The organism is Klebsiella sp. YJ (assembly GCF_002108615.1).
GTDB lineage: Bacteria > Pseudomonadota > Gammaproteobacteria > Enterobacterales > Enterobacteriaceae > Klebsiella > Klebsiella planticola.
On record NZ_MTEG01000001.1, the window covers coordinates 1 to 57671 of the forward strand.

Consider the following 57671-nt stretch of genomic DNA (forward strand, 5'->3'; position numbering starts at 1 on the left):
ACTGATGATCTGTTCGTCGGAAAAACGCTTCTTCATGGGGATGTCCTCATGTGGCTTATGAAGACATTACTAACATCGGGGTGTACTAATCAACGGGGAGCAGGTCAATACTCAATAACCTGATTGCCATTGGGGAGCGGAATGTTGATATCCACCAGCATCATATCGATTTGATTAAGTTCATCGATAAGCTGAATCGCCTTTTTCCCGGTCGACGCCTCATGAATGACAGAGTTCTCCACGCAGCGAGAGACAATCCGCTTGAGCGATTCCGACTCAATATACTCATCTTCGACAATAACAATGTTATACATTCTCACACTCCAGACTCAGCGGGCGCCATCGGGAACCGCAGTTTTACCGTGGTGCCGAGCATCGGCTTATGGGGACTGGCGATCTGCAAACCATAGTTTTCACCAAATAACAGCTGCAGGCGATTGTTGATATTATTAATGCCGATCCCGCCTTTCTGTCGATTCTGGTTGCCAGAGAGAATATGTTCAATATCCTCGGGTGAAATACCATCTCCGTTATCGGCTATCTCGATAATCACATCTTTACCATCATCGGTAGCCCGCAGAATTATGTGACTTTTGGTTTCACGCGGCTCGACAACATAATTAAAAAAGTTCTCCACCAGCGGCTGAAGAATTAAAAAAGGACAAACCGTTTCATTATATTTTTCAGGAATATCGCAAACATAGTCAAAACGCTCATTCATTCTGACTTTTTGAATGGCCATATAGCAATTGACATAATTCATTTCGCGGCCAAGGGTAATCAGACCATTGTTATTTTTGCGCAATAAATAACGCATCATATCGGAAAAGTCATGCACCATCGTTTCCGTACGGCTGGCATCTTCGAGAAACGCCAGCCGACCGATCGTATTCAGCACGTTAAACAAAAAGTGGGGGTTAATCTGGTAAGAAAGCGCCTTAAACTCGGCCTCATGTAATGAACGTTCGATCTCCACGCGTTTACGCAGTTCGCCGGTGAGCTCCTGCTCTTTTTGCCGCAGCTCACGCTGGATGTTGTTGGCATGGGCCTGCTCGACCAGATATGAGGCAACGTGCAGCAGCGTGTAGGCCGTCGATTCAAAGCGGTCGTAGGGCATGCGCGGCGTATTTTCATGCAGGTTAATCAGCCAGGGATTTTCTTGCCACAGATGATTATTGTCGAGGATATAGGGAATCGTTTGCTCTTTCTCCGCTTCGACTTTGACCTGTCCCGAAATAAACGCACCGAGGTAATGACCATTAATCATAATGGGTACCGCAAATTCGACAAAACCACAGTAACAGCGATAAACCACCGGCTCGCCGGCGAGCATTGCCGCCCGTCCTCCGGCGCTATCGCTGTCATAGCAGTGGCGGGCAAGGGTGGCATTCATTCTTGATCGGGCGCAAAAATCAGAAAAACCGCTCGCCTGGGTGACCGGAATACCGTCCTGATCGACCACCACCAGCGCAATCATCATCGATTGACTAAAATTGTCCTGCAGCGTTTGCAACCGGTCAACATCAAGAAATTCGTGTAATTTGTATTTATTTTTCATGATATCCACCACGTCAGGTCAAATGCTGCTAAACCATACCCTATTTAGGGTTTTAAAATAATGAAACCGCTCACAAACAAAAAATGAGTTGTATGAGAAATGTTAATGTGGTGATTATATTGCTTCTGTTTTTATTATATTAATTAACATTCCTTGGCGAGCGATAATATAACCCGGGCATAACCAAGGGCAAATAAACAGAGGTGCTCGCTAACCGACTCCTGTTCAAACGATTAAATTAAACAGCGCTATGAAATTGTTCTTTGGCCAATATCCGTTATCGATGGCTGTAAAAGCCCACGCCGTGGCGTGGACTTTTACAGGATGACCGCTCGGGAAGATCCGTCAGGGAAGTCTATCCTTTGCCAAAATTGGCCTGAATACGCTGCTGCAGATAGGCCTCCGCGGTAATCGGCGGGTATTTCGCCTGCGGCCCGAGGATCTCGACATCCTTATTGGCCTGACAGAAAAATGCCAGGCTATAGCGCGGTCCCTGATACTCATGGGCAAGCGGGCTTCTCACCCGGTGGAAGTTAGAGGGTAGCTGGTCGTCGCTCCAGCGCATCAGCATATCGCCGATATTGCAGGTGATCACCTCCTCGCGCGGCTCAATGCTGGTCCACTGCTGGCTCTCGCGGTCCTTACCCGGACACACCTGCAGCCCGCCCTGCCCCGGGCGCTGGAATAACAGCGTCAGACAGTCAAAATCCGTATGGGCGCCGGCGCGCCACATCCCCTGCTGCGCCTGGTCGCTGGCGTAGTAGTGCAGCATGCGCAATGTGCTCTGGTAGGTTTCACGATCCGGATCGTGAGCGGTGGTAAAAAACGACTCCGCAAACCCCAGCTTTAAGGCAAAGCAGGACAGCAGCTTCATCCCCAGTTGCCAGCACCGCGATTCAAACTCCAGCATCGTCTTTTTGAACGCCGGCAGCTGCTGGTCGCTGGGCCATAGCCCCGCCATCAGCGGACGGGTGATCTGGTACGACTCTTTTTGATCCGGCGTCTTCGTCGACGGCCGGACCTGCGCCTTGCTTTCCCACCCGGCATTGCGGGCCAACGGATACTGCCCCTTCACCTCATCGGGCAGGGCGAAAAACGCCTCGGTCATGCTGAACGCCTGGCGGATATCCGCCAGCGGAATACCGTGGTGGCTAACCTGGAAGAAGCCAATCTCCACTGCCGCCTCCCATAGCTGATCGGCAATCTCACTTTTCCTTTCCTCAAAATTTGCGAGATCGATGCAGCGGACTTCGCGGGTAAACGTCTCTTCCCCCGGCGCGCCCATCAGCGCTTCTTTCTCCAGTTCCTGTAATGCATAGCCCTGATTCTGAATGGATTGCGTCATTATGATTGTCCTGTATTGGGTTTAAACAGCCGCACGCTGTTGTAGGGTTCGTACCGCCGCCAGCGCGTCGCGGCGCATGGCCTCAAGATCCAGACCGGGAATCACATCTTCCTCAACGATCGGCCGCCCATTGAGCAGCAACGCTTTCAGCGAGGCCCGACCGCCGCAGGCCACCGGGCCAATCGCGATATCGTGCAGCCCGAAGTAGCGCGGATCGTCGAGGCGATAAATCGCTAAATCCGCCTGCATCCCGACGCTGATAGCGCCGCACTGCGGCAAGCCGAGGATGCGCGCGCCGCCTGCGCTTCCCCAGCGCACCACATCCTCGACCGTGGCGGCGTCGGCGCCGCCCTCAAAGGTGCCGCCGGCGTAGCGCGGCTGCGCCTGCATGCCTTTACGCGCCCGCTGCAGCAACCACGCGGCGTGAGCCTCGCTTTGCATATCCGCCGCTTCATTGGAGGCGGCGCCGTCCACTCCCAGCGATACCGGCACCCCGGCCTTTTCCAGCGCCAGCAGATCGGCAATCCCGCTTCCCAGCCGCCCGTTGCTTTGCGGGCAATGGGCGATGCCGGTGCCGGTTTGCCCAAGCAGCGCGATCTCTTCCGGCAGCAGCTTCACCAGATGCGCAAACCACACGTCATTCCCCAGCCAGTCATGCTCGGCGCAGAACTGAACCGGCGTCATGGCAAACTTCTCCCGCGCGGCATCCAGATAATCCACGGTTTCCGACAGATGGCTGTGCAGCCGAATGCCCAGGTGACGAGCCAGTTTGGCCATCTCCCGCAGCTGGGCGCCCGGCGCCGAATGCAGCACGGTGGTGGGCGCCATCACCACCCGCCGCAGGGAGCCGGCGCCAGGGTGGTGATAGCGTTTGACCAACCGTTCAATATCCGCCATATAACCATCGAAGGTTTCGGGACGCAGCGCGACCGGCAGATCCTGCTCAACGGCCCGCCCCTGGGTAGCGCCTCCGCGACACAGAACAATGCGCATGCCCAGCGCCTCGCCCTCGCTAAACACAATCTCCGAGGTATCGAAGGGCATATCGGGCCAGTATAAATAGTTGTGATCCGCGACGGTAGCGCAGCCCGATCGCAGCAGCTCCACCAGCCCGATGCGCACCGCCAGACGAAAAGTGTGCTCATCGAACGCGGCGCGAAAACGGTATGGCGTGGCGCTCAGCCATGCCGTCAGGCTCTGATTCAGCCCCTGAGGTTCCCCCTTTAACAGCGACTGAAAAAGATGGTGATGCGTATTCACCCATGCCGGATAGACCACGCAGTCCCGGGCATCGATCTGCCGCTCCTCCGGCAGCGCCGCCAGCGAACCAATGGCGGCGATAACGCCATCGCGGATACGGATATCCGGCCCGGCCAGCCGCGCAGCGTCCCCCGGGAGACCGCTGAGGATGGCATGCGCGTTTTTAATCAATAATGACATGGCGTCGCTCCTCAGGGTTTAACCTGCATAGCCTGCACAAACTCGGTGGTATAGGCCTGCTTCCAGTCGGTCGCGGCATCCAGCAGATTAGCGCTAACCATAAAATCACGGGTCTTCCGCCAGCGCGTTTCCGTCATCGTTCCCCAGCCCTCGGTAGCGGCGTCGCCGCCATCAATCAGGTGATGCTGGCGGATTTGCGTGACGGCCCAGGCCAGCAGATCGTCGGTCATTTTGGGGTTATCTTTTTTAATCAACGCATTTCCCGGGGCCGGATTGTTCAGGTAGCTCACCCAGCCTTCCATCGACGCGCGGACAAACTTCGCCATCGCCGCTTTGCGATCGGCGATGGTTTCCGGGCGGGCAATCATAATGCCGCCGTAGGGGGGATAGCCGTGTTCGGAAAACAGGAAGAAGTTCGCTTTCACCCCCGCCTTTTGCACCTGGAAAACCTCGGAGCTGACGTAGGCCTGCTGGGCGACGTTGTTATCCGCGACAAAAGGTTGAATATTGAAGGTGTAGGGTCGGGCCTGGGCATCATTCAGTTGATAGTGCCCCTTCAGCCACGGCCACCACGTCGCCTGGCCGGAGCTGGAGACCAGAATGGTTTTCCCTTTCAGCCCCTCCAGCGAGCTAACATCGGCGTGGGTCAGCAGCCCCTGGGGATCATACTGAAAGGGGGCGGCAATGGCTTTGGCCTGGAATCCCCGCTGAATGCCTTCCAGCAGCTGCAGATCGTAGCCGATAATGACGTCAGCCCGTTTTGATAGCAGCAGCTGCATGCCGTTAACCTGGGGGCCGCCGGAGCGAATGTCGACGTCCAGACCATATTTTTTGTAGATCCCCGTTGCCTGGGCCTGATAATAGCCGCCCTGCTCCGCCTGGGCGTACCAGGAGGTCAGCAGAACAATTTTATCCTCGGCCTGAACGGCCAGAGACAGACCGCTCAGGGCAACCAGGCCCAGCACACGGTAGCCCCAGGGAATGCGTGAACGTATTTTCATTGCCCCTCTCCTCATAACGCCGGGAAAGAGGACGAGCGGACAACGGCTCAGCCTCCCACCCCGGTCAACATTGAACCGCGAAATGGTTACTGAGCAATGTCCCGTACGGATAAACCGCACTGACCGCTTATACTCATGTTCAGTTATACAAAAACTGTGCCAGGGGCGATCGGCATACCTCATCCCCGGCGCCCCGCCAGAATCGCGCGTCGTCGGCGACGCCCTCTCATGCAACCTTTGATTCACTAACACACAAAACGCACCATAATGGTGCGCTCGTGGAATGTTTTAGTGCCTGCGGGTCAAATCTGGCTGAAGAGGATTTCCAGCTGCTTGAGCATCATGGAGGCGGCAAGCGACAGCTGCCGGGCGGGGGAGACGCACAGCGCCAGGGTGAAGGGTTTAAGCTGCGGATCGGTCAACGGAATAAACGCCAGCTGACCGGACTGAATCTCATCCAGAATATCCAGGCGACACAAAATACCGATGCCCATCTGCTCTTTGATCAGGGTTCTTATCATGTGAATGTTATTAGAAACAGCCACTTCCCTAACCTCATTGCCGCTGATATTCACCAGCGCCTCCACCGGCTCGCCGATCATCAGCGGCGCGGAAGGAATGATAAACGGGTACTCGATGCACTGATTAAACCGCACGGCGCTACGGCTTTCCAGCGGGTGGCCCTTAGGCACCACGATCCCGAGATTCATTTCGGCAAAGGCCCGGACCTGCAGTTCACGGGAACTTTGGGGGTTGAGCATGATACCAAAATCCGCCTCGCCCGAGATCAGCGCCTGCTGGATGTTGATATTGTTCATGGTGGTTAATGTAAAAGAAATGTTGGGATAATGGTTATGCACCTCCTTCAGCATCGCCGAAAAGAAATGCCGGTTAATGGCATCGATAGTGGCGATGCGCACATGCCCGCGCCGCAGCCCGCGCAGGTCATCCAGCTGCTCGCACACCCGGGTAAAGTCCTTTTTCCAGTTATTTGCCGCATGCAGCAGCAGCTCCCCGGCGGCCGTCAGGCGCAGCCCCGTAGGATGGCGCTCGAATAGCGGCATCGCCAGCTCATTTTCGACGCGCAAAATCTGACGATCGATGGAAGACGCCGAGACGTGCAGCGACTCTGACGCTTTACGAAACGACCCCTGGCGGGCCACTTCGGTGAAATACAGCAGAAAACGGGAGAATGCAAACATGGTCTGGGTGCTCTCTTTTTTGCAACGGGTTGTGCGAATCAAAGCTCTGGACGCAACAGTTTTATCACAATACCGTAGCATTCATAGCGGAGAAACAATCGTTTCACCAATTAACTCGCATACCGGACAGCCTACGGCGCAGGGCGTTTTCTCCCTTCGCTGACTCAGGCCGCCCTGCTGACAGCTTAATATGGGAGGGCAAAGGTTAATGAAAGACGGCGATCTGATTCCTGTATCGGTCAAGGAAATAAGCCCAAACGGGCTGGGTAATCTGTCATTAAAATTCATTCCCGAAGACGGAAAAATATTCCCCGGCTATTCTGCGGGTGCCCATATCGATATTATGATTCCCGGCATCGGCCCACGGCAGTATTCCCTCTGCGGGATGCCTGACCAGCGGCAAAGTTATGAAATTTGCGTCAAGCTGGGCGCGGTTTCCTCCGGCGGCTCCCGCTATCTGCACCATGAGCTTAAACCCGGCGACCGACTCTCCATCTCCCGCCCGCGCAACCATTTTCCGCTGCCGGCGGCCAGGCGCTACCTGCTGCTGGCCGGCGGTATCGGCATGACCCCGCTGCTGGCAATGGCGGAAGAGATAGCACGGCAACAGCTTGATTTTGAAATTCATTATTATGTCGCCACCGCGCGGCACGTGGCCTTTGCCGCGCGGCTGGAGCAGCTCTCTGCGGCGGGAAATGTCGTTATCCATTGCAGCGACGAGGGCGACTCTTTGCGCCGGGAGATCCCCGCCTGTTTAACCGCGGCGGAAATCGATACTGCGGTGATTGCCTGCGGCCCGGACGGCTTTATTCAGCGGCTACAGGATACGATGCCAATATATGGCTGGCAGGCCGCGCAATTCTTTTTTGAGCGCTTTACTCCGGTCGAGCGGAATAATGAAGCGGAGAATAACAGTTTTTATATTGAGCTGGCATCAAGCGGCCAGCGCCTGCAGGTTGCGCCGGAACAAACCATCGCCGAGGTATTATTGCACGCCAGAGTCGAGGTTATGCTCTCCTGCGAACAGGGGATCTGCGGCTCCTGCATTACCGACGTTATCGACGGCATTCCTGAACACCGGGACTGCGTCCTGACGGCGGAAGAAAAAGCCAGCAATAGTCAGATTACCCTGTGCTGTTCGCGGGCGAAAACGCCGGTTCTGGTTCTCGACCTGTGAGGAGAGCGACGATGCACATTCCCTCCCCCCACATGCCGCTTGCTGGCGTCAGCAACGCCCGCCTTCCGGCATGGGCGCTGCCTGCGGATTGGCCGACGCAGCATAACGGTACGCCGCTGAGCGCGGACCTGACCTTTGCCGACGGGCGAATCGCGACGATAGCGCCCTCCGGCCAACCGAATCACGGCTTATGGGATCTCGGCGGAGCGCTGGCGCTGCCCGGCCTTGTCGAACCCCACGCCCATCTGGATAAGACCTATACCCTTGAACGCTGCCGTCCGTCGGAACCCGGTCTGCTGGCCGCCATTCGCGCCATGCATGAGGATCGCCGGCACTGGACCGCGCAGGATCTCCAGCGCCGCGCGTCCGCCGCGCTGGCGCGGGCGGCGGCCAATGGCGTCACGCATTTGCGCACCCATATTGACTGGTTCACCGCCGACGCGCCTGACGCCTGGCGGGAGATCGCCCGCCTGGCGCATCCCGGCGTCAGCCTGGAGCGGGTGGCGCTGGTGCCGCTGGGACTGTTTGCCGACCCGGCCGCCGCGGAGGCCATTGCGCAGGCGGTAGCCGAAGGCGGCGAGGGCTGTTTACTCGGCGGGTTTGTCCACTCCTCCAACTGGGATCCCGCGGCCATGGAAAACCTGCTGCGCAGCGCGGCCCGCTGGCGGCTGGATCTGGATCTGCATATCGATGAGGAGCTCAACGACCATCCCCGGGGGCTGGCCTGGCTGGCGGAGTCCCTCTCCCGCCATGCTTTTCCTGGACACATTTGCTGCAGCCACGGCTGCGCCCTCGCCAGCGGCAGCGAGGAGCAGGCGGAGAAGATCCTGCGCCAGCTGGCGGCGCACTCCGTCACCCTTATCGCCCTGCCGATGACCAACCTGCTGCTACAGGATGCGGTGACTGGCCGCACGCCGCGCCAGCGGGGGATCACGCTGCTTCAGGAGGCCCGCTCTGCCGGCGTTGCCACCCTGCTCGGCTGCGACAATGTGCAGGACGCTTTCTGCCCGGCGGGGAGCTATGACCCGCTGGATACCCTGGCCTGCGGCCTGTTCAGCGCCCAGCTCAGCGACGTTTTCGACCGGCAGTCGCGGCTGATTTGCGACCGGGCGGCGTTAACCGCTGCGCCGGAGGAGGCTACGCCTTTCGCCGTCGGCAACGCGGCCACGCTGGTGATTTTCCCGGGTAGCGACAGGTTTACCTGGCCTTTAAACAGCGCAGCTCGTCTGGTGGTTAACCGCGGCCGGTTAACCCACCAGCGGGTGTGGCAACAGGAGATGACGTATGAGTCTTGAAGCAGGCGCGGGCGCTCCGCTGGCGCGGTATGCCGCCTGGCGCAGAGCCGGCGATTTTATTTTTCTTTCCGGCATTATCCCGGTCAACCCGCTGAACGGCACCATCGTCAACGGCTTTCAGGATGTGCCGGAGGAGGTGCGGGAGCTGCTGGGGGAAACGGGCGAGTTTTCGACGGATGCGAAACAGGGGCCGATCCTGGCCCAGAGCTGGTACGTGCTGGAAAGCATCCGCCGGACCGTGGAATCCGCGGGTGGGCAGATGAGCGACGTCATCAAACTGGTGCAGTACTTTCGCAATCTTGACCATTTTCCCTATTACAGCCGGGTAAGGAAGCTGTTTTACCCCGGCCAACCGCCGGTTTCGACTGTGGTGCAGGTCAGCGAAATGCTGCCCGACGCCACGGTGCTTATTGAAGTTGAAGCGACGGTCTGGTTACCCCAATAATTCTCGACCCAGAGGCACAGCGATGATCAACGGTTATATTCCTGCAGAGCGCTTTCTCCCTTTTCTGAGCTGGACGGCGATTGCCGACCTGCCGGACAAAAGCAATACGGTTATCGTGCTCCCCACCGGCGCGATTGAGCAACACGGTCCGCATCTGCCCTGTTCCGTGGACAGCGTGATCTCTTCCGGCGTCGCGGGCCATGCCCTCGCCCGGCTGCCGGCGGATATCCCGGCCTACGCCATCCCGCCGATCACCTACGGTAAGTCCGACGAGCATCTGCATTTTCCCGGCACCCTGACCCTGAGCGGCGACACGCTGCTGCACACTCTCCTCGAGATAGCCGAATCCCTGTATCGGGCCGGCTTTCGCAAGCTGCTGATGATCAACGGTCACGGCGGACAGCCGCAGGTCCTGCAGATGGCCTCCCGGGAAATGCGCCTGCGTCACGGCGATATGATCCTCATCCCGCACGACGTGTTCAACGTCCCCAACAGCGAAAAACAGTTTCTCAGCCCTCAGGAACAGAAAATGGCGATGCACGCGGGCCATAGCGAAACGGCGTTGATGCTGGCCCTTGCGCCGGAGTGCGTTCATATGGCGCGCGCCGTCGCCAACTTTCCGCCGCCGTTCCCCTGCCCGACCCTGTCGAAAGGCCGTCCCGCGGCGGCCTGGGCCTCTTACGACTTTGGCCCCAGCGGCGTTATCGGCGACCCGACCCCCGCCACTCTGGAGCAGGGCCAGGGGCTGCTCGAATCCCTGGCCGTCAGCTGGGCGCAGGCGATTAGCGAAATCCACCGCATGGAGTGGGTCGTCCGTCACGAACCAAGCTGGGGAAAACACCACTGGAACGGCTTTGTGCAGTCCACCCCTTCCTCTTCCGTTGCTGAGTAAAAGGAACTCTGATGAAAAATATGCGTACTCCGGCTTACACGATGCTGACCCTTGCGACCATCGCCACCTCCGCATCCTGCCTCGCGGCGGAAAAATTTACTTTCCTCACCAACTGGTATGCCCAGGCGGAACACGGCGGCTTCTATCAGGCCCAGGCCAAAGGGCTGTATAAAAACGCCGGCCTCGACGTCGACATTAAAATGGGCGGCCCGCAGATCAACGTCATGCAGCTGATGGCGGCGGGTCAGGCGGATTGTACCCTCGGCGACAACGGCCAGGCGCTGGAAACCTGGCAGGCGGGCGTGCACGCCGTCACCGTCGCCACCGTTTTTCAGCACTCGCCAACGGTATTTATCACCCATGATAAGGTCGATAACCCGGCACAATTAAAAGATAAAACCTTCCTGCTCGCCACCGAAGCCTATACCTCTTTCTGGCCGTGGGCGAAGAGCGAGCTGGGGCTGGGCAGCACCAAAGTGCGTCCCTATACCTTCAACGTCCAGCCGTTCCTGGCGGACAAAAATCTGGTACAGCAGGGCTACGTGACCTCCGAACCGTTCTCCGTCGCCAAAGGGGGGCAGCCGTTCTACGTCTATCCGCTCAGCGACTGGGGCTACCCTCCCTACGGCAACTCTATTATCTGTATGACCGACACCATCAAGAAACGTCCGGCGGCCGTGGCGGCGTTCGTCAAAGCCTCGATGGAGGGCTGGAAAAGCTATCTTCAGGATCCCGGCGCCGGGAATGCGCTGATTAGCAAAGCGAATCCGCAAATGGGGGCCGAGCAGATCGCCTTCGGTATTGCCCAGATGAAGAAATATCAGCTGGTCACCGGCGGCGACGCCATCACCGACGGCATCGGTATCATCACCCGGCCGCGGCTGAAGAAAACCTGGGACATGCTGGTGAAAAACAAGCTGATCGATGCCAGCAAAGTGCCTTTTGAGCAGACCTATACCCTGGATATGGTCAAAGATGCCGGAGTCATGCCATGAATACCGCTCCTAAACTTACCGTCATGAGCGACAGCCGCTTCGCTCAGGCGCCCGCGACGCCGGCCATCGAAGTGCTCTCGGCAGAGAAGATTTACAGCAACGGCACCCGGGCGCTGCTGCCCGTCAATCTGACCATCAATCAGGGGGAGTTTGTTACTCTGCTCGGCCCCTCCGGCTGCGGTAAGAGCACCCTGTTGAAAATGGTCGCCGGTCTGGTGGAGCCCAGCGACGGCAAGCTGATGCTGTGGCGTCGCGATAGCCGGGAAAAAGCCCAGGTCCCCCTCTCTTTCGTTTTCCAGGAAGCTACGTTGATGCCCTGGAGCAGCGTCCACAGCAACGTCCGGCTGCCTCTGGATCTGGCCGGCGTTCCGCGGGCGGAAGCCAACACCCGGGTGAGCGAAGCCCTGGAACTGGTGGGGCTGGGCAAGTTCGCCAACGTCCTGCCGCGCGAGCTATCCGGCGGCATGCAGATGCGCGTCTCCATCGCCCGTGGCCTGGTGACGCGGCCCAAACTGCTGCTGATGGATGAGCCCTTCGGCGCGTTGGATGAAATTACGCGTAATAAGCTCGATAGCGATCTCCTGCGTCTCTGGCAGGAGCAGAACCTGACGGTGGTGTTCGTCACCCATTCGATCCATGAAGCGGTGTTCCTCTCTCAGCGGGTGATTATGATGGCGGCCCGCCCGGGCCGGGTGGTCGAAGATATCGCCATCAGAGAGCCGTTCCCACGCAGTGAAGAGTTCCGCGTCAGCCCGGCATTTTCCCACTATGCCCGACAGCTGCAGGACAGTCTCTTACAGGCAAGCCAATCCGGTATGGAGTCCTAATATGAAAGCCGCTAAATCGACACCGTGGATTAATCATCCCCGTTTTCTCAAAATTCTCTATCCAACCCTCGTCGCGGTGCTGGTGATTTTGCTGTGGCAGGGGGCGGTCAGCTATTTCCGCATCCCGCAATTTCTGGTGCCTTCCCCCCTCGTGATGGTGGAAAGCCTGTGGACGCATCTGACGCCGCTGCTGCTGTCATTGCTGTTCACGCTGAAGATCACCCTGATCTCATTTCTCCTGTCGATCGTCATCGGCACCGCCATTGCGTTTATCCTGGTGCAGAACCGTTTTGTGGAAACCGCGCTGTTTCCCTACATCGTCTTCCTGCAGGTGACGCCAATTGTCGCCATCGCGCCGCTGATCATTATCTGGGTAAAAGACGCCACCCTCTCACTGGTGGTGTGCTCAACCCTGATGGCGGTCTTCCCGATTATCTCTAATACCACCCAGGGATTGCGTAGCGTATCGCCCGGCCTGCTGAGCTATTTCAGGCTCAACCACGCCAGCCGTTTGCAAACCCTGGTACGACTGCGCATTCCCTCCGCGCTGCCCTATTTCTTCGGCGCCCTGCGTATTTCCAGCGGTCTGTCGCTGATCGGCGCCGTGGTGGCGGAGTTTGTCGCCGGTACCGGCGGCACCAATACCGGCCTCGCCTATCAGATCCTGCAGGCGGGTTACCAGCTGGACATCCCGCTGATGTTTGCCGCTCTGCTGTTAATTTCCCTCGCCGGTATCGCGCTGTTTGGGGTGATGTCCTGGGTGTCGCAGCGGGCGCTCAGCGCATGGCATGAAAGCGAAGCGGTGCAATCTCACTAACGTATTGATGATTAACAGGTAGAAAAATGATGACTCGTGAGCAACGTCAACAGGCGGTCGCGCTGATCCAGCAGGCATTGCCGGAGCTGGAGTGGACCTTACAGCCGGCGAAGATCAAACGTCTTTCCCGCGATTTTCACTGGTTCAGCCCGGTGCTCAACCAGCAGCTGGAGGGAAAACAGGCGGACGCGGTGGTCCGTCCGCGGGACGAAGAAGAGCTACGGCAGCTGGTTGCCGCCTGCGTGCAGCAGCAGCTGCCGCTTACCCTGCGCGGCAGCGCCACCGGCAATTATGGCCAGCTGGTGCCCCTCGAGGGCGGAGTGCTGGTCGATATGACCGCCCTGAAGCGGATCTGCGAACTCAAAAACGGCACGGTGCGCGCCCAGGCCGGCATTCGCCTGGCGGAGATTGAAGACGCCACCCGTCCGACGGGATGGGAGCTGCGTTGCATGCCGTCGACCTTCCGTCTGGCCAGCTTAGGCGGCCTCTACTGCGGCGGTTTTGGCGGCATCGGTTCCATTAACTACGGTCCCCTGGCGGCGCCCGGCAATGTGCTCAGCGTCAAAGTGATGACCGTGGAGGCCTCGCCCCGCGTGTTGACCATTCCGGCACCGCAGGCGCTGCTGCTGCATCACGCCTACGGCAGCAACGGCATCATCCTTGAAGTCGAACTGGCGCTGGCTCCCGTGCACCGCTGGATTGAACGCCTGGATGTGTTTGACGACTTCGCCGACGCCCTGAATTACGCCAACGAGTGCCTCCGCTCGCCCGGCTTCGTCAAACGCCAGCTGGCACTGCTTGCCGCGCCGATCCCCGACTATTTTAGCCACCTTAACGGCCACTATCGGGCCGGGCAGCACGCGGTCATCAGCGTTATCGCCGAGGAGAGCGAAGGTCTCTGTCACGGTCTGGTGCTGAAGCATCAGGGAGAAAATGCCATCCGCCAGAGCGGCGATGAGGCCCGGGAGAGCCATACCTCATTAATGGAATATTGCTGGAACCACACCACGCTGCATGCGCTGAAAATCGACAATACGCTGACCTATTTACAAACCGCGTTTAATTATCAGCGCTTCGCGGAGCAAATTTTGCAGATGGAGCAGCGGTTCGCCGGGGAGGTCATGTCGCATATTGAATTTCTCCGCGATAATGATGGCAATATTACCGCCAGCGGCCTGCAGCTGGTGCGCTATTCGACAGAAGAGCGACTCAATGAAATTATGCAGATATTCCGCGATAACGACATCAAGATTAATAACCCGCATGTTTTGCAGGTTGAAGACGGCAAGCAGGGAATTATTCGCCCGGATGTCGTGGCCGTTAAAAAATATATCGACCCGGATGGTTTACTTAACCCAGGCAAACTGCGCGGCTGGGCGCTGCGCGACCAGTTAGTTTTAGACAACAACCCGTTGTTGTTAACCGATAAATAAAATCCAGACCATTTACCAACCCTACAGAATAAAAGCACAAGGTGATCATCCGCCATATTCATGGCCGGTATTTTTCTTTCCGAAATTGCAGTGATATTTAACAGGGTGATGTCAATGAAACGCAAAAACATATATCGCGGAGCGACGCTGGGCGCCTTGCTTATTTCCCAGGGGATATTTATCGATGCCAGCCACGCCGCTATTCCATTAACCCACGACTGTGAATCCGGCATCGCCGGTTCACTCAGCGAATTCTTTACCTGCGGGAGCGTCAGCGGCAGCCTGCGCACATTATATTATTCAACCCATAATGCCTATTTTGTTTCGGGCCTGTCGCAGGATACGGTCAGCTACGGCGGCAGCGTCAAATATGCTACGGCGGAATATTATGGCGTCAGCCTCGGCGTCAGCGGCATTCTGCAGCGCGGAATTTCCCATAACGATGACCATCTGGTTAACGAACTTGGCCCCAATCAAACCGGCGTCGGCGAAGCCTGGCTCAGCTGGCATTATGACCAGTTCCGCATCACCGCCGGCGACCAGCGGATTAATATTCCTTTTATCGGCGACTATGACTGGCGCATTACGCCGATACTTTTCCGGGCGATTGATGCCAGCTATGGCGATAGCGACAATTTCCTGCACGCCACGAAAATCACCCGCTATAAACCCTGGGGCGACGATCGGTTTCTGGATACCACCGCGTATACCGACATCGAGCAGAGCACCAACGGGATGTGGGGCGTCGGCGGCGGGCGATCCATATCGTTCGGCGATCGCAAAGTTAACGCCCAGATGTGGTACGAAAACTATGACGACTATACGCGGATTGTCTACGCCGACAGCTTCCTCTCGTGGAACGAATATGCCGCTGCGCCCAAAATCGGCCTCCAGTTCATTCGCGGCCTGAGCGAAGGCAAAGCGCTGGCCGGCGAGGTGAACAGCACCAGCTATGGCGCGCAGCTCAGCATGAAGCTGGCTCCGTCTCTGGCGTGGACGCTGAATTATAACCACATCGCCGCCAACGGTAACGCTTACGGCAACGGCGCCCTGGTGACGCCGTACGCGCACAATACCTCTTCCGGCCCCTACTTCGCGCAGCCCTTCTTTACCAGTACCCAGGACCTCGGCAGCGGCAACGCCTACTCCACCGACCTGAACTGGGCCGCCACGGAGCAGGTTTCCCTCGGCAGCCGCTACTCGTTTATGGATTTAACCCCCGCGGCGGGCGCCTCCAGCAGCCACCAGTCTGAATACCTGATCTACGGCACCTACCGTTTCGGGGGAGTGCTGAACGGGCTGAGCCTGACGGACTTTGCCGGCGTACAGACCAACTCCACCTCGGATAAAAATTTCTGGCAAAACCGTCTGGCCCTACAGTATGACTTTTAACTGCCTCACGGCCGACGCCCGCCCCGCGCGCCTGCGGGGTTAGCGCCCGGGCATCAATGTGCGATGATCGCATTGATGCCCTGTCCCACCTCCAGAGCCGCAGCCTGCCATCGTCCTCCCGCAAACCACCCCCCTCCCTGTTGACTTATTTTGTCAAAGGTTTACTTTTCAGGACATGAAGAAAATACTGATTATCGTCCCCGATGGCGGCATGCTCTTTGAATCCGCCGGTATTGCCGACATTCTGATGCAGGCCAACAGACTGCACGCGGAGGGGGCTGAGCGCCCGCGCTACCGCGTTGCCCTCGCCACCACCCAGCCCCACCAGGTGATCCACGGTCAGTCCGGGCTGAACCTGCTTGCCGACCATCGTCTTCACGAAGTGGATCCGCGCGAGCCGCTCGATACCATCATCATCACCGGCAGAGGGCAAAACGAGCAGGAAGGCATCGCCGTGGTCGACTGGCTGCGCCTCGCCGCGCCCCACGCCCGACGCATCGCCTCCGTATGCGGCGGCGCGATGCTGCTGGCGCAAAGCGGGCTGCTGAACGGCCGGCGGGCCACCACCCACTGGAAGCTGCTGGACACCCTGCAGTCGGCTTTCCCGGAGGTACGGGTAGAAGGTGGGCCGCTGTATATTCAGGACGGTCCGATCTGGACCTCCGGCGGCGTCAGCTCCGGTTTCGACCTGACGCTGGCGCTGGTGGAAGACGATTACGGCTTCACCCTCGCCCGCGATATCGCCCAGGATATGGTGATGTACCTCCGTCGCCCCGGCGGTCAGCTGCAGTTTAGCCGCTACAACCTCGACCAAATCAACAGTTCAGGTCCGATAAGCGAGCTGCTGAAGTGGATCCTCGCCAATATCACCGCCGATCTCTGTGTCGAAGCGCTGGCGGAAAAGGTCGCGATGAGTCCGCGCAATTTTACCCGCGTGTTTACCCGTGAAACCGGAGTCTCTCCGGCGCGCTACGTTGCCGAAGCGCGCCTGGCCGCCGCCAGACAGCTGCTGGAGCAAACGAGCGACACGCTGGAAAGAGTCGCCGAACAATCCGGTCTTGGCAGCGCCATTAACCTGCGCCGCATCTTTGAAAAACAGCTGCACCTGACGCCGGGCGAATACCGGCAGCGTTTTCACTGCCGAAAAATGGCGTAAAGTGATCGTTATTCGTCATTTACGCCGAAATGCCGACAACCTACAGTAAACCAGAGACAACAAATAAGGAGTGGATCATGGTTAAGGTCGGTATTAATGGTTTCGGCAGAATCGGGCGTAACGTCCTGCGCGCGGCGCTGGGCAATCCGGATATTCAGATTGTGGCAATCAACGATCTGACGGACAGCAAAACGCTGGCCCACCTGTTGAAATATGACTCGCTGCTGGGCACCCTGCCGGTAGCCGTGGAGGCAGCCGATGGAGCGCTTAGCGTCGATGGTCAACCCGTCATCGTCTACAGCGAACGCGACCCGGCGCGTATTCCGTGGCGAGATGCGGGGGTAGACATCGTCATCGAAGCCACCGGGTTCTTTACCGAACGTGAAAAAGCGGCGGTCCACATTCACAGCGGCGGCGCGAAGCGGGTGATCATCTCGGCGCCCGGCAAGAATGACGATTTAACCATTGTGATGGGGGTTAACCACGAGCTGTACGATCCGCAGCAGCATTCGGTCGTCAGCAACGGCAGCTGCACCACCAACGGCCTTGCCCCGGCAGCTCAGGTTCTGCATCAGCATTTCGGGATCAAGCATGGCCTGATGAACACCACCCACGCCTACACCAACAGCCAGGCGCTACATGACCAGCCGGAAAAAGATCTCCGTGGCGCCCGCGCGGCAGCGTTATCCATCGTCCCCTACTCCAGCGGCGCCGCCAAAGCGCTGGGCAAAGTGATCCCTGAACTGGATGGCCGCCTGACCGGCTACTCTCTGCGCGTGCCGGTTCCGGTGGTGTCGATTGTCGACCTTACCGTCACGCTGGAGCGCGAGGTGACGGCAGAACAGGTGAATGAGGCATTCCGCCAGGCCGCCGCTTCCGGCCCGCTGCAGGGCATTCTCGGCTACAGCGACGAGCCGCTGGTCTCCAGCGACTATCAGGGCGACCCGCGTTCTTCCATTATCGATGGCCTGTCGACGCTGGTGATTGGCGGGAATATGGTCAAGATCCTCGCATGGTATGACAACGAGTGGGGCTTCTCCAACCGTCTGGTCGATTTGGCGCAGTTTATGGCCCGGCGCGAGCGCTAACCCTGCCGGGGATGAACGCCCGACGAGCGCGGGCGTTCACCGTCTACTGCCGGTTGAGGGTCGCCAGCAGCGCCTGCTGCAGGCTGGCGCTATCTACCGGGAAGGGCAGATGTTCACGCGCCTCCGGTTTAATCTTCACCCCTGCCGCAATGCCTGCCAGCAGGGGGCGCGGATCGCCGCTTCCCCATTCGGCAGGCGTCAGCGGCACCTCCATCCGCCGCAGCCAGCCCAGCAGCGGCTCGCGGTCGACCGGGTCACGGTGTTGCAGTATCGCCTGTACGGCCAGCCCATAGCCCACCTTTTCGCCATGCAGCCAGTGATGAAACGCCTGTTGATGGGTCATGCTGTTGTGAATCGCGTGGGCCACGCCAATCCGCTGGCTCTCATCGCGGACGCTGTTGGCCAGCCCGGCGAAGGCAATCACCGCATCGATGGTCTGCACTAACGCCCGGGTCACCCGCTGACGGCGATTATCCTCCAGCGCCTGCATGGCAGACGACTCAAAAACCTCCAGCGCCATCGCTGAAAACTTGAGCTGCAGCGTCAGGCCGGGCGCGTCGCCGTCTGGCGACTGATAGGGACTGAATTCAAACCATTTCGCCAGCGCATCAACGATCCCGGCTTTTAAAAAACGCACCGGCGCGGCGGCGATGACCTCACTATCCACGAGGATCCAGGCGGGAAACCGCCGCAGCGGCAGGCTGCCGCTATGCCCACCCTGACGGTTGTAAAGCACGCTGAATGGCGACCATGCGGCGCAGGTTGCCGCCACCGTGGGCACCTGAATCACCGGCAGTTGCCCGGCCAGCTCTCCCACCCCTTTTGCCGTATCCATCACGGCACCGCCGCCAAGGCCAACCACGCCCTGCGCCCCGCTCTCCTGCGTCTGGCGCGCCAGATTTTGCACGGTCTCGAGGGTACATTTCCCGGTTAAACGGGCGACGTCAAAAGCGATACCTTCACGCTGAAGGCTGTGGCCTAGCGCGTCTCCGGCCACGCCAAGGGCATGGCCGCCGGCGACAATCAAGACCCGGCGGGCAAGCGGCGCAACGTATTCCCCCACCTTGTTGAGCACCCCCGCCTGCTGCAAATAATTTTCCGGCACTTTCATCGCTATCATGCGCATTCTTCTCCCTCTTGTTCCGGCGCTAGTTCTGCATACCCCAGCGTTTCACCGTCAGCCTTTCCAGGGTCGCAAATACCAGCCCCTCAACCAACAGGCCAATAGCGGTGACCATCACCAGACCGGCAAATACCCGGTCGGTGTACATCTCATTGCGGTTCTGGAAAATGTACCACCCGAGCCCGCCGCTGCCGCTCGATGCGCCAAACACCAGCTCCGCCGCAATCAGCGTCCGCCAGGCAAAGGCCCAGCCGATTTTCAGCCCCGAGAGCAGCGCCGGCAGCGCGGCGGGGATCAGGATCCACAGCACGTATCGCCATCCGCTTAATCCATAGTTACGCCCGGTCATTTTCAGCGTCTCCGGCACGCTCATAAAGCCGGACCAGGTATTCAGCGCCATGGGCCAGACCACCGAATGGACGATAACAAACACCAGGCTCGCGTTGCCGAGGCCGAACCACAGCAGCGACAGCGGCAGCAGCGCGATGGCGGGAAGCGGGTTAAACATCGCCGTCAGGGTGCTCAGTAAATCCCGGCCAATGCGCGTCGAGATAGCCAGCGCGCTGATGAGCAGCGCCAGAAACGTGCCCAACAAATAGCCTTTCAGCAGCAAACCGATCGATAGCCACGCCCGGCGGGGCAGCTCGCCGCTCGCGATATCCTCCTGCAGAGCGGTAAAGGTTTGCCAGAAACCGGGAAACATCAGGTCATTATTTTGCCAGCGCGCCGCCCCTTCCCATACGGCGATCAGCACCAGCAGCAGCAGGGATTTACGCAGCCATGCCTGATTTCCCAGCCGCACGAGCAGCGGCAGCGGTTCGGCCAGCGTGAAATTCTCCAGCGGCGGCAGCTCGCGCTGGTATTCAGGCCGGACAGGAGGTAGGTTGCTCATATGGACTCCCTGAGTGATTATCCTTTACGCCGCCCTCGGGTAATGCCGACGGCGGAAATAACAGGTCGTGGATCCGCGCGACATCGGCCTGGAACCCTTCCCCACCGGCATCCGCCAGCGTGTACTGATGACAGTTCAGCTCGGCCTTCACCCGCCCGGGATGCGGCGACAGCAGCAGCACCCGGCTGCCGACGATCAGCGCCTCTTCGATGGAATGGGTGACAAACAGCAGCGTAAACCGCACCTCTTCCCACAGGCTAAGCAGCTCCTCCTGCATTTTGCGCCGGGTCAGCGCATCGAGGGCGGCAAAGGGCTCGTCCATCAGCAGGACCTGGGGATGCAGCGCCAGCGCGCGCGCAATGGCGACCCGCTGCTTCATCCCGCCGGAGAGCGTATTAGGGTAGGCATGGCGAAACGCGCCGAGCCCCACCTTATGCAGGAAGTACTCCGCGCGCTCCATCGCCTCGGCTCGTCCCGCCCGGCGGCTGGCGATCAGCGGGAAGGCGATATTTTCCGCCACCGTTTTCCACGGCGGTAGCTGGTCAAACTCCTGAAAAACCATCATCCGGTCGGGGCCAGGGCGATTAACCGTTTCTCCCGCCAGGCGGATCGCCCCGGAGACCGGGGGCAGGAATCCGCCAATGGCTTTCAGCAAACTGGATTTTCCGCAGCCGGACGGCCCGAGCAGGACAAACCGGTCCCCCGGCCAGACGTCAAAGCTGACGTCATGGGTGGCCTGCACCAGCCGCTCGCGGGTGCGGTATTGCAAATTAACGCCCTCAACGCGCAGCAGAGGCGGGGGTAATGCGACGGATAGTTCAGACATATCAACTCCCCGGCAGGGTATGTGCTTCGCTGAAGAAATAATCTTTCCAGGATTCGGCTTTGTGTTTCAATATTCCCAGCTGATACAGCTTATCGGCATAAACAAACGTCCGCTGCGGGGTAATGGTGAAATTATTTTCCGGATCCGCGATCATTTTCTCGATAAACGCCGCCGGGAGCTTCGACTGCTCCACCCGAATATAGGATTGCGCGGCTCCGGCCGTATCGGCTTTAATGATCTCCTCCGCTTCCGCCAGGGCCGCGAAAAAGGCGCGATAGGTTTTTGGATTGTCATCATGAAATTTCTCCGTGGTATAGAGCAGATTAAAGGTTCCCGGTCCGCCTAATACCTCATAGGAACTTAATATTTTATGAATACCGGCATGTTCCAGCGCCTGATACTGAAAAGGCGGGCTGGAAAAATGGGCGCTAATTTCCGATTTTCCGCCAATCAGCGCCGCGCTGGCGTCCGGGTGCGGGAGACTGACCGTAATATTATCGAAGCGCTTATAGTCCGCGTTGCCAAACAGCCGCGCGGTCTCTATCTGCAGAGTCCGCGACTGAAAACCTACGCCGGCGGCAGGGACCGCGATACGGTCTTTACTGCTCAGATCCTTGACGCTCTGCACCGCCGGGTTGTTACTCAGCAGGTAGTTCGGCATCGATCCCAGAGCCGCGATCGCTTTCACATTCTGCTTGCCCCGGGTGCGGTCCCACAGCGTCAGCGCCGGCGGAACGCCGGCGGCCACCACGTCCAGCGCGCCGGAAAGCAGCCCTTCATTAAGTCCGGTGGCCCCGGAAAGCGTGCGCCACTCGACTTTAATATCCAGCCCTTCGTCTTTGCCATGCTTTTCGATTAGCTGATGATCTCGCACCACGTCGAGGATCAGATAGCCAATGCCATATTGCTGGGCAATACCGATGGTGCCCTCTGCCCTGGCAGCGGTCGCCGCCAGCAGAGTACTGAGCAAGAATAAAGCCGTTGCCGACCGTTTCCCTATATAAGACATGCCGTTGCCGTGCCGTAAATTCATTGCCGCTCCCGTCAATCATCAACCCACCGATCGCCGTCATATCCTGAGGCGTATTTAAAAAAGTCGATTTATCCTGAAGCCATTCCCCGGGAATAATAAATGATTTATTGCTATATATTATTCCCGTTAGTCCGGACGTCCGCAGGTGATAACAGTTAAATGACATCATGGTCTATTTTGCCGGCAAGAATTAACACCCGGTTATCACTATGCGTTTTCCAGATATATAAAGTCAGTTTCTGTCGTTATGTTAAGAAATAAACGGCGCTATAGTTTGCCGCTCATATTATTGAGTGGAAAACCAGGGAGCGATTATGCCGGTTTTTAATCATGATGAGCTGCGTCGCTATTTACGCCAGCACCTGCAGGAGGCCGGAGTCGCAAAGGCGGTTGCCGGGGAAGTAGCGGATAATCTTGTCGAGTCGTCGCTGCAAGGCCATGACTCACATGGGGTCACGCTTATTCCCCGCTATATCGAGGCCATTCGCGCCGGAGAACTCGATCCGCAGGCAACCCCGCAACTGCTTCGCGATGCCGGGCCCGTGATCTCGTTTCACGGCGGCAACGGTTTTGGCCAGCTGACCGGTCGGCTGGCGATGGAACAGGCTATTTTGCGGGTGCGGCAGTTTGGCGTTTGCATTATGGGACTGGCGCAGACCCATCATCTTGGGCGCATCGGCGCCTGGGCGGAACAGGCGGCGGCGGAGGGGCTGGTATCCCTGCACTTCGCTAACGTCGGCGCCCGCTCGGTGGTGCTGCCGTTCAACGGCCAGCGCCCGCGCTTCGGCACCAACCCTTTCTGCGTCGGTATTCCTGTCGCCGGCAAGCCGCCGGTAGTGCTTGATTTCGCGACCAGTACCATTGCCGGCAATAAAGCGCGGATCGCCTGGAATGCGGGCCGGGAGCTACCGCCCGGCTGCGCCGTGGATAACGTGGGCAACCCGACCCTCGATCCGCGCTGGCTGATGCAGGAGCCGCTCGGCGCGCTGCTGGCGTTCGGCGCCCACAAAGGTTCCGGTCTGGCGCTGATCTGCAGCCTGCTCGGCGCGGCGTTGACCGGCGGCGAAACCGAGAGCGCCCCGCCCCCCGCCGGGCCCGGCATCATCAACAATATGCTGTCGATCGTCTTCGACCCGTCCCTGCTCGGCGCGGGGGAGCACTACACCGCGGCGGTGGCCGACATGCTGGCATGGACCCGCACATCGCGAGACGACGACGGGCTGCTGCTGCCCGGTGAGGCAGAGCAGCGGCAGCGGCAATTTCGCCTGCAGCACGGTATCGAAATCGATGAGGTCAGCTGGCAGCAGTTCAAAGCGCTGGAAGGCGCCCTGTCTACGCCGCATCCTTGAGATAACCACATCGGTAATCCGTCGGGCCCGGTAGTCAGGCGCCGTAGCGAACGCCAGTGACGGCGGCGTTCATGAGGTGATACCGCAGGAGCGGCCTGGCGATATTCCTCCCGCGGCTCCTCACCGCAATCGCCAGCGGGCGGAAAATTCGCTATTATCCGCCCCCACCCTTTTCAGGCTCCTGTTCATGTCCACCATCGTCGATACTTTTATTGCCCCTCCCTGCTACGAATCCATCGCGATCCTTTATCAGGACGAGCATCTGCTGCTGATCAATAAGCCCGCCGGGCTGCTCAGTCTGTCGGGGAAGAATCCGCAGAATCTCGACTCGGTTCACCATCGGCTGGTGCAACAATTTCCCGGCTGTACCCTCGTTCACCGTCTGGATTTTGGTACCTCCGGGCTGATGGTGGTAGCCAAAAATAAAACGATCAATGCGGCGCTGAGCCATCAGTTCAGCCAACGTTCGGTGACTAAGGTATACAGCGCCCTGCTGTGCGGGCATCTCCATGAGGATGAAGGCGCCATCGATGCCCCCATTGCCAAAGATCCGGCGCGCTTTCCGCGCATGGCCATTTGCGCCATTAACGGCAAGCCAGCCCGTTCCCGCTACCGGGTGACAGAACGCCTCACCCGTGAAGGCGCAGAGGGTAGCCTGCTGCCGCTGAGCCGGGTGCAGCTGTTCCCGGAAACCGGGCGCACCCACCAGCTGCGGATCCATTGTCAACTGCTGGGGCACCCGATTCTGGGCTGCGATCTCTACGGTGGCCTGACGTGGCCGGGCAGCGCACGCGCGCCGCGGCTCATGTTGCATGCCAGCGAACTGCATTTTGTTCACCCTGTCAGCGGCGAGCCCGTCAGCGCGCGCAATGCCAGTCCGTTCTGAATCTCCCGACGGCGGATGGTCGCCGCAGCGCTTTAAAACTGGCTTCATTATTATGTAGCAAGCTAATAAAAATGAATCATATTGATGGCGACAGGCATTAACCGGTTCCCCCCTCCGATACGGGCGTGGAGCCATGGGCTAATTACATGAATATTCAAGTAAATAGTTATATTCGCTCTCTCCACAACGGCACATAAGCTCTTTGTTTGTTCGTTTTTGTCACACCCTGACTTCCCTACCCCCGCCCTCCAACCGCTGTTTTTTTTGCCTCATCGTGAACGCGAATCTCCGGATATCCACCGACTGAACACGCCAGCCCTGACGCATTATCCCCAGGCGATCTGGCTCTCATTATGATTCCAATATGTCGGTTAAGTAACAATTCCGTATCATTTATTGAACATTAAATTGACGTTCTCCCTGTCTGTTTTCTATACGTTTAGCCGACCTGTTGACCAATACTAATAATCACAATGTGGAGCTTTTGATGAACAATAGTCCTTCAATGGAACAGACCCGCTCCGAGGTACTGGTCCCGCCCTCCTCTGCGGCGAGACCTCTGGATGCACGTCAGCAATCCGTCATCAATAAACTATTTCGTCGCTTAATTGTTTTTCTCTTTATTCTGTTCGTATTCTCCTACCTCGACCGTATCAACATTGGCTTTGCCGGCCTGACCATGGGCAAAGATCTGGGGCTCACCAGCACCATGTTCGGCCTGGCCACCACCCTGTTTTACGTGATGTACGTGATCTGCGGCATTCCCAGCAACATCATGCTCAGTATCGTCGGCGCCCGCCGCTGGATCGCCATTTTGATGGTGGTCTGGGGGATAGCCTCCACCGCCACCATGTTCGCCACCGGCCCGAACAGTCTTTACGTGCTGAGAATGCTGGTGGGAATTGCCGAAGCCGGCTTCCTCCCGGGACTGTTGCTGTACTTAACTTTCTGGTTCCCGGCGCAATACCGCGCCCGCGCCAACGCCCTGTTTATGATTGCGATGCCCGTCACCATGGCGCTTGGCTCGCTGGCTTCCGGGTATATTCTTAATCTCGACGGCGTGCTGAATCTGAAAGGCTGGCAGTGGCTCTTTTTGCTGGAAGGGTTTCCGTCGGTGCTGCTCGGACTGGTGGTGTGGTTCTGGCTTGATGACAGCCCGGATAAAGCCAAATGGCTGACTGCCGATGATAAAGCCTGTTTAAAAGAGATGCTGGATGCCGACCGCGCGGCGCTACAGCAATCGCGGCTCAGCGAAGCCAGCCTGCCGCTGTCTCAGCGCAGCATGCTGCGGGAGCTGTTTACCCCGGTTATCATGCTCTACACGCTGGCCTATTTCTGCCTGACCAATACCCTGAGCGCCCTCAGCGTCTGGACGCCGCTGATTCTGCGCAGCTTCAACGAGCAGAGCAGTAATATCACTATCGGGATCCTGAGCGCGATTCCGCAAATCTGTACCATCGTCGGGATGATCTGGTGGAGCAAACGCTCCGACCGCCTGAAGGAGCGCAAGCTGCATACGCTGCTGCCCTATCTGTTCGCGGCGGCGGGCTGGATGCTCACCGCGTCCAGCAGCAACCCGCTGCTGCAGTTCACCGGGATCGTGATGGCTTCCGCCGGCGCCTTTGCCGCGATGGTCATTTTCTGGACGACTCCTGACCAGTCAATTTCTCTGCGCGCGCGGGCGCTGGGGATTGCGGTGATCAACGCGACCGGCATGACCGGCGCGGCGCTTGGGCCGCTGTTGATGGGCTGGCTGAAAGACGTCACGGGGAATTTCAACGCCGGTATCTTTATGGTCGCCGGGTTCCTGGTGCTGGGCGCGGTGGTGATTGCCGTGATTCCGATGAAAACGGCGGTGAAACAAAGCACTCTGTAAGCGCTGACCGTCTGATTTTCCTGCCGATAAGGCATCAGGGGCGGCAATCTGCCGCCCCTGATATTGTGCCCGCCGGGCCTTGCGCTCCCCCGCTATTGCCACGCGACCTACACGCAGAGCACTTTTATCGCCAGCCCGCCGCGGGAGGTTTCGCGGTATTTATCATTCATATCCTTGCCGGTTTCGTACATCGTTTCGATAACCTTATCCAGCGAAACATGTGGCTCTGAGGTGCGACGCAGCGCCATACGCGCCGCATTGACGGCCTTAACCGCGTTAATCGCATTGCGCTCAATACAGGGAATTTGCACCTGCCCGGCAACCGGGTCGCAGGTGAGGCCGAGGTTATGCTCCATGGCGATTTCCGCCGCAATGCAGACCTGTGCCGGGCTGCCGCCAAGCAGTTCGGTCAACCCTGCCGCCGCCATCGAGCAAGCGACGCCAATCTCTCCCTGACAACCGACTTCAGCCCCGGAAATCGACGCATTCATTTTATACAGCGCGCCAATCGCGCCCGCCGCCAGCAGATAGCGCGCCAGCGAACCGGCGTTGACCGGACGGCGGAATTTATCGTAATAGGCCAGCACGGCGGGAATTATTCCGCAGGCACCATTGGTCGGCGCCGTCACCACTCGCCCGCCGGCGGCATTCTCTTCACTGACCGCCAGGGCGAACATATTGATCCAGTCAATGACGTTCATCGGGTCGCTGGAGAGGCTATCGCTGGAAACCAGCCGCCGCCTTAACGCCGCCGCGCGACGCGGAACATTCAGCGGGCCGGGCAACACCCCTTCGGTGTTCATTCCGCGCTCGATACCGTCGCGCATCACCGCGTAGATGCGCATAAAACCAGCGTCAATCTCCGCCTGACTGCGCAGCGCCAGCTCGTTTTGCCTCATCAGTCCGGAGACCGACAGGCCGTTGCGTTCGCAAAGCCGCAGCAGTTCGCTGGCGGAACGAAAATCATAGGGCACCGCAACCTCGGCATCCGGCGTCCCCCCGTAGGCTCCCTCTTCGACGATAAAACCGCCGCCGATCGAATAGTAGGTCTGACTCGCCCACGCCTGTGCGCCACTCCAGGCGGTTATACGCATCCCGTTTTCGTGATACGGGAGGGTTTGCGGGTGAAACACGATGTCGTCCGCCATCTGAAAGTCTACGCTCCGCACGCCGTTGGCGATCGGCAGGCGCCCGCTGTGCATCACCTGCTGAATAAATGCCGGCATGCCGTCAATATCGACATTTTGCGGGCTGTTTCCCGCCAGTCCCATAACAATCGCGACATCGGTGGCATGACCTTTACCGGTCAGCGACAGAGAACCATACAGGTCGACCACGATGCGCGTGATAGGGGCGATGTCGCCCATGCTCACCAGCTGGTCGATAAAACGTTTTCCGGCATTCATCGGCCCTACGGTGTGCGAACTGGAAGGACCAATGCCGGGTTTAAAAATATCGAATGCGCTAATCATATCCCCATCCTCGGGTTGCCGTTGCGTGGAGAACAGAAGTCACAGGAATTGGACGGCAGGGCAAAAACAGGTTCGCCCCGCCGCCGTTGCCTCAGAGGTCGCGTACCGCGATGGCTTCAATTTCCAGCTTCACATCCTTTGGCAGGCGGGCAACCTGCACGCAGCTGCGCGTCGGGTAGGTCGCCTGATGCTCATCAAAGAAGTGCTGATAGACCTGATTGATGGTGGCAAAGTCATTGAGATCGGTAATAAATACGGTGGTCTTCACGATGCTGCCCACCTCCAGCCCCGCCGCCGTCACGATCGCCTTAACGTTTTCCAGACTTTGACGCGCCTGATCGGCCACGCTGTCGGCAATCTTTCCCGTCTGCGGGCAGACCGGAATCTGTCCCGATGTCATGACCTGATAGCCGAGGTCGACGCCCTGAACATAGGGGCCAATGGCCCCCGGCGCGTGTGGGGTTGCAATTATCTTTCTCATCGTTCCTCCGGCGCTACAGCGCCTGGGTAAAGGTGCGTGAAATGACGTCCTGCTGCTGTTCGCGGGTCAGCGCATTGAAGCGCACGGCGTAACCGGAGACGCGAATCGTCAGGTTCGGGTAGTTTTCCGGGTGTTCGATGGCATCGAGCAGCATATCCCGGTTCATGACGTTGACGTTCAGGTGCTGTCCGCCCTCAACGTGCGCTTCGTGGTGGAAGTAGCCGTCCAGCAGCCCCACCAGGTTGGTTTTGCGCGTGGTTTCCTCTTTGCCCAGCGCGGCGGGGACAATAGAGAAGGTGTAGGAGATACCGTCTTTGGCGTAGGTGAACGGCAGCTTAGCGACGGAGGTTAATGACGCCACCGCCCCTTTGCGATCGCGACCGTGCATCGGGTTCGCCCCCGGCGCGAACGGCGTACCGGCCCGGCGACCGTCCGGGGTATTGCCCGTTTTCTGCCCATAGACCACGTTGGAGGTGATGGTCAGAATCGACTGGGTTGGGACAGCGTTGCGGTAGGTCGGCAGCACTTTAATCTTCTTCATAAAGCGTTCGACCAGATCGCAGGCGATACTGTCAACCCGCTGATCGTTGTTGCCATACTGCGGATAGTCGCCTTCGATGACAAAATCAACCGCCAGCCCGGTATGGTCGCGGACCGGTTTTACCTTCGCGTACTTGATAGCCGACAACGAATCGGTCGCCACCGACAGCCCGGCGATGCCGCAGGCCATGGTGCGATACACGTCGCGGTCATGCAGCGCCATCAGCGAAGCTTCATAGCTGTACTTGTCGTGCATATAGTGGATGATGTTGAGCGCGCTGATGTACTGCACCGCCAGCCAGTCCATAAAGTGATCGAGGCTGTTCATCACCGTGTCATAGTCGAGCACCTCATCCATCAGCGGCGCCGTTTTCGGCCCGACCTGAATTTTCAGCTTCTCATCCACGCCGCCGTTAATCGCGTACAGCAGGGTTTTCGCCAGATTGGCGCGCGCGCCGAAGAACTGCATCTGCTTGCCGATAATCATCGGACTGACGCAGCAGGCAATGGCGTAGTCGTCGCTGTTAAAATCGACCCGCATTAAGTCATCGTTTTCATACTGTAATGAGGAGGTGACGATGGAAACCTGAGCCGCATATTTTTTGAAGGCGATCGGCAACGCTTCTGACCAGAGTACGGTGAGGTTTGGTTCCGGGGCTGGTCCCATGGTATGCAGCGTATGCAGATAGCGATAGGCGTTTTTGGTCACCAGCGTCCGCCCGTCCAGCCCCATGCCACCGATCACTTCGGTCGCCCAGATAGGGTCGCCGGAGAAGAGCGTGTCGAATTCCGGCGTGCGCAGGAAACGCACCATGCGGATCTTCATGATGAAGTGGTCGATCAGCTCCTGAGCCTGCTGCTCGGTTAAGCGCCCGCTGTTGAAGTCGCGCTCAATGTAGATATCGAGGAAAGTGGCGGTGCGGCCCAGCGACATGGCGCCGCCGTTTTGCGATTTGACCGCCGCCAGATAGGCAAAATAGACCCACTGTACCGCTTCCTGGGCATTGCACGCCGGGCGAGAGATATCGCAGCCGTACTTCGCCGCCATCTCCTGCATTTGCAGCAGCGCGCGGCGGTGTTCTGCCAGCTCTTCGCGCAGGCGAATCGTCGCTTCCAGATTCTGCCCGTACTCCAGGCTGGACTGCAGATCGGCAAACTGCAGCTCGCGTTCGCGCACCAGGTAACGAATACCGTACAGCGCCACGCGGCGATAGTCGCCGATAATGCGCCCGCGGCCGTAGCCGTCCGGCAGCCCGGTCAGCACGCCGGATTTGCGACAGCGCAGCATATCCGGCGAATAGGCATCGAACACCCCCTGATTGTGCGTTTTGCGCACGTCGGTAAACAGATATTCAAAGTGCGGATCCATTTCACGACCGTAGGCATCGAAAGAACTTTTGATCATGTTGATGCCGCCGAACGGATGCAGCGCGCGCTTCAGCGGTTGCTCCGTTTGCAGCCCAACGATCTTTTCCAGTTCCTGTTCAATATAACCGGCAGCATGCGCGGTAATCGAGGTGGCTATATTGGTATCGAAATCGACCGGGGCGTGGGTCGCATTTTCAATATGTATTCCCGCCATCACTTTTTCCCACAGTGCGGTGGTTGCCGGCGTGGCCTCGGCAAGAAAGGATTCGTCCCCTTCATATGGCGTATAGTTGTGCTGAATAAAATCACGGACATTAATTTCTGCTTGCCAGTCCGTCCCTTTAAAACCTTGCCACGCTTCGGCATACAGCATATCGCTGGTATCGATATCTACCTTCATGAAAAATAGTCTCTCTGCAGGACAAAAAAAATAAATTATGCAAATTCCACTTGTGCGTTAATTTTCCCTAAGTGAATCGCATCGAGGGCAATCATTTTCTCTTCATTGGTCGGGATAACCGCGCAAATAACCCGGGCGGAGTCGGTGGAAATAATTCTTTCGCCGTGGGAATTGGGCAGGCTATTCATGTCAGGATCGAGGGTGACCCCCAGTACCGCCAGATGTTCAATCACCAGGCGACGAATTAATAACGAGTTCTCACCGATACCGCCGGTAAAAATAATTCCGTCGAGACGATGTAGCGATGCGGCATGACCGGCAATATGGCGGGCAATCCGATGGACAAAGGTTTTAATCGCCAGCCGGGCGCGCTCATGACCGGCGTGCCAGGCCTTCTCCAGCACCCGCAGATCGGACGAGAGGCCGGAAATGCCAAGCAGCCCGGACTCCTTGTTCACCACCCGCTCAAGGTCGCTGAGGGTCTGGTTGGTTTCGCAGGCGATCCATGCCATGGCGCCGAAGTCGACATCGCCACAGCGGGTGCCCATCATGAGACCTTCCAGCGGCGTCATCCCCATTGAGGTATCCACGCTCTGCCCGTTGCGCACGGCGCAGATAGAGGCACCGTTGCCCAAGTGGGCGATAACCAACCCGGAATCCGCTTCCGGCAGCGCCAGCAAGGTCTGCGCCCGCTGAGCGACATAGCGATGCGAGGTGCCGTGAAAACCGTAGCGGCGCACGCCGAGCTCCTCAAAATACTTCCACGGCAGCCCATAGAGATAGGCCTCTGGCGCCAGCGTCTGGTGGAAGCTGGTATCAAACACCGCCACCTGCCTGACCCCCGGAAAGAGCTGTTGCGCTGAGGCAATGCCGCTAAGATTGGCGTAATTATGCAACGGCGCTAATGGCGACACCCGACGGATATTGTCAATCACCTCCTCGGTAATCACCACGGACTGCGTAAATATATTTCCGCCGTGGGCAATACGGTGGCCAATTAAGGCCACGCTGTCGATTAACGACCGTTTTTCCAGTTCAAAGGCAATGGCCTTTAAGGCGCCCTCGTAGTTACGCTGAGCCAGCTTAACTGGCTCTCCGTCGTTGATAGATAAAAAAGCGTTTTCAGAATTAATCCCGTCGGCAATTCCCGCCATTAAAACATCACAGCTGCTTGCATCAAGGACTGAAAATTTAATAGAAGACGATCCACAGTTAATGACCAGTACTACCGGGAATTCATTCATTTCATCACTCCGTTGATCCTGAGCTGAATTAAAACAGTTTGTAGACGATATTCAGAATGGTCAGTAAACCCACCGCGGTGACGAACACGTTATCCAGCCGGCCGCGATATTTCGCCAGCGACGGCGCTTTACGGATGGCATACATCGGTAACAGACACAATAGTGAGGCAATAATTGGCGCGCCCATCGCTTCAATCAGGTCGAGGATATTTGGGTTGGCATACGCCACCACCCAGGTGGAACCCATAATAAAGACCATGCTGATGGTGTTGAGCTTGCGGGTAGAAACTTTGGTTTTATCACCTTTATAGCCGAACTTGAGAACCAGTCCGTTCAGCCCTTCGAGGGTACCGAGATAGTGGCCGAAGAACGATTTGAAAATAGCCACCAGGGCGATAATCGATGCGCCGTACTCCAGTACCGTTGCAAAGGTCGATTTGCTGCCGGACATGGAGGCAAAGTGGTTCGCCAGGTAAGAGAGCACCGGAATGTTCTGCGCTTTCGCATCCGCCATGTTTTCCGGCGATAGCGTGAACAGGCAGCTGAAGGCGAAGAACATCACCACCGCTACCATCAACATACTGGCGCGGGAGATAATCTGCGAACATTTGCGCTCGGTAAAATCGCGGCCGTAATCCTTTTCATACTCTTCCCGCTTAGAGACCACAAACGAGGAGACAATCGGCGAAAAGTTAAAGGAGAAAACCATGATAGAAATCCCCAGCCACACGGTCACGAGGATGCCATCGTGCCCGGTTAAGGCGATATCACTGAGGTTCACCTGATCGATAACCGCAGAGTTCCAGTAGGGAATCAGCGACAGGGAAATCAGCACCAGGCTGGCGATGAACGGAAAGACCAGGAAGCTCATCACTTTAACCATCAGATCCTTACCGAACCAGATGACAAACGCCATCAGCAGCAGCAGGAACAGCGCCACAAAGCCGCGGTTCAGCGCCGGCATCTGCAGCTGGTTTTCCCAGAAGGTCATAAAGGTGTTGGTAATGGTGACGCCGTAAATCCACAGCAGCGGGCAAATGGCGAAGAAGTAGAGGAGCGTGATGACCACGCCACCCGTTTTCCCGAAATGCTCTTCCACCGTCTCGGTGATGTTACCGGAGGCATTCGAACCGGACAGACAGAGCCGGGCCAGCGCCCGGTGGCAATAAAAGGCGATCGGATAGGCTAAAACCAGCATTAAAAGAATCGGGATTAAACCGCCAAATCCGGCGCGAATGGGGAAAAAGAGCACCCCGGCGCCGATGGCCGTACCAAATAATCCCAGGGTCCACGTGGTGTCCGATTTACGCCAGGATGACTGTCTTGTCTCGCTGGATACAATGCTATCAGTAGTACTCATATCCTGTCCTCAACATAAGATTAAGCGTCAACTAAACCAGTAATTTGCGAAACGCGAGAAAGATCGATATTGCCACCAGAAATAATGCTGACGGTTTTCCGGTTCTGAATATAGCTATCTAACTTCCCGCTTAATAATGCGGCGCAGGCTAACGCCCCGGCGCCTTCAGTAATAACTTTATTGCGCTGAATTAATGCGATCATGCTATTACGGATTTCATCTTCACTAACCAGAACAATATCATCGACGAGTTCGCGAACGATTTCGTAAGTGAGATTTCCCGGACGTGAAACATCGCAGCCATCGGCCAGGGTGCCGGTCGTTCGGTGACTGGTAATCGCGCCGGCGTAATAAGATGCGGCCATACCGTGGACATTTTCTGATTGCACGCCAATAATTCGAATTGTCGGGTTAATCGATTTAATCGCTACCGCGATCCCGGCAATCAGACCACCGCCGCCGATGGGCACAATCACATTATCGACATCATAAAGATCTTCCATGATTTCCAGACCAATGGTCCCCTGCCCGGCAATAACTTTGGCATCGTCATACGGAGGAATAAATATGCGACCTTCCATTTCGACAATTTCGCTGACTTTAGCGATGGTGTCATTGAAGTTGTCACCGTGGAGGATCACCTCCGCCGAATAATCACAGGTGGCGGCGACCTTGGATTTCGGCGCTCCTTTTGGCATCACCACTTTGCCGTCGATTCCCAGCATGGCGCAGGAGAGCGAAACCCCTTGCGCATGGTTGCCGGCGGAACATGCCACCACGCCCTTACGCTTTTCAGCTTCGCTGAGTGAACTGAGTTTGTTAAAGGCGCCGCGGATTTTAAACGACCCGGTGCGTTGCATATTCTCAAACTTGAGGAATATTTCACCTTTACAGCGCTCGCTAAAATAATTAGAGCGCGGCATGCCTGTTTTATAAATCTTTCCTGCCAGTCTTTTCTTTGCTTCGAGGATATCGTCAATGGCAACCGGGAGATCGTATGTAATGTGCATTATAGCCTCTTAACTGGATATCAAATAATAATCCCGTCATGTTTCAAAGCGTATTTATCCCGGCAGGATTATGTTCCCGCCAACGCTACGATTTGAATTATTCAGGGTATAGTTAGCCGGTACCACCGGCTGATAATCAGCGCGATGATATGAATTTATAACCAAGAATAAATCTGTTTAACTAATCAACTTCAATTAATTGTCTTTTTCTGCAACCGCCAGATGCTGAATATTCTTTTGCTAATTCCACCAATACCGAGGCGGCATTTTTAATGCGGTAATTCTTTGACCAAATTGCCGCATAGCGGGCAACGGGTAAGGCTTCGGTAATCGGGATGGTAATAAACTGGTTGGAGCCAAAGGGCGTCGTCATATCGCAAGGAATAACTGTCAGGAAATCAGCATTGAGAACAAGATTATAAATTGTGACGACGGAGTCGGTTTTAACGATGTTTTCACTGTTGATGCCGCTGCGCTGTAGCGTGGTGAGGAGTTCACTGTAGTAACCCATGTTGGTTTGCGGCAACACCCACTGTTCGTTCTGCAACGACGCCAGCGTGGTGGTGCCGGTGCATGTTCGTGACTTGCTGGCCACCAGCACAAACTCCGATTCAAACAGCGGCTCCACGTGCAGATCGTGGAGCTTCATTTCATCACTCAGCGTGCCAATGGCGAAATCAAGCCGCCCGTCGCGAATGGCCGGCAGGAACGAGGAGAGCTGCGCTTCGTACATCGATACCTGGGCTTTAGGAAACACTTTCTTGAACTTGTGAATCATGTCAGACATAAAGGTGAAGCCAATCAGCGACGGAAAACCGAACGAGACGTCGACGACCGTGTTACAGGTCATGCTGTGCATTTCATTGACCATATTTTTCATTTCACGGGTAATGGATTCCGACCAGGACAGCAGCACCTGACCGGTATTGGTCAAGGTGACGCCGGTATTTTTACGCACCACCAGCTCCGTGCCAAAATATGCCTCAATGTCATTAATGATCTTACTCACTACGGGCTGAGTTAATCCTAATTCTTTTGCTGCCGAGCCGATGGAACCGCTTCTGATAACTTCCTGGAAAACGACCAGGTGCTGTGTTTTTGGCAGAGGAATCGTATTCATATCAACCTGCTTTAATTATCTTTTCGACGCGGTGAAGTGTACCAAATGGCGATCGCAGGGTTATGTGAGACCACTCACAAACACCTCTGACAGATATTTCCCTGACCAATCCACACAGAAATAAATACAACAATATCAATGCATTAGTAATTAAATGTCGATTTTTTGCATGATTTTCGTCAAAAAAAGATGCGGGGATAACAATATTTTATGGGGATAACAAAGGTTAATTTTTGAGCTATTTTGAAAGAAGTTAAACATGATATTTCAACCTTCAGCGTGCAATTATTCAGCGATATTGTTATGCAACTGTTAGTGTAAAAAATAAAATATAATGAGAAATCAGGTTTTTCTTTTTTTAAAAATCGTATGGGGTCACACTTTTCGCCCCTGGTTGTTTGTAAAAGTATCTTTCATTCATTATTGCGCAAAATAACAGACACAACGCATTAGCATTTTGCATACAATTTTAACTCTGCATTTTTCATAATTTTTAGCACGTAATTTCTTGATTAAAATCAAATGTAACTTTTCATACGACAAAAACTTTCATCCATAGACGTTTGTGCCATACATCACAAATTCTGAAATCAATATTCTGCGCCTCCCCCTTTCATCGCGCCAAACGGCAGCAGAATCGTCGTTTTCGCCACGCCTGCAGAACAAAAACGCGCCCTGTGCGGCCGGGCCAGATAAAAACTGCGTTCTGGTGGGACAGAATTGAACAGATTCCAACTATGCAATTGCGAATAACGTATTTGCCCTCCCCATAGCCGCTCTGTAATTTGTATTTTATTCGTGCCGCCGTAAAAGCCATAAATTCTCAATAAATTCAGAGTGCTACAATTCCCCATGATCAGATTAGAAAACATTCACAAGACCTATCCCGGCAGCGCGCATGCGGCAATACGCGGCCTTAACCTGATGATTAATAACGGTGAATTCTGCACGTTTGTCGGCCCCAGCGGATGCGGCAAAACCACAATCCTGCGCATGATTAATCAACTCGATAAACCGGACGCCGGCAGCGTTTATGTCCAGGGCGTTAACATCGCGCAGGCCGATATCATTCAGGTGCGGCGTAAAATTGGCTTTGTCATGCAAAGCGCCGCGCTGTTTCCCCATCGTACCGTGGCGCAAAATATCGCCACGGTCCCTCGCCTGCTGGGCTGGCGTAAAGCGCAAATTCGCGCCCGCATCGATGAACTGGTGGACTTAATGTCGCTAGACCGTCATCTGCTGGCGCGCTACCCGCATCAGCTCTCCGGCGGGCAGCAGGGACGCGTCGCCATTGCCCGGGCGTTAGCCGCCGATCCGCCGATTCTGCTGATGGACGAACCCTTCGCCGCCATTGACCCGGTGGTCCGCGAGCGTCTGCAGGATGAGCTATTGCTTATTCAGCAGCGCCTGCATAAGACCATCGTGCTGGTGACGCATGACATCAATGAGGCCATACGGCTGGGAGATAAGATCGCCATCTTCCAGGAGGGGGGCGTGCTGGCGCAGTGTGATACGCCGGACCGGATTCTGGCGCACCCGGCGAGCGAGTTTGTCCAACGCTTTATCGGTCCCGAACCCAACCTGAAACGGCTGGGGATGATTCAGGTCGGCCAGCTACCGCGACATGATGTCACGCTGGTTGACGAAGGTTTATCCCCGATAGCCACCGCGCATCCGACGGTCACCAGCCCGCTGCGGCTGGTGCTGGATAAAGAACGCCGTCCCGTCCACTGGTTCGACCCGGATAAACGCGTCACGCTGCCGATTGTTCAGCCGCTGCAGGCCCTGAATACGCTGCGTTTTGCCTATAGCGCGCTGCTGGATGCGCCGGGGGGCGTGCTGGTGCACGTGGACAGCAATGGTCAATATCAGGGCACCATTTCTCATGCCCTGCTCCAGCATGTGCTGGATGGCCACGTGGAAATTCGCCGCTATGATTGACTGGCAGTGGATGGTTGACAACAAAATCCTGATTGGCGAACTGCTGTGGCAACATACGCAGCTGGTCTGCATCTCGCTGTTTTTTGGCACGCTGTTAACGGGCGCGCTGCTGGTCGTAACGCTACGCTGGCCCGCCACCGCTCAGCCTTTGATTTATCTTTGCGGGGTCATCTTTACTATCCCGTCGCTGGCGTTATTTATTCTGTTACTGCCCTTTACCGGCCTGTCGCTGACGACCTCGGTCATCGGCTTAACCATCTATTCACTGTTGATCCTGCTGCGTAACGTTATCGCCGGAATCGAAAAACTGCCCGCCGCCGTGCTGGAGTCGGCGCGCGCGCTCGGCTACACGCGCCACTACCGGTTTATGGATATTGAGTTACCTCTGCTGGTGCCCTCTCTGTTTGCCGGTCTGCGGATTGCCTCCGTAACGCTGGTGGGGCTGGTCACCGTCACCGCGCTGATTGGCCAGGGCGGTCTGGGGCAATTGCTGCTGGCGGGCTTTAACCAGGATTTTCTCACTCCCATTATTGTCAGCCTGGCATTAAGCCTCGTGCTGTCGTTTTTACTGGACTCGCTGATCGCCCACGTTGGCTATTGGCTTACGCCCTGGGCACGCTAATGGATATATTACTGGCCACCGTCCGCTGGTTTTCACAACCCGAACACTGGTTCGGCGATGCGGGTATTTTACTGCGCCTGCGCGAGCATATTTATTATGTGCTGATCAGCATCGCTTGCTCATCGGCCATCGCTTTGCCGCTGGGTATTGCCCTCGGCTACTGGCGGAAAGGCGCCTTCCTTATTATTAATCTGTTTAATATTGGCCGCGCCATTCCCTCATTAGGGCTTATTTTGCTATGCATTATTTTATTTGGTTTTAATGACGTGCCGGTTTTTGCCGCGCTGGTGGCCATGTCGATCCCCCCCGTGCTGACCAATACCTGGGTCGGTATTTATCATGCCGATCGCCCGCTTTGCGACGCCGCCACCGCGCTGGGAATGACGCCATGGCAAAGCCTGTGGCAACTGCGTATCCCGCTGGCGGCGCCGCTGATTATCGCCGGACTGCGCACCGCGCTGGTACAGCTGATCGCCACCGCCGTGGTCGCCGCCTACGCCGGCCTGGGCGGTCTGGGGCGCTTCCTGATCGACGGTCTTGGTCAGCGCGATATTCCACAGGTTATTGCCGGGTCGCTGGTAGTCTCGCTACTGGCTATCGGCAGTGAACTGCTGTTCAGCTGCTGTAGCCGGAAATGGAGTCATACCGCCATCGCACCAGAGTATTAAACAACAACCATAAATCATCTGCATATAAAGAGGCACTATGAAGCATATATTGGGGTTCCCTGTTAACGCCCGACGGTTCCGTTTATCTCTCCTCGCCGCCGGATTATTCAGCTTGAGTTTTAGTGTGCTGGCAGAAAGCGTAACTATCGGCGGAGCCAATTTTACGGAGAGCTCTATTCTCGCCAATATTTACGCCAGCGCGCTAAAGAAAAAGAATATCGAGGTCAAAACCCGGCTTAATCTCGGCAACCGCGAGATTATTCTGCCGGCGCTAAAGAGCGGCGAGATCGATATTGTGCCGGAATATCTTGGCGCCCTGCTTAACTATTATGACGGGAAAACCCTGGCTACGCGCCAGAGCGACGTGAGCGCCGAGCTGGCGAAAGTATTGCCCGCCGATTTCACGCTGCTTGACCCCTCCCCGGCCACGTCGATTACCGCCTGGGCGGTACGCGCGGACACGGCAAAGAAATACCAGTTGACGAAACTGTCCGATCTTCAGCCTATCGCCCATCAACTGACCATCGGCGGGCCGCCGGAGCTGGCGGTGCGCGCGCTCGGCTTACCGGGGCTCAAGCGCGTCTACGGACTTGAGTTTAAGGCGGTGAAATCGCTGGATATGGGCGGGCCGCTGACTCGTCTGGCGCTGAACTCCGGCAAAATCGACGTCGCCACGGTGGTCTCTACCCAGGGCAATCTGGCCAAAGAGGATTGGGTGGTCTTAGCCGACGATAAGCACGAACAACCCAGCCAGAACGTCGTGCCGCTGGTGCGCAAAGCCAGCCTGTCGGCGAACGTCAGCAGCGTGCTCAATGCGGTCTCCGCCAGACTCGACAATGCGGCGCTGATTGCGCTGAACCAGCAGGTGGATCTTCAGCATAAGGACCCGGCGGCCGTGGCCGAACAATGGGTTAATGCCAACCTGACGACCCCTTAATCATCCGGCCAGGGAGTGGCCATCAGCCAAATGAGCGCGACGATGTCTAAAAACCCGATGATTCTGAATCTGTTCTTCTTCAATCCCCAGGGCGATTATCGCTTCTCCTGGCGTCACCCGCAGGCGCCGGGAAAAGAAATTTTTACCCTTAGTTATTATGCCGAACTGGCCAGGAAAGCCGAGGCGGCCACGCTTGATGCCATTTTTATTGCCGATCATATTGCTATCTGGGATACGGTGCCCAGCGGTCTGACCCACTACGCCAACGCCCGGCTGGAACCCATCACCCTGCTCGCCGCGCTGGCGGCCGTCACCGAGCATATTGGCCTGATGGGGACGGCGTCGACGTCGTATAACGAACCCTACAACCTTGCACGCTACTTTGCCTCGCTCGATTTCCTGAGTAATGGCCGGGCAAGCTGGAATATCGTCACCTCGTGGCTGGAGGAAGAGGCGGCCAATTTCGGTCTCCGGCAGCTGCCCCGGCACGACAACCGCTATCAGCGCGCCGGTGAATTTATTGATGTCGTCACCCGGCTTTGGGACTCCTGGGAAGAGGATGCCGTCCTGTACGACAAAGCGAGCGGTCTGTTTGCCGACAAACAGAAAGTCCATCACCTCGACCATCACGGCGAATTCTTTAACGTTCGCGGACCGCTGAACGTGCCGCGCCCGCCGCAGGGCCATCCGCTGCTGGTACAGGCCGGATCGTCGGAGGCAGGGAAAGAGCTGGCGGCAACCTGGTCAGATATGCACTTCGTGTTTATTAAATCCGTTGCAGAGGGGCTGCGCTATCGCCAGGAGATGAACCAGCGGCTGCTGGCGAAGGGACGCGACCCGGCACACTTCAAAATCATCGCCGGCGTGCTGCCGGTGGTGGTGAACTCCAGTGGCGAAAAAGAGGCCCGTCAGCAGCTCAACAACCGGTTGATGAGCGATCGAATGGCCATCGACCTGCTCTCTTCCTACCTGCGTATGGACCTCTCGACCTGCGCTGTCGACCAACCGCTGCCGCCGCTGCCGGATGAAGAGACGTTTGACGGCATTCGCACCGCGCTGCGGCTGATCCGCGACTACGACCCGGCGCTGACCATACTGGAACTGGGGCGCTTACTGCTGCAAAGCTCCGATAGCTGGCTGCTGATTGGCAGTGCAGAAGAGGTCGCCAACGGGCTTATCGAGATCTGGCGCGCCGGCGCTGCCGATGGATTTAACTTGATGTTCCCGCTATTGCCTGGCGATTTTGACCGTTTTGTCGAGCAGGTGGTGCCGATTCTTCAGCGCAGCGGTGCCATGAAAAAGAGCTATCCGCCGGGTACGCTGCGGGAAAAACTGGGCTTGCCGAAGGCCGATAACCGCTTTGCCCGCTAGCAGGCGGCAACCTACGCGACGCCTTGACCGGAGGAGGTCAACCTTCTCCGGTCTGTCAAAGTTGCGTCACGCCCAGTTGTCGCGCCTCTTCGCGCCACGCCAGCAGTCTGGAATAGGGCTCCCGGGTCACCGGGCTGAAACCGCAGATAAACTGCGCGTCGCAGCGCTCCCGATATTGCGCATCGCTGACCAACTGCCGCAGCGCCGATCGCAAACCGGCCAGGGTTTGCGCTGTCGTTTGCGGCCCGGTAATCAGCGGCAGCCCTGGCGCCGACGGCGTCTGGCCGATAACACACAACCCCTCCAGTACCGCAGGTTCATGGCGCGCCAGCAGCGCCCAGCTAACGCAGTCGATGGCGGCAATATCGCCCGCCCCCTGCTGTAAGCCGAGCAGCGACTGTCGGTGGCTGCCGCTGAAATTGACCCCGGAAAAAAAGCGCCCCTCGTGGGCGAGCGGAGCCACCATTTTCAGTAAGACGTTATAACCTGACTGCGAATCGGGCGAATTGCAGATCGCCCGCCGCCCACGGAAATCGGCGAGCGACCGCGCGTTATCCGCCTTACGGGCCACCAGCAGGCTGCGGTAATCAATCCCTGCACAGCCGGGCGCCGAATAGTGAAAACAGCCCACCGTCTGAACCTCCGGCAGCAGCGTCGCCAGCGGGTAGCCGCAGGTCTGGCTCAGCAGCAGATCCGGCTGACGCCAGTGCGAAAGTAAGTCCGTCGGCGGCGACGATGGTGAACTCACGGCAATGCCTCGGGCGAGCAACAGCTCCCGCACCGCGGCTTCTAACGCCTGGTTCTCCGGCGGGTGAAGCGCGTACATCGGCAAATTCACGCTATGACTCATCACTTTCTCCCGCCTGCTCTCCTGCCCGGGAGGCTTTCCCGATCCCCGGATGGGCGTTCACCGCCACCGCGCTGAAGAAAAAGGCGCGCAGCCACTCACCATAGCCGCGCACCACGAACCCGTGATTACGCTGCTGGTAGCGCTCCCGCTCCAGCAGATAGAGTTTTCTCAGACCGTACCACGGTACGCCGGGCAGATCATGATGCACGGAGTGGTAGTTCAGGTTCAGAAACAGCAGCCGCCACAGCAGCCCGGCCTCATTGATGACCGAGCGCGCCAGCGGGTCGTCAGCGGCCCGATGCTCGAGGAAGGAGCGAATTTTGGTCAGCGCCAGCGCCGGGTAGCTGATGACCACCACGAAATAGAGCGGCGAAAAATCACAGCGTGCCATCCACGTCAGGAGTGCGGCCAGCAATCCGCCGTGAACCAGCCACATGATCATCGCTTTCCCCTGGCGATAGCGAAAGGCGTTCACCGCGCTGGCGAGCGTTTGCACAATATCCAGCAGCGGGGCCAGCAGCAGACGGCCGAAAAACGTATTGCGCAGATGGATCACTTTACGCTGCCAGGGCGAGAAACGGCGCCAGCTTTCGGCGCTAAAATAGTAGGATTCGGGGTCATCCACCGGCAACGTCAGCCGGTCGTTATTGTGGTGCGCCAGATGCGAATCGCGATAAAGCCCGTAGGGATACCACACCGCCAGCGGTAGCGTGCCCAGCAGCTGATTACACCACCGCCAGGGCGTCGGGTGGCCGTGGATCAGCTCATGCTGCAACGACATATACCAGGCGGTAAACCAGATGAGCAGCACGGTCGCCGGGAAAAGCCCCAGCGTCTGCCAGTAGATCAGGGTCATAAACCAGCCGCTGTAGACCGCAATAATTAATAGCCAGGTGGGTAATTCGCTGCGCCACAGCCAGCGGCGGGAAAGCTGGCGAATCAGATCGCGCTGCTGCTGATGCAGATACTTCGACGAGTGCTGTGTCATCACTACCGGTACTCTCTCCGCGTAACTTTTTGCCTCCAGAAGATGAGAGAAAACGCGGAAAATAACAAAGTATTTAAATCACTTAGCTTTGCCAGAAAATGATGATGCGCGCACTTTTCTGCCCGGCGGGATAGCGCCCCCGGCCCCCATGAGACGCCCGCGCCGCCCGCAGGCCGAGAACAGGTATTCCACAGCGTGCGGCGGATAAAAACGGCTATCGTCTCTTGACATAACAGTATAATGTTAACGACCGGATCCCGTCCGAACGCTGCTGAATGCGCCAGCGCTTTTGGCTAATGAGACAGGACCTGAGCTCCGTGTGAAAGCGCGTAAACCGAGCGAATGAGAGCATCGCCCGGTGGGGGCCTGAAACGGCTCGCGGAGTATAAGACCTGAAAATCAACATTCTTTGACTCGCCTGATGCGGTCATTTTACAGGAGTATGCCATGCCATCGTTAAACGTCGCCTTTATCAAAGCTAACTGGCACAGTGACATCGTCAGCCAGGCGCAGAGCGGTTTTCAGCAGGAGCTGGACCGTCAGCAGGTTGATTATTCGCTCGACAGTTGGGATGTCCCTGGCGCATTTGAAATGCCGCTTCTGGCGCAGAAGCTGGCAAAAAGCGGACGCTATGATGCCATCGTGTGCGCCGCGCTGGTGGTCGATGGCGGTATCTATCGCCATGACTTTGTCGCCCAGGCCGTGGTCAGCGGTCTGATGCAGGCCCAGCTGGCCACCGAAGTCCCGATGTTCTCCGTCTCTCTGACGCCGCACAACTTCCAGCCTGCCGACGAGTTCATCGATTTTTACAGCCAGCATTTCATCAAAAAGGGTCAGGAAGCCGCCAGAGCGGTACTGCAGATCCACAACTTGCCGCTGGCGAAAGAGTGAATCAACGCCTTTAACCGTGTGGTCCGCTAACGATGAGCCCCCGCCGGCGGTCCTTTGCGTGGGCTCATCCGCAACGCACGGTGCGGGCGTTGCGGAATTGCGCCGGCGGCCTACTTCATCAATGCCTGAAACTGCGGATTAAACTCATCAAAGATCGGCAGTGCGGCAGCGCCGAGGGCGGCGGTGTCGGTGCCCGTCATCCCCATTTTCACCCGCATTGCCGGGAGATAACGCCCGCGCACCGACTGATACAGCGGCGGCAGGCGGGCCAGCACTTTCTCCAGCAGCGGCGCGGGCATCATGCCGCCGACCACCACCGTTTCCGCATCGAAAACGCATTCCAGCAAATTAATGGCCTGGCGCAGCGACGGTAACGCCGTCTCCACCCAGCGATCGAACAGCGACGCCTCCACCGCCAGCAGGTCCTCGGGCAGCGCCCGGTAGGGGTCGAGACCGCAAAACTCATAGGCCGCCTGCAGAGAAACGTAGCGTTCAAGACAGCCCTGGTTACCGCAGTAACAGGCGCGCCCTCCCGGTTGCACCACGATATGCCCGACCTCTCCGGCGTTGTGGGCGTGGCCGGTATAAATATGGCCGTCGGTGAAGATCCCGGCGCCAAGCCCGGTGCCGATATACAGATAAACAAACGAATTCAGCTGGCGCGCCACCCCGTGGAAGCGCTCGCCGATAGCCGCCACCGTGGCGTCATTCTCCAGGGTGACCGGCAGACCGCTTATCCGCTCCAGCTCCGACGCTACATCCACCCCCTCCCAGCCGTTGAGAGTGGTCGGCCCGGTCGATGAAATGCCCTCCACGCCAAACGGCCCAGGCATCACTACGCCAATGCCCAGCACCCGACTCCAGTCGAGCCCGGGCAGCGCTTTCATCTCCTGTACCACCTCGGCAATGCGGGCAAAGGTGGCACCAGGTTGGGGCTTTTGCACCAGAATGAGCCGGCGGAAATGGATCTCGCCGGTGAGATCCACCAGCACGATGATCAAGGTTTGATGGTCGAGATGGATCCCGATGGACCACGCGCTGGCGGGGTTGAGGCTCACCGGCACCGCCGGCTGACCGCGTCCTGCGGCGCGACGCGGTTCATGGCTGGTGAGCAACCCCATCTGCTGTAGCTCGGCGACAATATTGGAGACCGTTTGCGGCGTCAGCGCGGTAATTCGCGCCAGCTCCGCCCGGGTCAGCGTACCGTGCAGACGCACGGCCTCAATCACCACCCGCCGGTTGTGTACTCGCGCGTGTTCAAGGTTCGTTCCCGAGGTTTTCATTCCGTCCCTTCCTGGTCGCATCATGCTGCAATTCTAGCCAGCGTCACAATTCGCGCAACGACATTCTCCTCCCCCCTTTCGGGTGGCATAAGCTTTGCTACGCTTATGCTAAGGGCCACGAATGACGTTTGGGCCGTATTGTCGCCCCGATTAAATCAATCAAATTGATTTAATAAATCATATCCCTCTTTTCAGTACCGCGGAGAGCAACATGAACGACTACAGTGCATTTCGGGTTAAAGCCGGTCTGCTGGCTATGCTGGTCATCAGCGGGAGTGCGGCGGCGGCCACCCAGGTTAACGCCCTGTTTATGACCCAGGCGGCGTACAGCGAAAATGACATTCGCGCCATGACCGCCGATTTCGAAAAACAAAACCCGGATATCAAAATCAACCTTGAGTTCGTCCCCTACGAAGCGTTGCATGACAAAATCGTTGCCGCACGCGGAGCCGGCGGCAACGGCTACGACGTGGTGCTCTTCGATGCCATCTGGCCTGCCGAATTTAGCCACTTCGATCTCCTGCAGGATGTCTCGGCACGTATTCCCGCCGCCGAACGGGAGAAGGTTTTCCCCGGCGCCATGAATACCGTGGTTTACAAAGGCAAAACGCTGGGCATGCCGTGGATCCTCGACACCAAGTATCTTTACTACAACAAAGCGATGCTGGACAAAGCCGGGATCAAGCAGGTGCCGACCACCTGGCAACAGGTGCTGGACGACGCCAAAATCATCAAGGATAAAGGTATCGTTAAATACCCGCTGGTGTGGAGCTGGTCGCAGGCAGAAGCGCTGGTGTGCGACTACACCACCCTCGTCTCCGGGTTTGGCGGGCAGTTTTATCAGAACGGCAAACTGGACTTTTCCACTCCGGCGTCGTTGAAAGCGGTTACGCTGATGAAACAATCGCTGGATGACGGGTTAAGCAATCCGGCCTCCCGTGAATATCTGGAAGAGGATGTGCGCAAGGCCTTCTCCAACGGCGACGCGGCATTTGCCCTGAACTGGACCTATATGTACAACATGGCCAACGACCCGAAACAAAGTAAGGTAGCGGGCGATGTCGGCATTATGCCGGCCCCTGGCGATACGCCGGACAAACCCGGCGCGGTGAACGGCTCAATGGGGTTAGGCATTGCCAAAGCCAGCCAGCATCCGGAACAGGCGTGGCAGTATATTCACTATCTGACCTCGCAACCGGTGCAGGATAAATATGCGAAGCTGAGCCTGCCGGTGTGGAAATCCTCCTATCAGGACCCGGCGGTGGCGAAAGGTCAGGAGAGCCTGATCGCCGCAGCGGATAAATCGCTGAACGTGATGCTGTCGCGTCCGGAAACCGCGGACTACTCGCGCCTCTCCAACGCCTTACAACAGCAGCTTCAGGCCGTTCTGCAGGGCAAGGCCGCCCCGGATGCCGCGATGCAAGCCGTCGACAAAAGCGCGGCGCGCCTGCGTTAAGGACATTTGATGCTGAGTTTGCAACAACGCGAGCAGCGTCAGGCATGGGTGCTTCTGGCACCCATGCTGATCGTGATGTTTCTGCTGACGGCCTGGCCGCTGGCGCGCACGCTATGGCTGAGCTTTACCGACACCGCGCTGGTGGGCAATGGCGATGTGACGAATTACCTCTGGCTGGATAACTATCTGTATGCGTTAACCGACCCGGATTTTCGCGCCGCCTTCGCCCGCACGCTTTACTTCACCGTGGTCTCTGTCGCCATTGAAGGGGTTATCGGCGTGCTGGTGGCGCTGTTGCTCAATCAGCCATTTGTCGGACGCAATATCCTGCGGGTGCTGGTCATTTTGCCCTGGGCGCTGCCGACTATCGTTAACGCGATGATGTGGCGGCTCAACTTCAACCCGGACTACGGCAGTATTAACGCCTTGCTCAGTCAATGGGGCATTATCGACGGTTACCGCAGCTGGCTGGGGTCGCCGGACTCGGCCCTCAACGCGGTGATGCTGGCGGATATCTGGAAGAACTATCCGCTGGTCACCCTGCTGGTGCTGGCCGCGCTGCAATCCATTCCGGAGGATTTATACGAAGCGGCTCGCCTTGACGGCGCCTCGTCGTGGCGGCGTTTTCGCGCCATTACCTTCCCGGCGATCGCCGCCCCGCTCGGCGTGGCCCTGGTCCTGCGCACCATCGATGCGTTTAAGGTCTTCGATATCATCTACGTAATGACCCGCGGCGGGCCGCTGGACAGTACCCGCACGCTGAGTTTCTTCGTCTACCAGGAGTCCTTTAGCTACCTGCGGGCGGGCAGCGGCGCGGCCTACGCCATCCTGATGACCCTGATGTGCGCCCTGCTGATCGCCCTGTATCTGTTTATGCTGCTGCGTCAGCGCCGCCGGAGCACTCATGATGAAACGTAAACTGCGTATTCTGCTGCGCTACCTGGCGGCCCTGCTGGTGGCGCTGTCGATCCTGGCCCCCATGGCGTGGCTGTTTTTGATGAGCGTCAGCGCCGCGGCCGATCTGACCCGGGTGCCGCTGGAGTGGCTGCCGCGTCAGTGGGACTTCAGCCGCTACGCCCGTCTGCTGTCGCTGCAGCCCGGTGAGCCCGGCGCGCTGTTTCTCCCCGCCCTGCGCAACAGCCTGCTGGTTGCCGCTGGGGCGACGCTGGTGTCGCTGCTGCTGGCGGTGCCCGCCGCCTTCAGCTTCTCGCGCTACCTCGGACGCGACGGCTGGCTGTACGCCGGGCTCGGCATCTATATGGTGCCGCCGGTGGCCTTCGTGCTGCCGCTCTATTTTATTCTCGAACATTTCGGGCTGCTGAATACCCGCAGCGGGCTGGTGCTGGTCTACTGTTCGCTGATTATGCCGTTTCTCACCTGGATGGTGAAAAATCAGTTCGACGCGCTGCCGCAGGATATTGAGCAGGCCGCCCGACTTGACGGTCTGCGGGTCTGGCAGGTGCTACTGCGCATCACCCTTCCACTGGCAAAACCCATGCTGGGGGCGTCGGCGCTGTTCGGCTGGCTGCTGGCCTGGGACGAGTTTTTCTATGCGCTGCTGTTTACCAGCAACATTGCCGCCCAGACGCTGCCGGTCACCATTGCCGGATTCACCGCCGGGCGCGCCACCGACGATGGACTGGTGGCGGCGGTCGGCATCCTCGCCTCGGTCCCGCCGCTGTTTATCGCCATCTGGCTGCAAAAAACGTTGGTCAGCGGTCTCACTCACGGTGGAAGTAAAGGATAACTATGCAAACGCTCACCGCGCCTGTGCTCTATATCGCAGGTAATTACAATATTGATTTAATTATGGGAACCCTCGCACAGTGGCCGACTCCCGGCACCGAGGTGATGCTGGAACACAGCGCGCTGCGCCCCGGCGGTTCAGCGGGTAACTGCGCGCTGGCGGCCGCGGCCATGCAGCTCCCCCACTGCACCGTCGGCTGCCAGGGCGACGACGCCTTTACCGCCTGGCTGGCGGCACAGTTCCCCGGCAGCGCCGAACGCTGGCCGCAGTATCCCTGCGAGACCTCGCTGACGGTGGCGGTGACGCATCCCGACAAAGAGCGTTCGTTTCTCAGCAACTATGGGCATATCACCCGCCTGTCCGCCGACGACATCCTGACTCAGCTCCCGGCCAGGGCGACGCCCGGCGATATTCTGCTGCTCTGCGGCACCTTCTTATGCACCGCGCTGTTGCCGGACTATCCGCGGCTGCTGACGACCCTGCGCGACCGCGGTTTTCAGGTGGCGGTCGATACCGGCTGGCCGCCGCACAACTGGGACAGCGCGCTGCGTGAGGCGACCCACCGCTGGCTCGGCGATTGCGACTGGCTGCTGCTCAATGAAGTCGAAACGCTTGGCCTGGCGAACCAGGACCCTCTGCCGACGGCGGCCCGCGCCCTCGCGGCGCGTCTCAGCGGCCGGGGCGGCTGCATTGTCAAATGCGGCGCCGATGGCGCCTGGTGGTGGACGGCGGAACAGGGGCATCACGCGCCGGTGAAACCGGTTGAGGTCATCGACACCATCGGCGCCGGAGACAGTTTTAATGCCGGGTTTCTTGCCGGTTTGTTAAACGGCCAGTCGGCCTCACAGGCGTTAAGTTGGGGCAACGCCGTGGCCGCTTACGCGATCGGTTCATCCCCACGTCGCTATCCCGACTGGCGAACCTTGCAACACCATATCGAGGAGGTCGACTATGGCCAGCGTTGAACTGCTAAACGTCGCCAAACAGTACGGTAAACAGACGGTGCTGCATCCGCTGGACTTGACCATTCCGGACGGCAGCTTTACGGTGCTGGTAGGGCCATCCGGCTGCGGAAAGTCAACGCTGCTGCGCCTGCTGGCCGGGCTGGAAAGCCTGTCCGCTGGAACGATATTGATGAACAACCGCCCGATCAACGATCTCGATCCCGCGGACCGCGATGTCGCCATGGTTTTTCAGAGCTACGCGCTCTACCCCCATCTGACGGTGGCGGAAAACCTCGCCTTTCATATGCAGGTCAAAAAAGTCGACAAGGCGACACAGAAAAACAAGGTTCAGCACATCGCCAGTATGCTGGGTATCGATAAACTGCTCGGCCGCTATCCGCGAGCGCTCTCCGGCGGCCAGCGTCAGCGCGTGGCTATGGGCCGGGCGATGGTGCGTAATCCGCAGGTTTTTCTGTTCGATGAGCCGCTCTCCAACCTCGATGCCCAGCTGCGCATGGAGCTGCGGGCCGAGATCAAATCCCTGCACCAGCGCTTCAACACCACCATGATTTACGTCACCCACGATCAGGTTGAAGCCATGACGCTTGCCGACCAGATCGTGGTGATGCGCGATGGCGTGATCGTGCAGCAGGGGGCGCCGCTGGAGATTTACGATCGCCCCTGCAACACCTTCGTGGCGCGCTTTATCGGCTCCCCGCCGATGAATCTGCTGGAGGGGCAGATTCAGCAGCGCGATGGCCAGCCCGGCGTGCAGTGCGGCGAACTGTGGCTGGCCCTGCCTGAACGCTGGTATCCGGCGGCGGCACAGCAGGGTCAGGCGCCGGTGATTGTCGGTCTGCGTCCGCAGGATATTCAGCCTGCCGCCGAAGGACTGCCGGGGGTCGTCAATATTGTCGAGGTCACCGGCGAGTCCACGCTGCTGCATCTCGACTGGCAGGGCTTCCCCCTCCATGTCCAGGTCGCCGGGCGTCCCGAAGCGACTATCCGTCAGCCCTTATCGCTGGCGGTACGGCGCGAGAAAATCCATCTTTTCGACGCCGCCAGCGGCGAACGGCTGGCTTCCACGCGCTGAGCCTCGCGGGCGGGTCAGGTCGCCTCCGCCCGCGCGGTGCGCAAACAGCGGCCGTAGCATAGCCCGGCGATGCAGCTGACGCTGGCGCACACGATCAGCGCCCCTCCCAGCGATTGCCCCCATCCCACTGCCGCCAGTCCCAGGCCAATCAGCACATAATAGGCCAGGCCGAAGATAGCCCCGGCGGTTCCCCGACAGTGGCCGTATGCGCCCAGCGCCGTGCCGAGCAGCAGCGGGATCGCCATGGCGTAGGCAAAGGTGATGCCGATCATCGGCAGCAGGAACAGCAGCGTATCCGGCAGGCAAAACACCGCTACGCTGCTCATCAGCTGTATCAGACAGGCGAGCAGCAATATTCCCGCTTCCGCGACGGCTTTGCGCAGCAGCCAGCGATTGAACAGCGCCCCGGCCAACGATCCGACGGCCAACGCGATGCCGCTGTAGCCAAAAATCACGCTCCCCTGACGCAGCTGCGCGAAGATGAACGGCGCCAGGCTGTAATAGCTGAACAGACTGACGTTGAAGGCCGCCACCAGCAGGACCGCCAGCGCCAGCGGCTTATCCGTCGCCATCCGGCGTAAGAGCGGTAAAAATGCGGTGTGAACATGCTGCGACGGGCGAGTCTCCGGCAGTAGCCAGCAGCACAGTAGCAGTAACACCGCGGCCAGCAGCGCGAGGGCCGTCAACACACCGTGCATTCCCCAGCCGGCAACGATTGCTCCGCCGAGGTAGACGCCTGCCGCCGGGCTGACCGCCAGCACGAGGCCCATCACTGAAAAAAGAGCGGCAAGCTGGCGGCCGTTAAAACGGTCGCGAAGGATAGTCTGGCTCACCACCGATCCCGTTGCCGCACCGAACGCCGACAGCATCCTGGCGACCAGCAGTAACGTGAAATCACGCGCCGCCAGCGCCAGCACGCAGCCCAGGGCATAGGCCGCGAGGCCCGCCAGCAGCGCCGGACGCCGGCCATAGCGGTCGCTGAATCGTCCCCAGTACAGCACGCCGATGGCGAAGCCGATAAAGTAAACCGACAGGGTCTGCGTCGCCTCTACCGCGCTGACGGAAAAATAGCGGCTGATATCGGTCAGCGCCGGACTGTAAATCGTCTCCACGATCTGCGGAAACATCAATAATGCGGTAACCAGCACCATGGCCGAACGCCCGAACATCATCACCTCCGATACAATTAAGAGGCGCTATTGTAGGCGGGCGGTGAATCGTACATTATAAACATAATGACTTTTTATATCGGAAATCAGACATCATGGCCTGGCTCGAGGCGAATGCGCTATTTAATCCGGAGGATCTGCATAACAGAGTGATTGGCGTGTGCTCGGCGCTGGGTCAGCATGATTCCGGCAGCCACCTGCACCGGATGGGACAGCTGCTTTTTACCCGTCAGGGCTGCATACGACTGACCCTCAACAACGGCGCGCTGCTGTGCCTGCTGCCGCCCACCCGGGCGGCCTGGATACCGGCCGGCATGGACCACCGTGCGGAGATGAAAAGCATCGTCGACTATCGCTCGGTCTGGTTTCATCCGACCCACTATCCTGCCCTCCCGCGCCATCCGGCGATCCTCAACGTCGGCCCGCTGCTGCGCGAACTGCTGGAGCGAATCGCCGCCAGCCCGTGGGATAGCGACTGGCAGAACGGTATCGGCTGGCACCTCGCCGCGCTTTGCGAGGCGGAAATGTGCAGCGCGGCGCAGGAGCCGATGATGCTCGCCCTGCCTCAGGATAAGCGTCTGGCGCTGCTCGCCGGCGACGCCCTGCCGCCGCTGCTGCAGCAGCTGGCGGTCCGCTGCGGAGCCAGCGAAAAGACCATCAGCCGGATTTTCCGTCGCGATACCGGGATGACTTATCAGCAGTGGCGGCAGCAGTGGCGCCTGATGAAGGCGGTGGAGCTGCTGGCCACCGGGGAGCGCATTACCGATACCGCGCAGGCGCTGGATTTCGCCAGCGACAGCGCCTTTATCTACTTTTTCCGCACCATGACCGGCATGACGCCGGGACGCTATTTCTCACCGCAGACCGCGCCTTAGCGATCGCCGCCCGGCGCATAGGGCGGCAAGGTCTGGAACGTGTTTTGCAATCCTTCCGACCACGCCTTGCGAATGGTGTTGAAGTACGGATCGCTTTCGGTGATGCGATGCTGGCCGGCGCTGCTCAGGCTCCCGCTGCGGTACAGCAGCGTATCCAGCGGCAGGCCAACGGAGAGATTGCTGCGCAGCGTGGAATCAATCGAGATAAGCGCGCAGCACATCGCCTGTTCCAGCGGTGTCTCCCGGCTTAACACCCGATCGATGATCGGTTTGCCGTATTTGCTCTCGCCAATCTGGAAGTACGGGGTATCGCGCGAGGCTTCAATAAAATTGCCTTCCGGATAAATATGGAAAAGGCGATGTGTTTCCCCGGCAATCTGCCCGCCCAGCAGCAGGTTGCAGTTGAAGTTGGTATTGCCGCAGTGCTGCTGATTGCTGCTATCGCGCTGAATCACCTCCTGCAGCGTTTTGCCAATCAGCATCGCCGCGTCATACAGCGAGCTCACCTGCAGCAGATTAGGCTCCTGCTGAGTCGCAATCCGCGTACTCAGCAGGCTTATGACGCTCTGGGTGGTGGCCAGGTTGCCTGCGGACTGCAGCACCAGGACCCGTTCGCCGTCCTCGGCAAACACATGGAGTTTTTTAAAGGTCGCGATATGATCCACTCCCGCATTGGTGCGGGAGTCGGAGGCAAATACCAGTCCATCCGCTAAACACATGGCCACACAGTAGGTCATCGTTCTTTGTTCCTGCCTTTATTGCTGCTGCGCCTGTTGCGAATGCTCGCGCACTTCAGCGTTGGTTAACATTATTTCCCCGCCGCCGCCCAGCCGGGTGCCGCGCACCGGACAGGCATCCAGATAGTCCAGCCCGGTCGCCAGCCGCAGATGCTGGTTGAGGTGACGGGTATTATTGGTGATATCAAAAGATTGCCAGCGTCCGTTCACCCACACCTCTGCCCATGCGTGCATTGCGACATGCTGGGCATTATCGCTGTAAACGTAGCCGCTGACGTAGCGCGCCGGGATCTCCAGCGCGCGACAGCAGGCGAGGAAGACGTGGGTATGATCCTGGCAGACGCCTTTTGCCCTGGCAAAGGCGTCTGCGGCAGAGTCCTGCACCTGCGTGGCTCCCGGTGAGTATGGCATTCTCAGCAGCAGGTCCGCCATCAGTTGATTCAGACTCTCCTCCGGCTCATCGCGGCGATACAGGCGCTGGGCAAATTCGCGAATCCTGTCGTCGGCGCGGGTCAGCGGCGTACAGCGTAAATAGACCAGCGGAGAGAGCAGCTCCTCTTCCGCCACATCGCTCTGTTCGCTGTCCTCGGCAATATCCACGATCCCGCTGGCGCGGATGGCAATCTCTTTGTGGGGATTGTCGAGCGTTAATACATGCAGGACATTTCCCCATGCGTCGGTGGTCGTCACCGCCGCCCCCTCCGGCAAGGTCAGGGTCCAGGAGGTAATGGTTTGCCGTCCGGTGCTGCGCGGCGTCAGGCGCAGGTACTGGGTCGAAAACTTCACTTCTTCATCGTAGCCGTAGCGGGTCAGGTGATCGATGACCAGTTTCATAGCGCCTCCAGATAAGTTTGTCTGATGCTGTCGGACAGAGCATTAATACGCGCCAGCAGTCCGTTGAGGTAACTTTGTAAATCGGCGCCCGCCAGATCGTCGCGGGTGCTGAAGCGCAGATCGACATTCAGCTGATGCGCCAGGCGCAGCGGCAGGTGTGAACGGTCGTTTGCGATATGCTCCAGCTGACCAATCAGATCGGAGATACAGGCTCGCAGGGATCGCGGTACGTCGTTGCGCAAAATCAGCAGCTCCATCACCGTCTCCCGGGTGACCGGCTGGCGAAAGATACTGTTGTAGGCTTCCCGGGCGCTGACCGCGTTAAGCAGGGTGTCCAGCCGGTAGTATTCGCGTACCGAATCCGGATCGCTGCTCAGCTGCTGATCCTTGATCAGCAGCAGTTGCGTGGTGGCGTAGGCCCGTTCAATCAAGGTGCCGATACCGATAAAGCTCAGCGCGTCATTGCGCAGCAGCGTACCCAGCACCGCGCCGCGAAACAGGTGCACCCGCTCCTTCACCCAGTCGAAAAAACCATCGGTGCCCAGTTCGCTAATCCCCCGCTGGCGGAGCTGGCGCAGTTCAATACGTGTAGCGTTGATGCACTCCCACACTTCGGCGGACAGGCTGCCGCGAACCGCATGCGCGTTGTTCCAGGCCATCTCCACGCAGCTGTAAATACTGCAGGGGTTGTTGCCGTCGAGCGCGAAGAAATTAAGCAAATTGCTCATGGTGAAGCGCGCATGTCGCGCCTGAAACAGTTCATGGGTTAAGGACAAATTCAGCGGCAGAGCCAGATCCCGCGACTGCTGGCTGTGACGCGGGATCATCGACAGCTTCCACGTCACATCAAGCACCCGGGCATAGCTTTCCGCGCGCTCCAGGTAGCGCGCCATCCAGAAAAGTTCACTCGCAGTCCGACTCAGCATGATTCACCATCCTCCATCACCCAGGTATCTTTGGTGCCCCCGCCCTGCGATGAGTTCACCACCAGCGAGCCTTCGGTGAGCGCCACCCGCGTCAGTCCGCCCGGCACCAGACGAATCTCCTGGCCGGAGAGGACAAAGGGACGCAAATCGATATGCCTCGGCGACAGCCCTCCCTCCACGAAGGTCGGACAGGTGGACAACGCCAGAGTCTCCTGTCCGATATAGTTAGCCGGATTGGCCAACAGACGCTGGCGAAACATCTCCCGCTCTTCTTTGGTTGAACGCGGCCCCACCAGCATGCCGTATCCCCCGGCGCCATGAACTTCTTTGACCACCATCCTCTCGAGATTCCCCAGCACGTACTGCAAATCCTCCGGCTTGCGACACTGCCAGGTGGGAATATTGTTCAGTATCGGCTGCTCGCCAAGATAGAAGCGGATCATCTCCGGGACGAAGGGGTAGATCGACTTATCGTCCGCCACACCGGTACCAATCGCATTAGCCAGCACCACGCCGCCTGCGCGATACACCGACAGCAGGCCGGGCACGCCGAGCATCGAGTCGGCGCGAAATGCCAGCGGGTCGAGATAGGCGTCATCAACACGCCGGTAAATCACATCCACCCGCCGCGGCCCTTCGGTGGTGCGCATATAGACCGCGCCCGATTTAATAAACAGATCGGCGCTTTCCACCAGCTCAACCCCCATCTGCTGGGCGAGGAAGCTGTGTTCGAAATAGGCGCTGTTAAAACGCCCGGGCGTCATCACCACCACGCAGGGATCGTCCACCGGGGAACTTTCACGCAGGGTTTGCAGCAGGTAGCCCGGATAGCGCTCGACCGGCGCAATATGGTGATTTTCAAACATCTCCGGATAGAGACGCATCATCATTTTGCGGTTTTCCAGCATATACGAGACCCCTGAAGGGGTACGCAGGTTATCCTCCAGCACGTAATACTGGCCGTCGCTGTTGCGCACCATATCGACGCCGGTAATGTGGGCATAGGTATTATTGGGCAGATTGATGCCCTGCATGCAGGGCTGATATTGTTCATTGGCCAGTACCTGCTCCGCCGGAATGAGGCCCGCGCGCAGGATATTTTGCTCGTGGTAGATATCGTACAAAAAGGCGTTCAGCGCTTTGACCCGCTGACGAATACCGCGATCGATCTTTTTCCACTCTCCGCCGGGAATGATGCGCGGGACGCTATCGAATGGAATCAAACGCTCGGTACCTTCATCTTCCCCATACACATTAAACGTGATGCCGATGCGGTGAAAAAGCAGCTCCGCCTGCTCTTTCTTTTGCCGGATAGAGAATTGATCGGTGTTGTGAAACCATTGCCACCAGGCGTTATAGTGGTGACGCTGCTGTCCCTGCGCGGTAAGCATCTCATCATAATAATGCCCGTCAGGAAGCGTTATTTTTATCATGGCCGTCTCCTCCGGTTATACTCACGTTGGGGTAACCCCGCAAAGAGATAAGCATTTATTATGCCAGGTAGCAGAGGGCGTGAGACCAGTGCAATTCCCCGCAATGCGCCGCTTTATTGTGCAAAAAACAATCACCCCGATAGCCGATGCCACGCCGGTTTTGCACCATCATGAAGCAAATATCGCGCGCCTGCGCCATCAGGGTTAGCGCCCGTTCAGCCAGCGCGCGTAATGCTCCGGCCATTCGACGGTCGGCGTACCGGGACGCCCCATGGCAAAACCGTGTCCACCGCGTGCATAGCGATAGAGGCTGACCGGCACCTGATGCTGTCGGCAGGCGGCGGCCATGATCAGGGTGTTATGCGGATCGGACACCGAATCATCCTCCGCCTGGGCCAGAAAACAGGGCGGTGTCTGTGAATTGACGTAGGTCTGCACCGACCAGGCGCGGTCAACCGCTTCCGAGGCATGGGCGCCCGCCAGCATCCGGTGCGTCGCGGTATGGCTATAGGGTGACATCAGCGAAATAATCGGATAAATCAGCGCGGCTTTATCGGCACGAGCCGGATGGTCATCGAGAGCATCCTGCGGCGAATAAGCGGCAAAATCGGCCCGGCAGGCCGCCATACCCAGCAAATGCCCGCCGGCGGAAAACCCCAGCAGGCTGACCTGTTCTTCCCGCGCGCGAATCAACCGCAGCGCCCGCTGGGCGTCCTGCAACGGCGCCAGCGCGCCGGCGCCCCACCCTTCGCCGGGAAGCCGGTAGCTCAGGACGTAGGCGGTATAGCCGCGTGCCGTCAGCCAGCGCGCGGCAGGCCAGGCCTCTTTCGCCATTTCGATGCGCCGGTAGCCGCCCCCGGCGGCAATCAGTACGCCATGACCACGGGGTTGCGCCGGGCGCCACACCGCCAGCTGCGGCCGGACAATATGAGTGAGCGCGCCGCGCGCAGAGAGCCGCGGCGCCCCGGATGGCCCGCCGCCCCCCGGCGGTTCGGCAGGCCATAAGCTGAGCACCTCATCCCGGCGATCGCTGGCCCCGGCACGTGCCGCCGCCCACAGCGATGCCGCGCTTAACAGCAGAAAATGACGTCGATTCACCCGCAGTTCTCCTCAGACTTTAATCGACCGATAACAGCACACCGCGATGACATGGCGATTTCCACGGCTCTGCTTATTGTTTGTCTGCCAGGACAGGCAGGTAAATTGTCTGTTTTCACGCAAAATGTTACCTGCAACACCCCGGATAGCAGATATTCGTCTAAGGTTTTCTGATGGTCAAATGCAGTGGCAAGACCGTCTGAAATGATAAGGAGAATTCCCCATGACGAGATCGGTTTCACGTCGTCCCGCAACGTTGCCTTACGCTTTATCTCTGGCGCTCGGGGGCGCGATCTTCGCTTTATCGACGCTGGCCGCCCAGGCCGTGGAAACCAAACCCGTGCCGCCATCCCCGGATGTGATGCTCGGCCCGCTGTTTAATGATGTGCAAAATGCCCGACTCTTCCCCGACCAGAAAACCTTTGCCGATGCGATCCCCAATAGCGATCCGCTGATGATCCTGGCCGACTATCGCATGCAAAAAAACCAGACCAGCTTCGACCTGCGTCATTTCGTCGAGCTGAATTTCACCCTGCCGAAAGACAATGATCGGTACGTTCCGCCGAAGGGCCAGACGCTGCGTCAGCATATCGACGGCCTGTGGCCAGTGCTGACCCGCAGCACCGTTGAGGTCGAAAAGTGGGACTCTTTGCTGCCGTTGCCCAAACCCTACGTGGTTCCCGGCGGCCGCTTCCGGGAAGTGTATTACTGGGATAGCTACTTCACCATGTTGGGCCTGGCCGAGAGTGGGCACTGGGATAAAGT

The 57671-nt window shown here is 58.2% G+C and carries 54 protein-coding genes (1 of these 54 running past the window's edge); 27 read left to right on the plus strand and 27 right to left on the minus strand.

Annotation, left to right across the window (positions count from 1 at the left end):
* Positions 1 to 104: 104 nt before the first annotated feature.
* The 6 genes from BV390_RS00005 to BV390_RS00030 form a co-directional block, all read right to left on the minus strand.
* Positions 105 to 314: a response regulator transcription factor gene (locus BV390_RS00005; RefSeq protein WP_304442468.1), complete on the minus strand. Its 210-nt coding sequence runs from the start codon at positions 312 to 314 to the stop codon at positions 105 to 107.
* Between the two features lie 2 nt (positions 315 to 316).
* A complete protein-coding gene (locus BV390_RS00010) occupies positions 317 to 1558 on the minus strand; it encodes a sensor histidine kinase (protein WP_179275581.1) in 1242 nt (413 codons plus the stop codon).
* Between the two features lie 355 nt (positions 1559 to 1913).
* On the minus strand, positions 1914 to 2903 hold the full coding sequence (locus BV390_RS00015; RefSeq protein WP_085396338.1) for an isopenicillin N synthase family dioxygenase: 990 nt from the start codon (positions 2901 to 2903) through the stop codon (positions 1914 to 1916).
* A 21-nt stretch (positions 2904 to 2924) separates the two neighbouring features.
* Complete coding sequence (locus BV390_RS00020; protein ID WP_064384288.1) at positions 2925 to 4343, minus strand: amidohydrolase family protein; 1419 nt, start codon at positions 4341 to 4343, stop codon at positions 2925 to 2927.
* Between the two features lie 11 nt (positions 4344 to 4354).
* A complete protein-coding gene (locus BV390_RS00025) occupies positions 4355 to 5344 on the minus strand; it encodes an ABC transporter substrate-binding protein (RefSeq protein WP_085396339.1) in 990 nt (329 codons plus the stop codon).
* Between the two features lie 302 nt (positions 5345 to 5646).
* Positions 5647 to 6546: a LysR family transcriptional regulator gene (locus tag BV390_RS00030; RefSeq protein ID WP_046852235.1), complete on the minus strand. Its 900-nt coding sequence runs from the start codon at positions 6544 to 6546 to the stop codon at positions 5647 to 5649.
* A gap of 208 nt (positions 6547 to 6754) precedes the next feature.
* Between BV390_RS00030 and BV390_RS00040 the strand changes: the two genes are divergently transcribed.
* From BV390_RS00040 to gap, 11 genes are all read left to right on the plus strand, one after another.
* Positions 6755 to 7723, plus strand: a complete 969-nt coding sequence (locus BV390_RS00040) for a PDR/VanB family oxidoreductase (RefSeq protein WP_032687069.1) — start codon at positions 6755 to 6757, stop codon at positions 7721 to 7723.
* 11 nt (positions 7724 to 7734) lie between these two features.
* On the plus strand, positions 7735 to 9018 hold the full coding sequence (locus BV390_RS00045; RefSeq protein ID WP_032687068.1) for an amidohydrolase family protein: 1284 nt from the start codon (positions 7735 to 7737) through the stop codon (positions 9016 to 9018).
* Positions 9008 to 9463: a RidA family protein gene (locus BV390_RS00050; protein ID WP_032687067.1), complete on the plus strand. Its 456-nt coding sequence runs from the start codon at positions 9008 to 9010 to the stop codon at positions 9461 to 9463. The genes BV390_RS00045 and BV390_RS00050 overlap by 11 nt, the downstream gene beginning before the upstream one ends.
* Positions 9464 to 9485: 22 nt before the next feature.
* Positions 9486 to 10355 carry a creatininase family protein gene (locus tag BV390_RS00055; protein WP_032695233.1) on the plus strand — a complete coding sequence of 290 codons (870 nt, stop codon included), beginning with the start codon at positions 9486 to 9488 and terminating at the stop codon, positions 10353 to 10355.
* A gap of 11 nt (positions 10356 to 10366) precedes the next feature.
* Complete coding sequence (locus BV390_RS00060; RefSeq protein ID WP_032699425.1) at positions 10367 to 11350, plus strand: ABC transporter substrate-binding protein; 984 nt, start codon at positions 10367 to 10369, stop codon at positions 11348 to 11350.
* Complete coding sequence (locus tag BV390_RS00065) at positions 11347 to 12177, plus strand: ABC transporter ATP-binding protein (RefSeq protein ID WP_032687064.1); 831 nt, start codon at positions 11347 to 11349, stop codon at positions 12175 to 12177. Before BV390_RS00060 ends, BV390_RS00065 begins: the two co-directional genes overlap by 4 nt.
* Before the next feature lies 1 nt (position 12178).
* Positions 12179 to 12994, plus strand: a complete 816-nt coding sequence (locus tag BV390_RS00070) for an ABC transporter permease (RefSeq protein WP_032699424.1) — start codon at positions 12179 to 12181, stop codon at positions 12992 to 12994.
* Between the two features lie 26 nt (positions 12995 to 13020).
* Positions 13021 to 14427, plus strand: a complete 1407-nt coding sequence (locus BV390_RS00075; RefSeq protein WP_163920588.1) for an FAD-binding oxidoreductase — start codon at positions 13021 to 13023, stop codon at positions 14425 to 14427.
* A 114-nt stretch (positions 14428 to 14541) separates the two neighbouring features.
* A complete protein-coding gene (locus tag BV390_RS00080; protein WP_032699464.1) occupies positions 14542 to 15819 on the plus strand; it encodes a hypothetical protein in 1278 nt (425 codons plus the stop codon).
* 175 nt (positions 15820 to 15994) lie between these two features.
* On the plus strand, positions 15995 to 16975 hold the full coding sequence (locus BV390_RS00085) for a GlxA family transcriptional regulator (RefSeq protein WP_032695235.1): 981 nt from the start codon (positions 15995 to 15997) through the stop codon (positions 16973 to 16975).
* A gap of 77 nt (positions 16976 to 17052) precedes the next feature.
* Positions 17053 to 18063: a type I glyceraldehyde-3-phosphate dehydrogenase gene (gene gap / locus BV390_RS00090; protein ID WP_032695236.1), complete on the plus strand. Its 1011-nt coding sequence runs from the start codon at positions 17053 to 17055 to the stop codon at positions 18061 to 18063.
* Positions 18064 to 18106: 43 nt separating this feature from the next.
* On the opposite strand, the gene BV390_RS00095 is transcribed toward gap, so the two are convergent.
* The 4 genes from BV390_RS00095 to BV390_RS00110 are packed head-to-tail and all read right to left on the minus strand — an operon-like array spanning position 18107 to position 21913.
* Positions 18107 to 19183: an iron-containing alcohol dehydrogenase family protein gene (locus BV390_RS00095; RefSeq protein WP_085396480.1), complete on the minus strand. Its 1077-nt coding sequence runs from the start codon at positions 19181 to 19183 to the stop codon at positions 18107 to 18109.
* A gap of 28 nt (positions 19184 to 19211) precedes the next feature.
* Positions 19212 to 20078: an ABC transporter permease gene (locus tag BV390_RS00100; protein WP_032687059.1), complete on the minus strand. Its 867-nt coding sequence runs from the start codon at positions 20076 to 20078 to the stop codon at positions 19212 to 19214.
* Positions 20050 to 20904, minus strand: coding sequence for an ABC transporter ATP-binding protein (locus tag BV390_RS00105; protein ID WP_085396340.1), 855 nt, complete (start codon positions 20902 to 20904; stop codon positions 20050 to 20052). The genes BV390_RS00100 and BV390_RS00105 overlap by 29 nt, the downstream gene beginning before the upstream one ends.
* Before the next feature lies 1 nt (position 20905).
* Positions 20906 to 21913, minus strand: a complete 1008-nt coding sequence (locus BV390_RS00110) for an ABC transporter substrate-binding protein (RefSeq protein ID WP_032687347.1) — start codon at positions 21911 to 21913, stop codon at positions 20906 to 20908.
* Positions 21914 to 22251: 338 nt separating this feature from the next.
* Between BV390_RS00110 and BV390_RS00115 the strand changes: the two genes are divergently transcribed.
* The 3 genes from BV390_RS00115 to hpaX all read left to right on the plus strand — a co-directional run bounded on the left by BV390_RS00115 (position 22252) and on the right by hpaX (position 26048).
* Positions 22252 to 23286 carry a malate/lactate/ureidoglycolate dehydrogenase gene (locus BV390_RS00115; protein ID WP_085396341.1) on the plus strand — a complete coding sequence of 345 codons (1035 nt, stop codon included), beginning with the start codon at positions 22252 to 22254 and terminating at the stop codon, positions 23284 to 23286.
* A 187-nt stretch (positions 23287 to 23473) separates the two neighbouring features.
* Positions 23474 to 24172 (plus strand): RluA family pseudouridine synthase, encoded by a 699-nt coding sequence (locus BV390_RS00120; RefSeq protein WP_032695239.1) that lies wholly within the window; start codon positions 23474 to 23476, stop codon positions 24170 to 24172.
* 505 nt (positions 24173 to 24677) lie between these two features.
* Positions 24678 to 26048: a 4-hydroxyphenylacetate permease gene (hpaX, locus tag BV390_RS00125; protein WP_046852232.1), complete on the plus strand. Its 1371-nt coding sequence runs from the start codon at positions 24678 to 24680 to the stop codon at positions 26046 to 26048.
* 107 nt (positions 26049 to 26155) lie between these two features.
* Here hpaX and tdcG read toward each other — a convergent pair whose 3' ends face one another.
* From tdcG to BV390_RS30470, 8 genes are all read right to left on the minus strand, one after another.
* On the minus strand, positions 26156 to 27520 hold the full coding sequence (gene tdcG / locus BV390_RS00130; RefSeq protein WP_032695241.1) for an L-serine ammonia-lyase: 1365 nt from the start codon (positions 27518 to 27520) through the stop codon (positions 26156 to 26158).
* A gap of 91 nt (positions 27521 to 27611) precedes the next feature.
* A complete protein-coding gene (locus tag BV390_RS00135) occupies positions 27612 to 28001 on the minus strand; it encodes an enamine/imine deaminase (RefSeq protein WP_032687053.1) in 390 nt (129 codons plus the stop codon).
* Positions 28002 to 28014: 13 nt separating this feature from the next.
* Positions 28015 to 30309, minus strand: a complete 2295-nt coding sequence (gene pflB / locus BV390_RS00140; RefSeq protein ID WP_032687052.1) for a formate C-acetyltransferase — start codon at positions 30307 to 30309, stop codon at positions 28015 to 28017.
* 35 nt (positions 30310 to 30344) lie between these two features.
* Positions 30345 to 31553 carry a propionate kinase gene (gene tdcD / locus BV390_RS00145; RefSeq protein WP_032687051.1) on the minus strand — a complete coding sequence of 403 codons (1209 nt, stop codon included), beginning with the start codon at positions 31551 to 31553 and terminating at the stop codon, positions 30345 to 30347.
* Between the two features lie 28 nt (positions 31554 to 31581).
* On the minus strand, positions 31582 to 32913 hold the full coding sequence (gene tdcC, locus BV390_RS00150; RefSeq protein ID WP_032687050.1) for a threonine/serine transporter TdcC: 1332 nt from the start codon (positions 32911 to 32913) through the stop codon (positions 31582 to 31584).
* Positions 32914 to 32933: 20 nt separating this feature from the next.
* Positions 32934 to 33923 (minus strand): bifunctional threonine ammonia-lyase/L-serine ammonia-lyase TdcB, encoded by a 990-nt coding sequence (gene tdcB, locus BV390_RS00155; RefSeq protein ID WP_032687049.1) that lies wholly within the window; start codon positions 33921 to 33923, stop codon positions 32934 to 32936.
* A 181-nt stretch (positions 33924 to 34104) separates the two neighbouring features.
* A complete protein-coding gene (gene tdcA / locus BV390_RS00160; protein WP_085396342.1) occupies positions 34105 to 35043 on the minus strand; it encodes a transcriptional regulator TdcA in 939 nt (312 codons plus the stop codon).
* 590 nt (positions 35044 to 35633) lie between these two features.
* On the minus strand, positions 35634 to 35915 hold the full coding sequence (locus tag BV390_RS30470; RefSeq protein WP_127913554.1) for a hypothetical protein: 282 nt from the start codon (positions 35913 to 35915) through the stop codon (positions 35634 to 35636).
* Here BV390_RS30470 and BV390_RS00165 point away from each other — a divergent pair.
* The 5 genes from BV390_RS00165 to BV390_RS00185 are packed head-to-tail and all read left to right on the plus strand — an operon-like array spanning position 35896 to position 40582.
* On the plus strand, positions 35896 to 36984 hold the full coding sequence (locus BV390_RS00165; RefSeq protein WP_032687047.1) for an ABC transporter ATP-binding protein: 1089 nt from the start codon (positions 35896 to 35898) through the stop codon (positions 36982 to 36984). The genes BV390_RS30470 and BV390_RS00165 overlap by 20 nt on opposite strands.
* Positions 36977 to 37606 (plus strand): ABC transporter permease, encoded by a 630-nt coding sequence (locus tag BV390_RS00170; protein WP_085396343.1) that lies wholly within the window; start codon positions 36977 to 36979, stop codon positions 37604 to 37606. The genes BV390_RS00165 and BV390_RS00170 overlap by 8 nt, the downstream gene beginning before the upstream one ends.
* The gene (locus BV390_RS00175) at positions 37606 to 38274 is read left to right on the plus strand and encodes an ABC transporter permease (RefSeq protein WP_032687044.1); all 669 of its coding nucleotides are present in this window, start codon (positions 37606 to 37608) and stop codon (positions 38272 to 38274) included. Before BV390_RS00170 ends, BV390_RS00175 begins: the two co-directional genes overlap by 1 nt.
* Before the next feature lie 37 nt (positions 38275 to 38311).
* Positions 38312 to 39211 (plus strand): ABC transporter substrate-binding protein, encoded by a 900-nt coding sequence (locus BV390_RS00180; protein WP_032695244.1) that lies wholly within the window; start codon positions 38312 to 38314, stop codon positions 39209 to 39211.
* 42 nt (positions 39212 to 39253) lie between these two features.
* Positions 39254 to 40582 (plus strand): LLM class flavin-dependent oxidoreductase, encoded by a 1329-nt coding sequence (locus BV390_RS00185; RefSeq protein WP_032687042.1) that lies wholly within the window; start codon positions 39254 to 39256, stop codon positions 40580 to 40582.
* A gap of 55 nt (positions 40583 to 40637) precedes the next feature.
* Here the strand turns inward: BV390_RS00185 and BV390_RS00190 are convergent, their stop codons facing one another.
* Both BV390_RS00190 and BV390_RS00195 read right to left on the minus strand, forming a co-directional pair.
* A complete protein-coding gene (locus BV390_RS00190; RefSeq protein ID WP_085396344.1) occupies positions 40638 to 41432 on the minus strand; it encodes a phosphate/phosphite/phosphonate ABC transporter substrate-binding protein in 795 nt (264 codons plus the stop codon).
* Positions 41422 to 42420 carry a fatty acid desaturase gene (locus BV390_RS00195; RefSeq protein WP_032687040.1) on the minus strand — a complete coding sequence of 333 codons (999 nt, stop codon included), beginning with the start codon at positions 42418 to 42420 and terminating at the stop codon, positions 41422 to 41424. Before BV390_RS00195 ends, BV390_RS00190 begins: the two co-directional genes overlap by 11 nt.
* Positions 42421 to 42867: 447 nt before the next feature.
* Between BV390_RS00195 and BV390_RS00200 the strand changes: the two genes are divergently transcribed.
* Positions 42868 to 43311 (plus strand): 6,7-dimethyl-8-ribityllumazine synthase, encoded by a 444-nt coding sequence (locus BV390_RS00200; protein ID WP_032695247.1) that lies wholly within the window; start codon positions 42868 to 42870, stop codon positions 43309 to 43311.
* 110 nt (positions 43312 to 43421) lie between these two features.
* Here BV390_RS00200 and BV390_RS00205 read toward each other — a convergent pair whose 3' ends face one another.
* Complete coding sequence (locus tag BV390_RS00205; RefSeq protein WP_032695249.1) at positions 43422 to 44594, minus strand: ROK family transcriptional regulator; 1173 nt, start codon at positions 44592 to 44594, stop codon at positions 43422 to 43424.
* Positions 44595 to 44805: 211 nt separating this feature from the next.
* Between BV390_RS00205 and BV390_RS00210 the strand changes: the two genes are divergently transcribed.
* The 5 genes from BV390_RS00210 to BV390_RS00230 are packed head-to-tail and all read left to right on the plus strand — an operon-like array spanning position 44806 to position 49834.
* Positions 44806 to 46050 carry an extracellular solute-binding protein gene (locus BV390_RS00210; RefSeq protein ID WP_032687036.1) on the plus strand — a complete coding sequence of 415 codons (1245 nt, stop codon included), beginning with the start codon at positions 44806 to 44808 and terminating at the stop codon, positions 46048 to 46050.
* A gap of 9 nt (positions 46051 to 46059) precedes the next feature.
* Positions 46060 to 46968 carry a carbohydrate ABC transporter permease gene (locus tag BV390_RS00215; RefSeq protein ID WP_064793240.1) on the plus strand — a complete coding sequence of 303 codons (909 nt, stop codon included), beginning with the start codon at positions 46060 to 46062 and terminating at the stop codon, positions 46966 to 46968.
* Positions 46958 to 47797, plus strand: coding sequence for a carbohydrate ABC transporter permease (locus tag BV390_RS00220; protein WP_085396481.1), 840 nt, complete (start codon positions 46958 to 46960; stop codon positions 47795 to 47797). Before BV390_RS00215 ends, BV390_RS00220 begins: the two co-directional genes overlap by 11 nt.
* Positions 47798 to 47799: 2 nt before the next feature.
* Positions 47800 to 48762, plus strand: coding sequence for a carbohydrate kinase family protein (locus BV390_RS00225; RefSeq protein ID WP_085396345.1), 963 nt, complete (start codon positions 47800 to 47802; stop codon positions 48760 to 48762).
* Positions 48749 to 49834, plus strand: a complete 1086-nt coding sequence (locus BV390_RS00230) for an ABC transporter ATP-binding protein (RefSeq protein ID WP_085396346.1) — start codon at positions 48749 to 48751, stop codon at positions 49832 to 49834. Before BV390_RS00225 ends, BV390_RS00230 begins: the two co-directional genes overlap by 14 nt.
* A 14-nt stretch (positions 49835 to 49848) precedes the next feature.
* On the opposite strand, the gene BV390_RS00235 is transcribed toward BV390_RS00230, so the two are convergent.
* Entirely contained in the window at positions 49849 to 51003 is a 1155-nt protein-coding gene (locus BV390_RS00235) for an MFS transporter (RefSeq protein ID WP_032687344.1), read from the minus strand.
* Between the two features lie 95 nt (positions 51004 to 51098).
* On the opposite strand from BV390_RS00235, the gene BV390_RS00240 reads away from it, so the two are divergent.
* Positions 51099 to 51878, plus strand: coding sequence for an AraC family transcriptional regulator (locus tag BV390_RS00240; RefSeq protein WP_046852224.1), 780 nt, complete (start codon positions 51099 to 51101; stop codon positions 51876 to 51878).
* Here the strand turns inward: BV390_RS00240 and BV390_RS00245 are convergent.
* From BV390_RS00245 to BV390_RS00265, 5 genes are all read right to left on the minus strand, one after another.
* Positions 51875 to 52615 (minus strand): proteasome-type protease, encoded by a 741-nt coding sequence (locus BV390_RS00245; protein ID WP_032687032.1) that lies wholly within the window; start codon positions 52613 to 52615, stop codon positions 51875 to 51877. The genes BV390_RS00240 and BV390_RS00245 overlap by 4 nt on opposite strands.
* A gap of 18 nt (positions 52616 to 52633) precedes the next feature.
* Positions 52634 to 53449, minus strand: coding sequence for a transglutaminase family protein (locus BV390_RS00250; protein WP_032687031.1), 816 nt, complete (start codon positions 53447 to 53449; stop codon positions 52634 to 52636).
* Positions 53446 to 54375, minus strand: a complete 930-nt coding sequence (locus BV390_RS00255; RefSeq protein ID WP_032687030.1) for an alpha-E domain-containing protein — start codon at positions 54373 to 54375, stop codon at positions 53446 to 53448. The genes BV390_RS00250 and BV390_RS00255 overlap by 4 nt, the downstream gene beginning before the upstream one ends.
* Entirely contained in the window at positions 54369 to 55808 is a 1440-nt protein-coding gene (locus BV390_RS00260; RefSeq protein WP_004863765.1) for a circularly permuted type 2 ATP-grasp protein, read from the minus strand. The genes BV390_RS00255 and BV390_RS00260 overlap by 7 nt, the downstream gene beginning before the upstream one ends.
* A 204-nt stretch (positions 55809 to 56012) precedes the next feature.
* Positions 56013 to 56906, minus strand: coding sequence for an alpha/beta hydrolase (locus BV390_RS00265; protein ID WP_032695254.1), 894 nt, complete (start codon positions 56904 to 56906; stop codon positions 56013 to 56015).
* Between the two features lie 223 nt (positions 56907 to 57129).
* Between BV390_RS00265 and BV390_RS00270 the strand changes: the two genes are divergently transcribed.
* Positions 57130 to 57671 carry the 5' end (the start) of an alpha,alpha-trehalase gene (locus BV390_RS00270; protein ID WP_085396347.1) on the plus strand. It continues 1204 nt past the right edge of the window, so only the first 542 of its 1746 coding nucleotides appear in the window; it begins with the start codon at positions 57130 to 57132; the stop codon falls past the right edge of the window.

Coding starts and splice junctions, on each gene's coding strand:
- BV390_RS00005 (WP_304442468.1), bottom strand. CDS start 314: ATGTATAACATTGTTATTGTCGAAGATGAGTATATTGAGTCGGAATCG.
- BV390_RS00010 (WP_179275581.1), bottom strand. CDS start 1,558: ATGAAAAATAAATACAAATTACACGAATTTCTTGATGTTGACCGGTTG.
- BV390_RS00015 (WP_085396338.1), bottom strand. CDS start 2,903: ATGACGCAATCCATTCAGAATCAGGGCTATGCATTACAGGAACTGGAG.
- BV390_RS00020 (WP_064384288.1), bottom strand. CDS start 4,343: ATGTCATTATTGATTAAAAACGCGCATGCCATCCTCAGCGGTCTCCCG.
- BV390_RS00025 (WP_085396339.1), bottom strand. CDS start 5,344: ATGAAAATACGTTCACGCATTCCCTGGGGCTACCGTGTGCTGGGCCTG.
- BV390_RS00030 (WP_046852235.1), bottom strand. CDS start 6,546: ATGTTTGCATTCTCCCGTTTTCTGCTGTATTTCACCGAAGTGGCCCGC.
- BV390_RS00040 (WP_032687069.1), top strand. CDS start 6,755: ATGAAAGACGGCGATCTGATTCCTGTATCGGTCAAGGAAATAAGCCCA.
- BV390_RS00045 (WP_032687068.1), top strand. CDS start 7,735: ATGCACATTCCCTCCCCCCACATGCCGCTTGCTGGCGTCAGCAACGCC.
- BV390_RS00050 (WP_032687067.1), top strand. CDS start 9,008: ATGAGTCTTGAAGCAGGCGCGGGCGCTCCGCTGGCGCGGTATGCCGCC.
- BV390_RS00055 (WP_032695233.1), top strand. CDS start 9,486: ATGATCAACGGTTATATTCCTGCAGAGCGCTTTCTCCCTTTTCTGAGC.
- BV390_RS00060 (WP_032699425.1), top strand. CDS start 10,367: ATGAAAAATATGCGTACTCCGGCTTACACGATGCTGACCCTTGCGACC.
- BV390_RS00065 (WP_032687064.1), top strand. CDS start 11,347: ATGAATACCGCTCCTAAACTTACCGTCATGAGCGACAGCCGCTTCGCT.
- BV390_RS00070 (WP_032699424.1), top strand. CDS start 12,179: ATGAAAGCCGCTAAATCGACACCGTGGATTAATCATCCCCGTTTTCTC.
- BV390_RS00075 (WP_163920588.1), top strand. CDS start 13,021: ATGATGACTCGTGAGCAACGTCAACAGGCGGTCGCGCTGATCCAGCAG.
- BV390_RS00080 (WP_032699464.1), top strand. CDS start 14,542: ATGAAACGCAAAAACATATATCGCGGAGCGACGCTGGGCGCCTTGCTT.
- BV390_RS00085 (WP_032695235.1), top strand. CDS start 15,995: ATGAAGAAAATACTGATTATCGTCCCCGATGGCGGCATGCTCTTTGAA.
- gap (WP_032695236.1), top strand. CDS start 17,053: ATGGTTAAGGTCGGTATTAATGGTTTCGGCAGAATCGGGCGTAACGTC.
- BV390_RS00095 (WP_085396480.1), bottom strand. CDS start 19,183: ATGATAGCGATGAAAGTGCCGGAAAATTATTTGCAGCAGGCGGGGGTG.
- BV390_RS00100 (WP_032687059.1), bottom strand. CDS start 20,078: ATGAGCAACCTACCTCCTGTCCGGCCTGAATACCAGCGCGAGCTGCCG.
- BV390_RS00105 (WP_085396340.1), bottom strand. CDS start 20,904: ATGTCTGAACTATCCGTCGCATTACCCCCGCCTCTGCTGCGCGTTGAG.
- BV390_RS00110 (WP_032687347.1), bottom strand. CDS start 21,913: ATGTCTTATATAGGGAAACGGTCGGCAACGGCTTTATTCTTGCTCAGT.
- BV390_RS00115 (WP_085396341.1), top strand. CDS start 22,252: ATGCCGGTTTTTAATCATGATGAGCTGCGTCGCTATTTACGCCAGCAC.
- BV390_RS00120 (WP_032695239.1), top strand. CDS start 23,474: ATGTCCACCATCGTCGATACTTTTATTGCCCCTCCCTGCTACGAATCC.
- hpaX (WP_046852232.1), top strand. CDS start 24,678: ATGGAACAGACCCGCTCCGAGGTACTGGTCCCGCCCTCCTCTGCGGCG.
- tdcG (WP_032695241.1), bottom strand. CDS start 27,520: ATGATTAGCGCATTCGATATTTTTAAACCCGGCATTGGTCCTTCCAGT.
- BV390_RS00135 (WP_032687053.1), bottom strand. CDS start 28,001: ATGAGAAAGATAATTGCAACCCCACACGCGCCGGGGGCCATTGGCCCC.
- pflB (WP_032687052.1), bottom strand. CDS start 30,309: ATGAAGGTAGATATCGATACCAGCGATATGCTGTATGCCGAAGCGTGG.
- tdcD (WP_032687051.1), bottom strand. CDS start 31,553: ATGAATGAATTCCCGGTAGTACTGGTCATTAACTGTGGATCGTCTTCT.
- tdcC (WP_032687050.1), bottom strand. CDS start 32,913: ATGAGTACTACTGATAGCATTGTATCCAGCGAGACAAGACAGTCATCC.
- tdcB (WP_032687049.1), bottom strand. CDS start 33,923: ATGCACATTACATACGATCTCCCGGTTGCCATTGACGATATCCTCGAA.
- tdcA (WP_085396342.1), bottom strand. CDS start 35,043: ATGAATACGATTCCTCTGCCAAAAACACAGCACCTGGTCGTTTTCCAG.
- BV390_RS00165 (WP_032687047.1), top strand. CDS start 35,896: ATGATCAGATTAGAAAACATTCACAAGACCTATCCCGGCAGCGCGCAT.
- BV390_RS30470 (WP_127913554.1), bottom strand. CDS start 35,915: ATGTTTTCTAATCTGATCATGGGGAATTGTAGCACTCTGAATTTATTG.
- BV390_RS00170 (WP_085396343.1), top strand. CDS start 36,977: ATGATTGACTGGCAGTGGATGGTTGACAACAAAATCCTGATTGGCGAA.
- BV390_RS00175 (WP_032687044.1), top strand. CDS start 37,606: ATGGATATATTACTGGCCACCGTCCGCTGGTTTTCACAACCCGAACAC.
- BV390_RS00180 (WP_032695244.1), top strand. CDS start 38,312: ATGAAGCATATATTGGGGTTCCCTGTTAACGCCCGACGGTTCCGTTTA.
- BV390_RS00185 (WP_032687042.1), top strand. CDS start 39,254: ATGTCTAAAAACCCGATGATTCTGAATCTGTTCTTCTTCAATCCCCAG.
- BV390_RS00190 (WP_085396344.1), bottom strand. CDS start 41,432: ATGAGTCATAGCGTGAATTTGCCGATGTACGCGCTTCACCCGCCGGAG.
- BV390_RS00195 (WP_032687040.1), bottom strand. CDS start 42,420: ATGACACAGCACTCGTCGAAGTATCTGCATCAGCAGCAGCGCGATCTG.
- BV390_RS00200 (WP_032695247.1), top strand. CDS start 42,868: ATGCCATCGTTAAACGTCGCCTTTATCAAAGCTAACTGGCACAGTGAC.
- BV390_RS00205 (WP_032695249.1), bottom strand. CDS start 44,594: ATGAAAACCTCGGGAACGAACCTTGAACACGCGCGAGTACACAACCGG.
- BV390_RS00210 (WP_032687036.1), top strand. CDS start 44,806: ATGAACGACTACAGTGCATTTCGGGTTAAAGCCGGTCTGCTGGCTATG.
- BV390_RS00215 (WP_064793240.1), top strand. CDS start 46,060: ATGCTGAGTTTGCAACAACGCGAGCAGCGTCAGGCATGGGTGCTTCTG.
- BV390_RS00220 (WP_085396481.1), top strand. CDS start 46,958: ATGAAACGTAAACTGCGTATTCTGCTGCGCTACCTGGCGGCCCTGCTG.
- BV390_RS00225 (WP_085396345.1), top strand. CDS start 47,800: ATGCAAACGCTCACCGCGCCTGTGCTCTATATCGCAGGTAATTACAAT.
- BV390_RS00230 (WP_085396346.1), top strand. CDS start 48,749: ATGGCCAGCGTTGAACTGCTAAACGTCGCCAAACAGTACGGTAAACAG.
- BV390_RS00235 (WP_032687344.1), bottom strand. CDS start 51,003: ATGTTCGGGCGTTCGGCCATGGTGCTGGTTACCGCATTATTGATGTTT.
- BV390_RS00240 (WP_046852224.1), top strand. CDS start 51,099: ATGGCCTGGCTCGAGGCGAATGCGCTATTTAATCCGGAGGATCTGCAT.
- BV390_RS00245 (WP_032687032.1), bottom strand. CDS start 52,615: ATGACCTACTGTGTGGCCATGTGTTTAGCGGATGGACTGGTATTTGCC.
- BV390_RS00250 (WP_032687031.1), bottom strand. CDS start 53,449: ATGAAACTGGTCATCGATCACCTGACCCGCTACGGCTACGATGAAGAA.
- BV390_RS00255 (WP_032687030.1), bottom strand. CDS start 54,375: ATGCTGAGTCGGACTGCGAGTGAACTTTTCTGGATGGCGCGCTACCTG.
- BV390_RS00260 (WP_004863765.1), bottom strand. CDS start 55,808: ATGATAAAAATAACGCTTCCTGACGGGCATTATTATGATGAGATGCTT.